The sequence below is a fragment of the Nissabacter archeti genome, from assembly GCF_018257325.1.
In the GTDB taxonomy this organism is placed as follows: domain Bacteria; phylum Pseudomonadota; class Gammaproteobacteria; order Enterobacterales; family Enterobacteriaceae; genus Chimaeribacter; species Chimaeribacter arupi.
The window spans coordinates 56,637-114,307 of record NZ_JAERKB010000001.1; the positions used below are offsets into that span (position 1 = coordinate 56,637).

At 57.4% G+C, this 57,671-nt stretch carries 30 protein-coding genes and 2 tRNA genes (2 of these 32 cut by a window edge); 13 read left to right on the top strand and 19 right to left on the bottom strand.

The annotated features are described in order from the left end of the window. A protein-coding gene (locus tag JK232_RS00270; RefSeq protein WP_072931113.1) for a peptide MFS transporter crosses the window boundary here: on the bottom strand, positions 1–917 show its 5' portion. The gene continues 553 nt to the left of window position 1, outside the view; only the first 917 of its 1,470 coding nucleotides appear in the window; it begins with the start codon at positions 915–917; its stop codon lies off the left edge, out of view. 422 nt (positions 918–1,339) lie between these two features. Here JK232_RS00270 and JK232_RS00275 point away from each other — a divergent pair. Then, positions 1,340–1,429: transfer RNA gene (locus tag JK232_RS00275), tRNA-Ser, on the top strand. Positions 1,430–2,034: 605 nt separating this feature from the next. Next, positions 2,035–2,124: transfer RNA gene (locus tag JK232_RS00280), tRNA-Ser, on the top strand. A gap of 69 nt (positions 2,125–2,193) precedes the next feature. Here the strand turns inward: JK232_RS00280 and JK232_RS00285 are convergent. Beyond that, positions 2,194–3,285 carry a GGDEF domain-containing protein gene (locus JK232_RS00285; RefSeq protein WP_072931115.1) on the bottom strand — a complete coding sequence of 364 codons (1,092 nt, stop codon included), beginning with the start codon at positions 3,283–3,285 and terminating at the stop codon, positions 2,194–2,196. 315 nt (positions 3,286–3,600) lie between these two features. Here JK232_RS00285 and dauA point away from each other — a divergent pair, with 315 nt between their 5' ends. After that, positions 3,601–5,292 carry a C4-dicarboxylic acid transporter DauA gene (gene dauA, locus JK232_RS00290; RefSeq protein ID WP_072931117.1) on the top strand — a complete coding sequence of 564 codons (1,692 nt, stop codon included), beginning with the start codon at positions 3,601–3,603 and terminating at the stop codon, positions 5,290–5,292. A 75-nt stretch (positions 5,293–5,367) separates the two neighbouring features. Here the strand turns inward: dauA and kdsA are convergent, their stop codons facing one another. From kdsA to hemA, 6 genes are read right to left on the bottom strand one after another with little or no spacing between them, the layout of a single operon-like run. Beyond that, a complete protein-coding gene (kdsA, locus tag JK232_RS00295; RefSeq protein ID WP_101829255.1) occupies positions 5,368–6,222 on the bottom strand; it encodes a 3-deoxy-8-phosphooctulonate synthase in 855 nt (284 codons plus the stop codon). A 49-nt stretch (positions 6,223–6,271) separates the two neighbouring features. Next, the gene (gene sirB1 / locus JK232_RS00300) at positions 6,272–7,081 is read right to left on the bottom strand and encodes an invasion regulator SirB1 (protein WP_072931122.1); all 810 of its coding nucleotides are present in this window, start codon (positions 7,079–7,081) and stop codon (positions 6,272–6,274) included. Positions 7,082–7,084: 3 nt separating this feature from the next. Then, positions 7,085–7,477 (bottom strand): SirB2 family protein, encoded by a 393-nt coding sequence (locus tag JK232_RS00305; RefSeq protein ID WP_072931124.1) that lies wholly within the window; start codon positions 7,475–7,477, stop codon positions 7,085–7,087. 52 nt (positions 7,478–7,529) lie between these two features. Next, positions 7,530–8,363, bottom strand: coding sequence for a peptide chain release factor N(5)-glutamine methyltransferase (prmC, locus tag JK232_RS00310; protein WP_101829254.1), 834 nt, complete (start codon positions 8,361–8,363; stop codon positions 7,530–7,532). Continuing rightward, positions 8,363–9,445, bottom strand: coding sequence for a peptide chain release factor 1 (prfA, locus tag JK232_RS00315; protein WP_212588632.1), 1,083 nt, complete (start codon positions 9,443–9,445; stop codon positions 8,363–8,365). Before prfA ends, prmC begins: the two co-directional genes overlap by 1 nt. A gap of 55 nt (positions 9,446–9,500) precedes the next feature. Continuing rightward, complete coding sequence (hemA, locus tag JK232_RS00320; protein ID WP_072931131.1) at positions 9,501–10,763, bottom strand: glutamyl-tRNA reductase; 1,263 nt, start codon at positions 10,761–10,763, stop codon at positions 9,501–9,503. 229 nt (positions 10,764–10,992) lie between these two features. Here hemA and lolB point away from each other — a divergent pair, with 229 nt between their 5' ends. The 3 genes from lolB (at position 10,993) to prs (ending at position 13,583) form a co-directional block, all read left to right on the top strand. Then, on the top strand, positions 10,993–11,631 hold the full coding sequence (gene lolB, locus JK232_RS00325; protein WP_072931133.1) for a lipoprotein insertase outer membrane protein LolB: 639 nt from the start codon (positions 10,993–10,995) through the stop codon (positions 11,629–11,631). Between the two features lies 1 nt (position 11,632). Further along, on the top strand, positions 11,633–12,502 hold the full coding sequence (ispE, locus tag JK232_RS00330) for a 4-(cytidine 5'-diphospho)-2-C-methyl-D-erythritol kinase (protein WP_072931135.1): 870 nt from the start codon (positions 11,633–11,635) through the stop codon (positions 12,500–12,502). Between the two features lie 133 nt (positions 12,503–12,635). Then, the gene (prs, locus tag JK232_RS00335; protein ID WP_101816112.1) at positions 12,636–13,583 is read left to right on the top strand and encodes a ribose-phosphate diphosphokinase; all 948 of its coding nucleotides are present in this window, start codon (positions 12,636–12,638) and stop codon (positions 13,581–13,583) included. A gap of 123 nt (positions 13,584–13,706) precedes the next feature. Here the strand turns inward: prs and ychH are convergent, their stop codons facing one another. Further along, a complete protein-coding gene (gene ychH / locus JK232_RS00340) occupies positions 13,707–13,979 on the bottom strand; it encodes a stress-induced protein YchH (protein ID WP_072931136.1) in 273 nt (90 codons plus the stop codon). A 274-nt stretch (positions 13,980–14,253) separates the two neighbouring features. Here ychH and pth point away from each other — a divergent pair, with 274 nt between their 5' ends. Continuing rightward, positions 14,254–14,838 (top strand): aminoacyl-tRNA hydrolase, encoded by a 585-nt coding sequence (pth, locus tag JK232_RS00345; RefSeq protein ID WP_175558173.1) that lies wholly within the window; start codon positions 14,254–14,256, stop codon positions 14,836–14,838. A gap of 31 nt (positions 14,839–14,869) precedes the next feature. Here the strand turns inward: pth and JK232_RS00350 are convergent, their stop codons facing one another. Further along, a complete protein-coding gene (locus JK232_RS00350) occupies positions 14,870–16,396 on the bottom strand; it encodes a SulP family inorganic anion transporter (RefSeq protein ID WP_101829252.1) in 1,527 nt (508 codons plus the stop codon). 332 nt (positions 16,397–16,728) lie between these two features. On the opposite strand from JK232_RS00350, the gene ychF reads away from it, so the two are divergent. The 4 genes from ychF (at position 16,729) to JK232_RS00370 (ending at position 21,489) form a co-directional block, all read left to right on the top strand. Continuing rightward, positions 16,729–17,820, top strand: coding sequence for a redox-regulated ATPase YchF (gene ychF / locus JK232_RS00355; RefSeq protein ID WP_072931143.1), 1,092 nt, complete (start codon positions 16,729–16,731; stop codon positions 17,818–17,820). 378 nt (positions 17,821–18,198) lie between these two features. After that, complete coding sequence (locus JK232_RS00360) at positions 18,199–19,398, top strand: MFS transporter (protein ID WP_246538156.1); 1,200 nt, start codon at positions 18,199–18,201, stop codon at positions 19,396–19,398. A gap of 180 nt (positions 19,399–19,578) precedes the next feature. Further along, complete coding sequence (locus JK232_RS00365) at positions 19,579–20,358, top strand: MBL fold metallo-hydrolase (RefSeq protein WP_072931147.1); 780 nt, start codon at positions 19,579–19,581, stop codon at positions 20,356–20,358. A 120-nt stretch (positions 20,359–20,478) separates the two neighbouring features. Further along, positions 20,479–21,489, top strand: coding sequence for a GlxA family transcriptional regulator (locus JK232_RS00370; protein WP_072931215.1), 1,011 nt, complete (start codon positions 20,479–20,481; stop codon positions 21,487–21,489). A gap of 64 nt (positions 21,490–21,553) precedes the next feature. Here the strand turns inward: JK232_RS00370 and JK232_RS00375 are convergent, their stop codons facing one another. Both JK232_RS00375 and JK232_RS00380 read right to left on the bottom strand, forming a co-directional pair. After that, positions 21,554–22,585 carry a methionine synthase gene (locus JK232_RS00375; RefSeq protein WP_072931149.1) on the bottom strand — a complete coding sequence of 344 codons (1,032 nt, stop codon included), beginning with the start codon at positions 22,583–22,585 and terminating at the stop codon, positions 21,554–21,556. A 27-nt stretch (positions 22,586–22,612) separates the two neighbouring features. Then, positions 22,613–23,596, bottom strand: coding sequence for a DUF1852 domain-containing protein (locus tag JK232_RS00380; RefSeq protein WP_101829250.1), 984 nt, complete (start codon positions 23,594–23,596; stop codon positions 22,613–22,615). Between the two features lie 316 nt (positions 23,597–23,912). Between JK232_RS00380 and JK232_RS00385 the strand changes: the two genes are divergently transcribed. After that, positions 23,913–24,452, top strand: coding sequence for a DUF2058 domain-containing protein (locus JK232_RS00385; protein WP_072931155.1), 540 nt, complete (start codon positions 23,913–23,915; stop codon positions 24,450–24,452). Between the two features lie 26 nt (positions 24,453–24,478). Here the strand turns inward: JK232_RS00385 and JK232_RS00390 are convergent, their stop codons facing one another. Further along, positions 24,479–25,177, bottom strand: coding sequence for an RluA family pseudouridine synthase (locus JK232_RS00390; protein WP_212588633.1), 699 nt, complete (start codon positions 25,175–25,177; stop codon positions 24,479–24,481). A gap of 440 nt (positions 25,178–25,617) precedes the next feature. Between JK232_RS00390 and JK232_RS00395 the strand changes: the two genes are divergently transcribed. Continuing rightward, on the top strand, positions 25,618–26,526 hold the full coding sequence (locus JK232_RS00395; protein ID WP_101829248.1) for a dihydrodipicolinate synthase family protein: 909 nt from the start codon (positions 25,618–25,620) through the stop codon (positions 26,524–26,526). A gap of 49 nt (positions 26,527–26,575) precedes the next feature. Here the strand turns inward: JK232_RS00395 and JK232_RS00400 are convergent, their stop codons facing one another. The 6 genes in view from JK232_RS00400 to JK232_RS22895 are tightly spaced (at most 54 nt apart) and all read right to left on the bottom strand, a layout consistent with a single transcriptional unit that may run on beyond the window. Further along, complete coding sequence (locus JK232_RS00400; protein ID WP_101829247.1) at positions 26,576–28,726, bottom strand: ATP-binding cassette domain-containing protein; 2,151 nt, start codon at positions 28,724–28,726, stop codon at positions 26,576–26,578. Between the two features lie 54 nt (positions 28,727–28,780). Continuing rightward, positions 28,781–52,894 (bottom strand): Ig-like domain-containing protein, encoded by a 24,114-nt coding sequence (locus tag JK232_RS00405; protein WP_212588634.1) that lies wholly within the window; start codon positions 52,892–52,894, stop codon positions 28,781–28,783. Between the two features lie 18 nt (positions 52,895–52,912). Further along, positions 52,913–54,184: an HlyD family type I secretion periplasmic adaptor subunit gene (locus tag JK232_RS00410; protein ID WP_072931188.1), complete on the bottom strand. Its 1,272-nt coding sequence runs from the start codon at positions 54,182–54,184 to the stop codon at positions 52,913–52,915. After that, positions 54,181–55,524 (bottom strand): TolC family protein, encoded by a 1,344-nt coding sequence (locus JK232_RS00415; protein ID WP_212588635.1) that lies wholly within the window; start codon positions 55,522–55,524, stop codon positions 54,181–54,183. The genes JK232_RS00410 and JK232_RS00415 overlap by 4 nt, the downstream gene beginning before the upstream one ends. Beyond that, complete coding sequence (locus tag JK232_RS00420; protein WP_101835194.1) at positions 55,521–56,939, bottom strand: MotA/TolQ/ExbB proton channel family protein; 1,419 nt, start codon at positions 56,937–56,939, stop codon at positions 55,521–55,523. Before JK232_RS00420 ends, JK232_RS00415 begins: the two co-directional genes overlap by 4 nt. Positions 56,940–56,943: 4 nt before the next feature. Then, positions 56,944–57,671 carry the 3' portion of a hypothetical protein gene (locus JK232_RS22895; RefSeq protein WP_212588802.1) on the bottom strand. It continues 76 nt past the right edge of the window, so the window shows 728 of its 804 coding nt (coding positions 77–804); the start codon falls outside the window, past its right edge — the gene reads right to left on this strand; the stop codon is at positions 56,944–56,946.

Here is a 57,671-nt window from a genome sequence, read left to right on the forward strand (position 1 = left end):
TTCAGGTCAATATTGTGTTCGGTAAACAGCATCAGGCCCATCGGTGCCAACTGGTAGAGCATCCAGAACACCAGCGACCCCAGCGCCAGCAGCAAATAGGCCATCATGCGGCGGCGTTCATCCCGTTGCGGATGACGCAGCGTGACCACGCCCAGTGCCAGGAAGATCAGCACGCCCAGCGTCACCACGAAATAACCGCTGAAACCGGCGTGGGTCAGCAAGACCCGGATCAGCGGCACCAGCAGCAGCAGGATCACCACCCCGATCAGCATGTTCAGGCGAAAACGCCCATGGGAAGCCTCGTTCAGCGGGGTGTTAACATCCTTCAGGATGCGCCAGCGCAACAGGGTGATCACAATCGCCAGTAGGTTGCCAAAGGTGGCAAACAGGAACAGCGCGCGGTAGTTTTCACTCAGCTGGAAATAGCCGGCCACGGCAAAGCCGATAAAGAAGCCGAGGTTCATCCCGGCGTAGTTCCAGAGGAACGCCGACTCACGCCGCTCATCCTCCGGGCGGAAGCGCTGCGTCAGCATCATGTTCAGGCAGGTGACGTTCAGGCCGCTGCCGGTGAGGAACATCGCCAGCCCCCAATAGAGTCCGCTGACCCCGGCCGTGGCAATCAGCCAGCAGCCGATCACCTGTAACACCATGCCCAGCACAAACAGGTTGCGGTTGCTGAGGTAACGCCCGCCGAGGTAACCGCCGAACAGATGCAGGCCATAGTTGAACGCGCCGAAAACGCCCATCATGGCGTTGGCGTTGCCCTCACTGAAGCCGAGTTTTTTGGTGGCATAGAGCACCAGTGTGGAGTAGAGCACGGCGAAGCCGAGCGTGGAGAAGATCTGGATGAAGAAAAGTGTCCCGGCACCGGCAGGAATGTGATGCCCGCCCTGCGGTGTGGTGGATGTGTGATGCATAAACCCTCTGTATTTCCTTAGCCTGTTTCAGTCCGGCATCTGGCGGCGCGCTGCCCTGCCCGCTGTGCGCGGTTATTTTATTCCCGGCTTGTGGCCGGGCATTTTTTCTATTTAGCGCCACGAACTGCCGGATTGCCAGCTTTATTAGCAGGCTATTGATTGTTTAGTCATTATTTACCCCATTTATTGCCTATTTATGCACATTGAAGCGGTAACCGGGTAGGCGCGCACTTAAAACACGGGGCCGGCACGGCGAACCGGGGCGAACTGTGCAGAGTTACGTCATAAATTGTTTTTTAAAACAACAGATTGCTGAAAGTTTAACTAAACGATAAAAACCTGAAAAAAGGGGCTTGACCCATTGCGCTGACCTCCCTATAGTAGCGCCCCGTTGAGACGCGATAGCGGCGAGACGAAAATATGGTGAGGTGTCCGAGTGGCTGAAGGAGCACGCCTGGAAAGTGTGTATACGTGAAAACGTATCGAGGGTTCGAATCCCTCCCTCACCGCCATATTCAAAAGCAGAAGGCCCCGATGAAAATCGGGGCCTTCTGCTTTTGCATCCGGGGATGGGCGGCTGATGAGAACCCTGTGTTCGCCAAAACGGCAGGAAGCCGTTTTGCATGGCGCAGCCACCCGCAGGGCGAGCGCCAGGGAGGGCGCGAGTGCATCCCGACCGCACCGCCCTGATAAAAAGAAGGCCCCGATGAAAATCGGGGCCTTCTGCTTTTGCATCCGGGGATGGGCGGCTGATGAGAACCCTGTATTCGCCAAAATGGCAGGAAGCCGTTTTGCATGGCGCAGCCACCCGCAGGGCGAGCGCCAGGGAGGGCGCGAGTGCATCCCGACCGCACCGCCCTGATAAAAAGCAGGCCCCGATGAAAATCGGGGCCTTCTGCTTTTGTGGCGCGGGAACATGCTTTTTGCTGCCCTGATCAGAAAATTTTCTTTTTTTCGGCCGTTGCCGGGTGCTTAAACCCGGCAAAACGGCGACATTCGCGGCAAAGCGCACAGAGCTTAACCATTTGCCAACAAACAGAGAAAATCTTCTTGACCCTTTGCACCGACCTCCCTATAGTAGCGCCCCGTTGAGACGCGATAGCGACGAGACGAAAACGGTGAGGTGTCTGAGTGGCTGAAGGAGCACGCCTGGAAAGTGTGTATACGTGAAAGCGTATCGAGGGTTCGAACCCCTCTCTCACCGCCATATTCAAAAGCAGAAGGCCCTGATGAAAATCAGGGCCTTCTGCTTTTGTATCCTTTTCCTCCCTGTCCGCTAACCCGGCCCGTCCCCAAGCTGGTCCAGTTGCATAATCCGGCTGCACATCACCTGGTTTTTACCGTTGCGCTTGGCCTGGTAGAGGGCGTCATCCGCCATTTCCACCGCTTTGCTCATCACCATCCCCGGCAGATAAATCGCGGCCCCGATAGACACCGTGACGGACAAGGTTGCGCCCTCCGCCAGCCGCAGGGTACTGGACGACATCGCCTGCCGGATCCGCTCGGCGGTCTCCACGATGGGTTCGGTATTGTGGCGTTCCATAATCACCAGAAACTCCTCTCCCCCGTAGCGCCCGGCAAAATCGGCGCTGTCGATGGTCTGCATCAGCACCTCGCTCAGTTGCACCAGCAGCTGATCCCCCACCAGATGCCCGTGGGTGTCATTCACCTGTTTGAAATTATCGATGTCAATCAGCAGCAGGCCGCCCGGTTTCTGGTGGGCCTGCAGTGACATCAGTTTGAAATCGATGCTGGTGCGGTTATTGAGCCGTGTCAGGCTGTCGAGCGTGGCGCGGTCGCGCAGCGAAAAATAGGCGTGAATATGCCGCTCGGCAAAATTGAGCGCATGGTAGCAAACCGCAAGGCAGCCGGTGACCGCACACTGGTAAAACAGCACCTCATACCAGGGCACCTGCAGCGGCTGGCTATAGGCCAGCGCTATCCGGTAAAACGCGATCAGGATAATGACGCGGTAAAACAGCCGGTGGGTTTTATGCCGCCAGACGCGCAACAGCAGCAACGGCAGCAGGATGGAGGCGATCAGCAGGTTATCCAGCGAGAGCGGCTGCGTCAGCGCCACATTGACCAGAAAACTGGTGACCCCACTCAGCCAGCCACCAAAAAACGTCACCAGGATAATCGGGATCATCGCGAAGCTGAAAAAGAGATGGGTGGAAAGCGCAAGCCGGTCCGGGATCAGGTAGTACAGCGCCAGCCCGGAGAGCAGGCCGAACGCGACCCGTTTCCAGGCTTCGCTCTGCCAGGAGAACGCCGATTGGCTGCTCAGCAAAAAATAACTCAGGGAAAGCGTCGCATAGGTAACACAGATGTCCGCATAAAGTGCCGGATAGGATAAAAACAGGTGCATGATTGTTGCCTCTCCCTCTGCTGCCGCCCGGTACGCTTGCGATTTCAAGCCATTACCTCACTATAGATGAATCACACCCGCCGGGTGCCCGCGCCGCTGAGGGTGTGAGGGCGCCGACATTTTCTGCTGATAATGATAACCCCTGCTTATCAGCGCCATACAAACCCTTCTTTGCATGTGCTTTATTGCACACCCTCCCCGCCAGAGTTTGACTTACATCTATAACCCCCGTTGCTGACGGGCGTATGGTATGCGCGCTTATCCCGGCGGGCTGGTCAGGCTCCGCTTTTATTCTCTCTTTTGGGTTGTTCTGTAATGAAAATGCATGGATTCCGCGCCCTCCTCCGGGGCAATGCGCTGGCAGAGGCCTGCCGGCATGAACCGTATTCGCTTCAGCGCCTGATGAAAGATGCCGTGGCAGGCATCACCGTGGGGATTATTGCGATTCCGCTGGCCATGGCACTGGCGATTGCCAGCGGGGTGCCGCCCCAGTATGGCCTCTATACCTCGGCGATTGCCGGGCTGGTGATTGCGCTGTGCGGCGGCTCGCGTTTCAGCGTCTCCGGCCCGACGGCGGCTTTTGTGGTGATCCTGTTCCCGGTGTCCCAACAGTTTGGCCTGGCCGGGCTGCTGGTGGCGACCCTGCTCTCCGGCGTGATGCTGGTGCTGATGGGCATCGCCCGTATCGGCAGGCTGATTGAATATATCCCGCTGCCGGTCACGCTGGGCTTTACCTCCGGCATCGGCATTACCATCGCCACCATGCAAATCAAAGATCTGTTCGGGCTGGAGATGGCAACCGTGCCGGAACATTTCACCGACAAAGTAGTGGCGCTGGCGCAGGCCCTCCCCAGTTTCAGCGCGGCAGATGCGGTGATTGGCATCACGACGCTGGCGGTGCTGGTTCTCTGGCCGCGGCTGGGTGTGCGGCTGCCGGGGCACCTGCCGGCACTGCTGCTCGGCACCGGCGTGATGGCGCTGCTGGCCACCCTGGGGCACCCGGTCGCCACCATCGGCTCACGCTTTAGTTACCTGCTGGCGGACGGCACCCAGGGCATCGGCATCCCACCGATCCTGCCGCAACTGGCGCTGCCGTGGAACGTCACCGCCGGGAATGAGCCGGCAGTGACGCTGAACTGGGCGCTGGTGTCCGCGCTGCTGCCGGCGGCGTTTACCATGGCGATGCTGGGGGCGATTGAGTCTTTGCTCTGCGCGGTGGTGCTGGACGGCATGACCGGCAGTAAACACCACGCCAACAATGAGCTGATTGGCCAGGGGATCGGGAATATTGTGGCGCCGTTTTTCGGCGGCATCACTGCCACTGCCGCCATTGCGCGCTCGGCGGCCAATGTGCGTGCCGGTGCCACCTCGCCGGTGGCGGCCGTTATCCACGCCCTGCTGGTGCTGCTGGCGCTGCTGAGCCTCGCCCCGCTGCTGGCCTATTTGCCGATGGCGGCGATGGCGGCGTTACTGCTGATGGTGGCCTGGAACATGAGCGAGGCGCACAAAGTGGTGGGCCTGCTGCGCCGTGCGCCGAAGGATGACATCATCGTGATGCTGCTCTGCATGAGCCTGACGGTGCTGTTTGATATGGTGCTGGCGATAAGCGTCGGTATCGTGCTGGCTTCGCTGCTGTTTATGCGCCGGGTGGCGCGCATGACCCGCCTGACGGAAATCCCCGGCCAGCCCGCCGGGACGCAACTTTTCCGCGTCAGCGGCCCGCTGTTTTTCGCCGCGGCCGAGCGGATCTTTGAGGAGCTGGCGGCGCGCACCCAACAGGCCGAACGCATTATCCTGCAATGGGATGCGGTGGTGGTGCTGGATGCCGGGGGCCTGAACGCCCTTCAGCGCTTTATTGACACCCTGCCCGCCGGGAAGCAGCTCTGCATCTGTGAGGTGCCTTACCAGCCGCTGAAAACGCTGGCACGCGGCCGGGTGCAGCCGGTGCCGGGGCGGCTGATGTTTTGTGCCACCTTGCCGGACGCGCTCCACGCCACGGCGGCCTGATCGGCAGGCGTAAAAAAGGCGATACGCTTATCGCCTTTTTATGCCTGCTTTCACCCCGCCCAGGCGGTGTGTGCATTACTTGCTGGTGTCGAGTTCCGGGAAGTTTTTCACCAGGTCGTCGATGGCTTTCATCTGCATCAGGAACGGTTCCAGCTTGTCCAGCGGCAGCGCGGACGGGCCGTCACACTTGGCGTTGGCCGGGTCCGGGTGCGCTTCGATGAACAGACCGGCCAGGCCGACTGCCATACCGGCACGCGCCAGCTCAGCAACCTGACCGCGGCGGCCGCTGGAGGCCGCGCCAAACGGGTCACGGCATTGCAGCGCGTGGGTCACGTCGAAGATCACCGGGTGGCCGTTGGTGGCCTGGACCATGACGTTGATGCCCAGCATGTCAACCACCAGGTTGTCATAGCCGAAGTTGCTGCCGCGGTCACACAGGATAACCTGATCGTTCCCGCCCTCTTTAAACTTCTCAACGATGTTGCCCATCTGGCCAGGGCTGACGAATTGCGGTTTCTTCACGTTGATGACGGCACCGGTTTTCGCCATGGCTTCAACCAGGTCAGTCTGGCGTGCCAGGAAGGCCGGCAGCTGGATCACATCCACCACGTCCGCCACCGGCTGCGCCTGCCAGCTCTCGTGCACGTCAGTGATGATTTTTACGCCGAACGCCTGCTTCAGTTCCTGGAAGATTTTCATGCCCTCATCCAGGCCCGGCCCACGGTAAGAGTGGATAGAGGAGCGGTTGGCTTTATCAAAAGAGGCTTTGAACACGTACGGAATACCGAGCTTCTGCGTCACGGTGACGTAGTGCTCACACACGCGCATGGCCATGTCACGTGATTCCAGGACGTTCATGCCGCCAAACAACACAAACGGCAAATCGTTCGCGACGTTGATATCGCCAATGCTGACCACTTTTTGTTTCATGCTTTCGCCTTTATTCAGGGAGATAAATTGACTATGTCACAGCGCACGCTTAATGCAGCACAATCCGTTTCTCCTCAAGCGCATCGATTTGCGACTTGAGTACCTGCGACACCGGATCATCCGGACACTGTTCAACAAAATAGCGCAGATCGGCGTGGGCAATATGCTCACAGTCGAGGTGGGCATAGATAAGCCCCCGATCGCGCCGTTCGTACGGGTCATCCGGGTCAAACGCCAGAATGGCCTGGCTGGCGGCCAGCGCCAGCTCCATCTGCCGCTCTTCCATCAATGACGCCTTGAGCGTGTCCAGCATTCTGCGTACTACCAGGGAATTATCGCACTCATCAATGTCCTCATCCTCCAGTTGTGCGCCGAAACCCAGGTTGCCCTTGATCCACGCCTCCAGGGTATGTTCGTTGAGGGTCTCCCCGTTCAGGGGATTGATGAGCCACATTTCATTGTCGAGCCAGTCCGCCCGCAGGATGAGCTGGGTCGGGAAAATCACCGGCGAGAGCGGAAGATCAATCGCACCGGCGATGTGTAAAAACAGGGTGCCGAGGGAGACCGGCGTTCCTTCGCGCGACGCCAGCACCTTATCCAGCCAGATGGCATCCGAGAGGCGGTAAACGCCCCCTGCGCCGCCGAAGCCCCAGGTCTGGTAGAACAGCGCGATCAACGCCTCGAGCCGCTGCTCCTGACTTCCGCCCGGCGGCACCGCCTGCCGGGCCTCGGCCACCAGCGCACGCAACTGCCGCGCTACGTCGCTGCCCGGAAAATCAGCGCGTATCGCCTCGGAAATGCGGATGATCCCGGCACTCAGCGGGACATCATCAAAAGCAAACTCAGCCACACTACTCATTTATTATCCTAACAACAGCGGCACTTTCGTGACCGCCAGTTTCACAATCAGGGCCAGGCAGATCAGCGCCAGAATGAAGGCGGCCCAGCGGGCAGACTGACTGCGTGGCTTTTTGCTCAGGGCAACGAAGCCCAGCGCAATATAGATAATAACGCCGAATAACTTCTCCGTCAGCCATGCACCTTGCGGGCTGAAGGGATAAAAATGGGTGATAATGACCAGCGAGACGCCGCTGAGCAACAATACCGTGTCATTAATATGGGGGACAATCCGTACCCAGCGTTGCTGCAGGCGCGGTGAGCGGCGGCAGAGCCAGTAAAAGCGCACCACCAGTAGCGTCACGCTGAGCAGTACCGTGAGAATATGCAGATCTTTTACCCATACATAAGCAGCCATGCCATTGTCCTTAATCAGAAGTTATGCGGTGAATATCACGTCACAGAAACGGTCAGCCGGCCCAGCGGCCGAGGGTAATACGGTCATTGCCGCCATAATCCTGCCGGGTGGTGACCTCACTGAATCCCCTGTCAGTCAGGCAGGCGCGCACCGCAGCCGCCTGTTGCCAGCCATGTTCCAGCAGCAGCCAGCCGCCGGGCTGCAAAAAGCCCGGCGCAGCCGTAATGATGTGCCGCAGGTCTGCCATCCCCTGTTCGTCGGCCACCAGCGCCGACGCCGGTTCAAAGCGCACATCGCCTTCGGCCAGGTGCGGGTCAGCGGCATCGATATAGGGCGGGTTGCTGGCGATGAGCTCAAAACGTGCGCCCGCGACCGGCGTGAACCAGCTGCCCGCGAGGAACTGCACATTGCGGATGCCGAGCGTCGCGGCGTTCTGTTGCGCCAGCGCCACGGCCTCCGGCTGACGGTCCACGCCGGTGACCTGATCCTGCGGGCGCTCACTGGCCAGCGCCAGCGCAATCGCCCCGGTGCCGGTGCCGAGATCCAGCACCCGGCAGGCGCTGCCCGGCAGGCGTGCCAGCGCCTCTTCCACCAGGCATTCGGTATCGGGACGGGGGATAAGCGTCGCAGGGGACACCGCCAGCGGCAGTGACCAGAATTCACGCACGCCGACCAGATAAGCGACCGGTTCACCCTGCGCCCGGCGCGCCAGCAACGCCTCAAGCCGGGCAAGCTGCTCATCACTCAGCAGGGTTTCACCAAAGGCGAGAATAAAGGTGCGCGCCCGGCCGGTGACATGGCCGAGCAGGATTTCTGCATCGCGGCGCGCGCTGTCACTGTGGGTGAGGCGCGCCGCGGCATCCGCCAGCCAGCTGCGGAAATCCATTACTCTTGCTCAGACAGGGCAGCCAGCTGATCGGCCTGATACTCCTGCACAATCGGCTGGATTAACGCGTCGAGTTTGCCTTCCATCACCTCATCCAGACGGTAAATGGTCAGGTTGATACGGTGATCGGTCACGCGCCCCTGCGGGAAGTTATAGGTGCGGTTACGGTCAGAACGGTCGCCGCTGCCGAGCAGGTTACGGCGGGTTGAGGCTTCCGCCTGCTGGCGTTTGGCCATTTCCGCGGCATGGATGCGCGCACCCAGCACCGAGAGCGCCTTGGCTTTGTTTTTGTGCTGTGAACGCTCGTCCTGGCACTCCACCACGATGCCGGTCGGCAAGTGGGTGATACGGATGGCGGAGTCGGTGGTGTTAACGTGCTGGCCGCCCGCGCCGGAGGAGCGGAAAGTATCAATTTTCAGATCGCCGGCGTTGATCTCCGGCAGCTCCGCTTCCGGCACTTCCGGCATCACCGCCACGGTGCAGGCGGAGGTGTGGATGCGCCCCTGGGATTCGGTTTCCGGCACGCGCTGCACGCGGTGGCCGCCCGACTCAAACTTAAGCTGGCCATACACGCCCTCGCCGGAAATTTTGGCAATCACCTCTTTGAAGCCACCATGTTCGCCTTCGTTGGCGCTCATGATCTCTACCCGCCAGCGGCGGCTTTCAGCATAGCGGCTGTACATGCGGAACAGGTCACCGGCAAAAATCGCCGCCTCATCACCGCCGGTGCCGGCGCGCACTTCCAGGAAGCAACTGCGCTCATCGTCAGGGTCTTTCGGCAACAGCAACAGCTGCAACTGCTGCTCCAGTGTCTCTAGGGTCGCCTTGCTCTCTTTAATCTCTTCCTGCGCCATGTCGCGCATTTCCGGATCGTCGAGCATCAGTTCGGCGGTGTGCAGGTCGGCCTGCACCTGGCGCCACTGCTGGAAGCAGCGGGTGACATCCGACAGCTGGGCATACTCACGCGACAGGGCGCGGAAACGATCCTGGTCGGCGATAACGCTGGCATCGCCAAGCATCGCCTGGACTTCTTCATGGCGCTCTTGCAACGCGTCCAGTTTGGCAACAATAGAGGGCTTCATGCGTGGTAGTTAACCTTGTTTCTCATAGCGGATGTCAGATGTTTTTCGTTGAAAATTATGGCTTTTCCAGCCCAAGGCTGTCACGCAGAATTTGCAGCCGCTCCACATCACCGGATTGCGCCGCCTGCTGCAACGATTTGGTCGGCGCGTGGATCAGGCGGTTGGTGAGCTTATGCGCCAGTTCATGGATCACCGCCTGCACGTCCGCGCCCTGCGCGATGGCGGCCAGCGCCCGCGCTTCCATCTCATTGCGCACGCTGTCTGCATGGGCGCGGTAATCCCGGATCATCTCCACCGCGCCCTGTGAGCGCAGCCAGGCCATGAAGTTGGTGCTCTCCTGCGCCACGATGGTTTCCGCCTGAATCGCGGCGGCCTTACGCTGGGCCAGGTTGTTCTGGATGATGGAGTGCAGGTCATCCACGCTGTAGAGGTAGGCGTTGGAGAGCTTGCCGACTTCCGGCTCAATGTCACGCGGCACTGCGATGTCCACCAGCAGCATCGGCTGGTTGCGGCGCGCCTTGAGCGCCCGTTCCACCATGCCTTTGCCGATGATCGGCAGCGGGCTGGCGGTGGAACTGATAATAATGTCGGCATCCGCCAGGCGGGCGTCGATCTCCGGCAGGGTGATCACTTCCGCCCCGACTTCGTCAGCCAGCGCCTGCGCGCGTTCCCGCGTGCGGTTGGCGATCATCATATGTTTGACGCGGTGCTCGCGCAGGTGGCGCGCCACCAGCTCGATAGTCTCGCCCGCACCGACCAGCAGCACGTTGAGGTCAGCCAGCGATTCAAAGATCTGCCGTGCCAGGGTACAGGCCGCAAACGCCACGGAGACCGCACTGGCGCCAATGTCGGTTTCAGTACGCACTCGCTTGGCGACAGAGAAGGATTTCTGGAACAGGCGCTCAAGCTCGCCCGACACGGAGTGCCCGCGTTGTGATTCCGCAAAGGCTTTTTTCACCTGCCCCAGGATCTGCGGCTCGCCCAGCACCAGCGAGTCCAGCCCGCTGGCCACGCGCATCAGGTGGCTGACCGCCTCATTATCATGGTGCCAGTAGAGGCTCTGGCGCACCTCGTCTTCGCTGAGCTGGTGGTAATCACACAGCCAGGCGACCAGTTGCTCCTTGAGGTTCTCCTGCTCTTCCACACTGAGATAAAGTTCCGTGCGGTTACAGGTAGACAGCACAACGCCCCCCTGCACCAGCGGTTGCCGGAGCAGGCTGTTCAACGCCTCATCGAGGGTATCCGGGGAGAAGGTCACCCGTTCACGCAACGACACCGGCGCGGTTTTATGATTGATACCTAATGCAAGCAGGGTCATGGGAATGGTTTTGAATAATACTTATCTTGATATGGGATTGGTCTGAACGGCATTCTACTTGATGCGCGGGATCAATAAAAGCAACACCGCATTATCAGTGCAATTGATGAAAAGCCCGTTCCCGGTCATTTTCAGCCACATAAGAAGATTGACGCTTACCGGCAAGCCCGTTAGCGTGGAAAGCTGTGTTAGCATTAACGTATCACTTTAAAGGATATGATGGATTATTATGCCAAAGCCACCGCGTAACGCCGCACGCCTGAGCCTGCTGCGCCTGCTCCCGCTGGCCAGCGTCCTGCTGGCTGCCTGTACCCTCACTGCCCCGCGCGGCCCGGCCACCAGCCCGGACTCCCCGCAGTGGAAACAGCACCAGCAGCAGGTGCAGCAACTCACCACCTACCAGACCCGCGGCGCCTTCGCCTACCTTTCTGACCGGCAGAAAGTGTACGCCAACTTCTTCTGGCAGCAGTCCAGCCCGACCCACTACCGCCTGTTGCTGACCAACCCGCTCGGCAGCACCGAAATGGAGCTGCGGGTGCAGAACAGCGTGGCGCAGCTCATCACCAAAGACGGCAAAAAGTACGTCAGCGACAACCCGGAAGAGATGCTGCAGAAACTCACCGGCATGGCGATCCCGCTCAACAGCCTGCGCCAGTGGATGCTGGGCCTGCCGGGTGACGCCACAGACTTCACGCTGGATGACCGCTACCGCCTGAACACCCTGACCTACAGCCAGAACGGCACGGCGTGGAACGTCGAATATGCCGGGTATGATGATGAGGTCACCCCTGCGCTGCCGAGCAACCTGACGCTGACCCAGGGCGAACAACGCATCAAACTGAAAATGAACCGCTGGACCCTGAAATAACATGACGCACTTCTGGCCCTCCCCGGCAAAACTCAATCTGTTCCTTTATATCACCGGCCGGCGGCCGGATGGCTACCATCTGTTGCAGACGCTGTTCCAGTTCCTCGACTATGGCGACACCGTGGGCGTGGCCCCGCGTGATGACGGCAACATCGTGCTGGCGACACCCGTGGCGGGTGTGCCGGAGGCGCAGAACCTGATGGTGCGCGCGGCCCGGCTGCTGCAACAGCATTGTGACCAGGCGCAGATTGACAGCCTGCCGCGCGGTGCCACACTGAGTATTGAGAAAGTCTTGCCGATGGGCGGCGGGCTGGGCGGCGGCTCCTCCAATGCGGCCACGGTGCTGGTGGCGCTGAACCAGCTCTGGCAGTGCGGCCTGAGTGACGACACCCTGGCCGGCCTGGGCCTGCAACTGGGGGCCGATGTACCGGTGTTTGTGCGCGGCCATGCGGCGTTTGCCGAAGGCATCGGCGAGCAGTTGCAGCCGGCAGCGCCGGAAGAGAAGTGGTATCTGGTGGCGCACCCCGGCGTCAGCATCCCGACGCCGGTGATTTTTGCCGATCCGGCACTGACGCGTGACACCCCGGTGCGGTCGCTGGAGACACTGTTACGCAGCCCCTACGCAAATGATTGCGAAGCGATTGCAAGAAAACGTTTTTACGAGGTTGAACAGCTTCTTTCATGGCTGTTAGAATACGCGCCGTCACGCCTGACTGGCACCGGAGCCTGTGTTTTTGCTGAATTCGACACAGAATCCGCTGCCCGGCAGGTGTTAAATCAAGCTCCTGAATGGGTAAACGGTTTTGTTGCGCGAGGTGTGAATATTTCGCCGCTGCACCGTGCCCGCCGGGAGTGTGGAAACGTGAATTAATGCCGGTGCGCCCGCTGCGCCTGTGTTAACCGCCCTCCACTGATATACCGTATGTATATTGCGGCCATGCCACACTTCGCCCGGTGATGTGGCCGACGATATCTTCTCTGGACGCAAGCCTGAGGTTCTTCTCGTGCCTGATATGAAGCTTTTTGCTGGTAACGCCACCCCGGAACTAGCACAACGTATTGCCAACCGTTTGTACACCAGTCTTGGTGACGCCGCTGTAAGTCGCTTCAGCGACGGCGAAGTCAGCGTGCAAATCAACGAAAATGTACGCGGTGGTGATATTTTCATCATCCAGTCCACCTGTGCACCCACCAATGACAACCTGATGGAACTGGTTGTGATGGTTGATGCGCTGCGCCGCGCTTCCGCAGGCCGCATCACTGCTGTTATCCCCTACTTTGGTTATGCCCGTCAGGATCGCCGCGTGCGCTCTGCCCGTGTGCCGATCACCGCGAAAGTGGTGGCGGACTTCCTCTCCAGTGTTGGGGTTGACCGTGTGTTGACGGTGGATCTGCATGCTGAACAGATTCAAGGCTTCTTCGATGTGCCGGTAGACAACGTCTTTGGCAGCCCGATCCTGCTGGAAGATATGTTGCAGCAGAACCTGGAGAACCCGATTGTGGTTTCCCCGGACATCGGTGGTGTGGTGCGCGCCCGCGCGATTGCCAAACTGCTGAACGACACGGACATGGCCATCATCGATAAACGCCGTCCGCGTGCCAACGTTTCCCAGGTGATGCATATCATCGGTGACGTTGCCGGCCGTGACTGTGTGCTGGTTGATGACATGATCGACACCGGCGGCACCTTGTGCAAAGCAGCGGAAGCGCTGAAAGAGCGCGGTGCCAAACGTGTGTTCGCCTATGCGACCCACCCGATCTTCTCCGGTAATGCGGTTGAGAACATCAAAAACTCGGTGATTGACGAAGTGATCATCTGCGACACCATTCCGTTGTCGCCGGAGATCCGCGCGCTGAGCAAAGTGCGTACGCTGACGCTGTCCGGTATGCTGGCTGAAGCCATCCGCCGTATCAGCAATGAAGAGTCCATCTCGGCAATGTTCGAGCATTAATCGGCGTGGCCGCCTGCGGCCGCCGGGTAGTGTTCGTTGCCATAAAAAACCGCCGGTTATGCCGGCGGTTTTTTTATGTGCGGAAGCTATTGCCCGCCAGGCTCCCCGCCTGGCGCGAAAAGATTAGCGCGGGTGATGTGACCGGCTGCAGCGTTTATCAAAATGCTTCACCCACCAGTAGCGGTCGCACACCTGTTCACGCCCGCCCAGCCTGGCCCCGGCCAGCCACAGCAGCGCACCGACAAAGATGCTCATGATGGCGCCATGGGCAAAATATTGCGGCAGGTTAAGCTGCGGCAACTGGTTGAGGATGGAGTAGCCGACGCCGACTATCATGGTCAGCAGGCCCAGCCCCATTAAAAGGTTACCCGCCAGCGTTGCATGTTTACGTCTCATTTCACACCTCCCTGAAGTCACCCGATCGGTTACCGGGGCTAATTGATGAAAGTATAGGCAGAGCTTATGGCGGGAGTTGCGGAGAGGATCACAGAAGGCAAAGAACTTTTGACAATTCTTTACTAAAACGCCGGTTTTTAATTAACATTAACAATAATATACAAAGTTCATTATTCAACTTTTAAGGTTTTTCCCCCTGCCGCGCCCCGGCTTTTGTCATCATGCCTTTCCACAGGTAAACTAGCCGGCTCTATTTCTTATGAAGCGAAATCCCGTGAGCAGCATAAAACTCATTGTTGGCCTGGCAAACCCAGGCGCTGAATATGCCCAGACCCGCCATAACGCCGGGGCCTGGTATGTCGATCTGCTGGCGCGTCAGCACAATGTCTCCCTGAAAGAAGAGAGCAAATTCTTCGGCTACACCGGCCGCCTGACGCTGGCCGGGCAGGATGTGCGCCTGCTGGTGCCCACCACCTTTATGAACCTGAGCGGCAAAGCCGTGGCGGCGATGGCAACGTTCTACCGGCTTAACCCGGATGAGATCCTGGTGGCCCATGATGAGCTGGACATCCCGCCGGGTGTGGCAAAAGTGAAACTGGGCGGCGGCAACGGCGGCCATAACGGCCTGAAAGATATCCAGAGCAAACTGGGCAATAACCCGAACTTTTACCGCCTGCGCATCGGCATCGGCCATCCGGGTGATAAGAATAAAGTGGTGGGGTTTGTGCTCGGCAAGCCGCCGGCCAGCGAACAGCAGCTGATTGACAGTGCGATTGATGAATCCCTGCGCTGCACCGAGATCCTGATGAAAGAGGGTCTGGAAAAAGCCGTACAGCGGCTGCACGGCTTCAAAGCGTAATCACAGCGGGCCTTGCGCCCGCTGCCTGTCATCAGGTGCGGCGCACGTCGCCCTCCCCGGCCTCACCGGGTTCCGGCTGGTAATCCTCTTCCGCCACAAAATAGTGCGGGTCATCCAGCTCATGGCTGCAGAACGGCCCGGCCTTCGCCAGCAACCGCACACAATCCGGGCTGAGGTGGCGCAGGCGGATGCGTTTGCCCGCCTCCAGGTAACGGGTGGTGAGCTTGTCGATCGCTTCCACGCCGCTGGCGTCCATCACGCGGGTGGCGGCGAAATCAATCACCACCTGATCCGGGTCGTTTGCCGGGTCGAACAGCTCGGCAAACGAGGCGGCCGAGCCAAAGAACAGCGGCCCTTCCAGCTGATACACGGCCAGTTCCCCTTGCTGCTGACGGTGACGCACGCTGATGCGCGCATGTTGCCAGGCAAACACCAGCGCAGAGATAATCACGCCGCTGATGACCGCGACCGCCAGATCGGTAAAGATGGTGATCAGCGTCACCGCCAGCATCACCAGCACGTCCGCTTTCGGCATCCGGCGCAGGCGGCGCAGTGAGCTCCACTCAAAGGTGTTGTAGCAGACCACCAGCATGATACCGGCCAGCGCCGCCACCGGCAGCAGACCGATATATGTCGACAAACTGACCACAAACAGGATCAGCAGCAGCGCGCCGACCACGCCGGAGAGCCGCCCGCGGCCGCCGGAGGTGAAGTTAATGATCGACTGCCCGATCATGGCGCACCCGGCGAAGCAGCCGAACACGCCGCAAAGCGCGTTGCCCGCCCCTTGCGCGATGCTTTCACGGTTGCCGTTGCCCTTCTTGTTGCCCATCTCGTCCAATACCGTCATGGTCAGCAGCGATTCAATCAGGCCCACCAGTGCAATCACCACCGCATAAGGCAGCACGATGCGCAGCGTCTCGAGGGTCAGCGGCGCGGCCGGCAGGTGGAAGCTCGGCAGCGTCCCGGAGATGTCCGCCATGTCGCCTACCCGCAGGGTGTGCAGGTTAAAGCCGATCGCCACCGCCGACACCACAATCAGCGCCGCCAGGGAAGACGGGATAACCTTAGTGAGTTTCGGGAACAGGCAGACCACCAGGATCGCCAGCAGCACCAGCGCATACATCATCGGCCCCTGCCCGGCGATCATATGCAGCTGCGCCAGCATAATCACAATCGCCAGCCCGTTAACAAAGCCGTGCACGGCCGGCAGCGGCACCAGCCGGATAAATTTCCCCAGGCGCAGCACACCGATGGCGATCTGGATAATCCCGGCGAAAATTGTCGCCCACAGGACGTAGTCCATGCCGTGTTCACTGGCGAGGCTCATCAGCACCACCACAATCGACCCGGCCGCGCCGGAGACCATGCCCGGTTTGCCGCCGAACAGGGCGGTCACCAGCCCGATGATAAAGGCGGTATGCAGCCCGACAATCGGTGACAACCCGGCCACCAGTGAAAATCCGACCGCTTCCGGCACCATAGAGACCGCCACAACACAACCGGCCAGCACGTCATTTTTGACGCCGGCCAGTCTGGCGTTCGTTATTCCAGACATAAGGAATCCATATTTTATTTGGGTAGCACAACCGCTTCCCCCTAAGGGGACAATGAGATCACCGCAGGCGCAGTGGAGTGCAGCGCATCAGGCTGCCGGGAGGGGAAAGGCTCAGGGTGGACCAGGCAGAAAATACATCCGGCGCGTTTCCTGTCAGTTAAAAAGTGGTAGCAGTATCGGCAAAGCGTGCGCCAAAGGCAAGCCCGGCAGGCGGTGCCGAGATGCGGATCGAGATAAATATGCTTTCCGTGTATAATAAAGGATAAGTGTGCAATTCATTCATGCGGCCTTTGTTAACCGCATGATATTTAAGCGATTAAGGTGAGATAAACATGGGATTCAAATGCGGTATCGTCGGCCTGCCGAACGTGGGTAAATCTACGCTGTTCAACGCCCTGACCAAAGCGGGTATTGAGGCGGCGAACTTTCCGTTCTGCACCATAGAACCCAACACCGGTGTGGTGCCGATGCCGGATCCGCGTCTGGACCAGCTGTGCGAGATCGTCAAACCTCAGCGCGTGGTGCCGACCACCATGGAATTCGTTGACATCGCCGGTCTGGTGAAAGGCGCGTCCAAAGGTGAAGGCCTGGGCAACCAGTTCCTGACCAACATCCGCGAGACCGAAGCCATCGGCCACGTGGTGCGCTGCTTTGAGAACGACAACATCATCCACGTGAACAACAAAGTTGACCCGGCGGATGATATTGACGTGATCAACACCGAGCTGGCGCTCTCTGACCTCGACACCTGCGAACGCGCCATCCAGCGTGTGCAGAAGAAAGCCAAAGGCGGCGACAAAGACGCCAAAGCCGAGCTGGCTGCGCTGGAAAAATGTTTGCCGCAACTGGAAAACGCCGGGATGCTGCGCGCGCTGGACTTGAGCGCGGAAGATAAAGCGGCCATCCGCTACCTGAGCTTCCTGACGCTGAAGCCGACCATGTACATCGCCAACGTCAACGAAGACGGGTTCGAGAACAACCCGTACCTGGACAAAGTGCGTGAAATCGCGGCAGCCGAAGGCTCCGTAGTGGTGGCCGTGTGTGCGGCCGTCGAGTCTGACATCGCCGAGCTGGAAGATGAAGACCGCGCCGAGTTTATGGCTGAACTGGGTCTGGAAGAGCCGGGCCTGAACCGCGTGATCCGCGCCGGTTACCAGCTGCTGAACCTGCAGACCTACTTCACCGCCGGGGTTAAAGAAGTCCGCGCCTGGACCATCCCGGTAGGTGCCACTGCCCCGCAGGCGGCCGGTAAAATCCACACCGACTTTGAAAAAGGCTTTATCCGCGCCCAGACCATCTCCTTTGATGACTTCATCACCTACAAAGGTGAGCAAGGTGCCAAAGAGGCCGGTAAAATGCGTTCTGAAGGCAAAGAGTACATCGTCAAAGATGGCGATGTGATGAACTTCCTGTTCAACGTCTGATGTGATGCCGGGCTGACCGCCCTGCCACACGCCCCTGATAAAATCCACGCCACGGCGTGGATTTTTTTATCCCCTCTTCATGTGATCCCCACCGCCCCCCTGAAGCGCGCCAGACGCGGCAGCCCACCTGATGCGCCCGGCCAACGCGCCGCCCGGCATATTGGCCTGTTTCCATCGTTCATTGGCCGGCGGCCTGCTCACGGCCCCCGGTGCAAGCGCCCTATACTCGCCGCTCACAGGCATCCTGGCGGGTTACCGCTCGCTGCCCTATCCGCCTGATGGGCTGTCCTGCTTTTCCGTCAGGCGTTCAGGGCACCGCACTGACCCTGCCCGGATGCCGCATTTCTTCTTTTCTGGAGCGTCACCACCATGAGAAATATGCATCGACAGGTGCTGATCCTTGCCGGTTCACAGGCCATCTTCCAGTCAATTTCGGTGTTGATCATGACTATCGGCGGGCTGGCCGGTGCCCTTTTGACGAGCAGCCCGGCGCTGATGACCGTGCCGCTTTCCATGGCGAGCCTGGGCACGGTAGTGGTCATGTTCCCTGCCTCGTTATGGATGAGCCGGACAGGCAGAAAACCCGGCTTCCTGACCGGCGCGTTAAGCGGCATGGTGTCGGCGGCCATTGCCATGATGGCGATGATCCACCATTCCTTCCTGCTGCTCTGCCTCAGCATGTTCTTTCTGGGGGTTTATCAGGCATTTGCCCAGTTTTACCGGTTTGCCGCGGGTGAAGTCTCCCTGCCCGCCTGCCGTACCCACGCGATCTCCCTGGTGCTGGCCGGCGGCGTCGTGGCCGCCCTGCTGGGGCCGTTTCTGGCCAGCCGCGGAAGTACCCTGTTCAGTGTGCCCTATGTGGGTTCCTTCCTGTTTATGGGCATCATGGCGTCGGTGGGCCTGTTGCTGTTATCACGCTTGCAGATGCCGGTGCAAGCTGCTGAATTTTCGGCAGAAGAGGCAGCGCGCCCCTGGAAAAAGGTGGTGTCCCAGCCCGCGTATCTGGTGGCGCTTTTTTCCGGCGCATCGGGGTTCGGGATAATGGTGCTGGGCCTGACGGCGACGCCGATTGCCATGAAACATGAGGGTTTTACGCTGGCCTCCATCGCTGCGGTGGTCCAGCTTCATATCCTGGGGCGCTTCATCCCCTCCTTTTTCACCGGGAAGCTTATTGACCGGTTTGGCGTCATTAACCTGATGCTGGCGGGCATTCTGCTGATGCTGGCTTATATGGGGCTGGCGTTTTCAGGGGCCACATGGGGAAGGTTTGCCGTGGCCTTAATCCTGATGGGTATAGGCTGGAATTTCCTCTACATCGGCGGCACCAGCCTGCTTGCCACTACCTACACCTCAGCAGAAAAGGGGGTTGCCCAGGCGGCCAATGATATGAGCGTGTTTATTTTCAGCCTGCTTTGCTCGCTGGGGGCCGGCCCGCTCCTGAATACGTTTGGCTGGAAGCTCATGCATCTGCTGTTAGTGCCCTGGGCGCTGTTGCTTGCCGTGCCGCTGTTATGGCTTGCCCGGCAGAAAAAGCGTTACCCACCGGCGGCGGATGAGGCCGGTCTGCCTTTGCCCTAAACGGCATCGCGGCCGGAATGCGCCGGGAAACAGGGTTGACCCGATTTCATCGATGAATGGCCCACGCGCCTGTCACGGCTGCCCCGCCCCGCCTTTATAGTAAGCCAACTCGCCGCCGCCCCGCCTGAGTGCCGGGCAGGGGCGCGGCGGCCTGAACCTGATTAATCACTGGAGCTATCAATGAAATTAACGCAAATCCGTAATGCCACGCTGGTGCTGGACTATGCCGGTAAAAAATTCCTTATCGACCCGATGCTGGCAGAGAAAGAAGCCTGGGATGGCTTTGCCGGGAATGCGCGCCCCCATCTTCGTAACCCGATGGTGGCCCTGCCGGTGACGGTGGAATCGTTACTGTCAGCAGACGCGGTGATCCTGACGCATACGCATACCGACCACTGGGACGAGGCCGCGCAGCAGGCCATCCCTAAAGAGAAGGTGATCTATACGCAAAATGAGCATGACGCCGCGCTGGTACGTAGCCAGGGCTTTCTGAATGTGCGCGTCCTGAAAGAAGAGAATGCGTTTGTCGATGGGCTGACGATCTATAAAACTGACGGCCAGCACGGCAGTAACGACTTGTATGCCGATCCGCTGTGGGGCGATTTACTGGGCGATGCCTGTGGGCTGGTCTTTACCCACCCTGATGAAAAAACGCTCTACATTGCCGGCGATACCGTCTGGGTCAAGCCTTATGTCAGAAGCCTTCAGCGTTTCCAGCCGGACGTGGTGGTGCTGAATACCGGCTATGCGGTCAACGACCTTTACGGGCCTATCATCATGGGTAAAGAGGATACGCTGCGCACGCATAAGATGCTGCCTGAAGCGACCATCGTTGCCTCGCACATGGAGTCAATCAACCATTGTCTGCTGACCCGCGCTGAGCTGCGTGAGTTTTCGCTTGAACACGGCATTCAGGATAAGGTGCTTATTCCGGCAGACGGTGAAACAATGGCCTTCTGACCGGTTTCCATCTGACGGGGAAATGCCCTGGCCCACGCCGGCGGTGGCTTTCCCCCTTCCACACGTTGTGGTGTCGCCACCGCTCAGCCGGTGGCGATGCCCTGCCAGAGGGTGATGTTTATGTCTGCACTGACGGTTGCCGTCATCGCTACGGCGGGCTTCAGCCCGTTTCACTTTTCCGTGCCCTGTATTCTTTTCGGGCAGTCCATGCCGCAGCCGGACTTATTCCGGGTGGAGATCTGTGCTGAGCAGCCCGGCGTGGTGCTCTCTGATATTGGGTTGTCAATCAATGTCGGGCATGGGCTGGAGCAGCTTGACGTGGCAGACATTGTGATTGTGCCGTACTGGAATAACCCGGACGAAAAACCCTCCCAGGCACTGCTGGACAAGCTGATAAGCGCATGGCAACGCGGCGCTGAGGTGGTGGGCCTCTGTTTGGGGACGTACGTGCTCGCCTATTCTGGCTTACTTAACCAGCGCCGGGCGGCCACCCACTGGGAGTATGAAAAGGATTTCACTGAGCGGTTCCCGGCCGTGCATCTGGACAGGAACTCGCTCTATACCTGCGATGAGCGCCTTATTACCTCTGCGGGCACGGCAGCCGGGATTGATTGTTGCCTGAATATCATCCGTGACCATTACGGCTCGGCGATTGCCAACCGGGTGGCACGGCGAATGGTGGTGCCCCCGTACCGTGAGGGCGGGCAGGCCCAGTTTATTGAACGCCCGGTGCCGGTCTCCACGCGGGACAGCAAAATGAACGCGCTGATTGACTACCTGCGCCGCCATCTGGATAAACCCCACGACATCGACTCACTGGCCGGGTTGGTCAACATGAGCCGGCGGACGCTGACGCGGCATTTTTTCAAGGCGACCGGCACCACGCTGGGTGAATGGCTGAACGCAGAGCGCCTGCAAAGGAGCCAGGAGTTGCTGGAAACCACAGACAGCAGCATTGAACGCGTGGCTGAGATGGTGGGGTTTCAGTCGCCCGTCTCATTCCGGCAGAGTTTTAAAGCGCGGTTCAGCGTCAGCCCAAGTGAATGGCGCCGGGCCTTTCGCGGCCCGGCCCACCGGCACCCTGACGGGGAGTCAGGCCGCGTTTCAACTACGCGGCCCGGTGTGGTTTGAAGGGGGAATGAGTGATGCGCCGGCGGGCTGCGCGGTTTTTCAGCAGCCCGTTTTCCGGCCGGGGTTATTTCGCCAGCAGTTCTCTGCGGACAATCTCTGCGCCTGCGCTTAACGCACTCAGTTTGCCCCGTGCCACGTGGCGGGATAACGGGGCCATGCCGCAGTTGGTGCACGGGTAGAGCTTGTCAGCGTCAACGAATTGCAGGGCCTTGCGCAACGTTTCGGCCACCTGCTCAGGGGTTTCAATGGTATTGGTGGCCACGTCAATGGCACCTACCATCACTTTTTTACCCCGGATCAGTTCAATCAGCTCCATCGGCACATGGGAGTTCTGGCACTCCAGGGAGACGATGTCGATACTGGATTTTTGCAGCTTAGGGAAAATTTCCTCATATTGACGCCACTCGGTGCCCAGCGTCTTTTTCCAGTCGGTATTGGCTTTGATGCCGTAACCGTAACAAATATGCACCGCCGTTTCACACTTCAGCCCTTCAATGGCTTTTTCTAACGCAGCAATCCCCCAGTCATTCACCTCATCAAAGAACACGTTAAAGGCCGGCTCATCAAACTGGATAATATCAACGCCCGCCGCTTCTAACTCTTTGGCTTCCTGATTAAGAATTTTGGCAAATTCCCAGGCGAGTTTTTCGCGGCTTTTATAGTGGCCGTCATACAGCGTGTCGATCATTGTCATCGGGCCGGGCAAGGCCCATTTGATCGGCTGGTCGGTGTGCCGGCGTAAAAATTTGGCATCGTCCACAAACACCGGTTTTTGGCGGCTCACCTCACCCACCACGCTCGGCACGCTCGCCTCATAGCGGTTGCGGATTTTCATTACCTGACGATTCTCAAAATCCACGCCGTCCAGGTGCTCAATAAAGGTCGTGACAAAATGTTGGCGTGTCTGCTCACCATCACTGACAATATCAATCCCGGCCTGTTGTTGTTCTGCCAGGCTTACTTTCAGTGCATCCTGTTTGCCCTCAATCAGCTCTTCATCCTGCAATTTCCAGGGTGACCAGAGTTTCTCAGGCTGCGCGAGCCAGGAGGGTTTAGGTAAGCTGCCGGCAGTCGACGTAGGTAATAACTTTTTCATAATAGATGACCTTGTATTTTTAGTTGATCAAAGAACAGCATCAGCAAGCCATTGTTCAAGTGCAGGCTGGTAGGGTTTAATAAAGTGCGTTTCCGTAAACTTACCCTGCTCAACCGCCAGCTGGCTGCGCTCTTCCCGATCATAAACAATCCGGGTTAATGAATAATCCTGGTGCGTCAGGCTCGGTTGATATATTTCCCCTGCCGCTGAATTCGCATTGTAAATTTCAGGCCGGTAGATTTTCTGGAACGTCTCCATCGTGCTGATGGTGCTGATAAGCTCAAGGTTGGTGTAATCATGGAGCAAATCACCGTGGAAATAAAACGCCAGGGGCGCAACGCTATTGGCCGGCATAAAATAGCGCACCTGCAACCCCATTTTCCCGAAATAGTAATCGGTCAGGGAAGGTTCATCCTGCTGATATTCGACGCCCAACACCGGGTGCCGGTTATTGGTGCGCTGATAGACGTTCTTACTGGAGACACTCAGGCAGATAACCGGTGACTTTTTAAAAGCCTCATGATAAGCGGCTGAGCCAACGAAACGTTTAAAGATATTCCCATGCAAATCACCGAAGTTCGCCGGGATGCGGAACACGGGCTGGTCTTTATTATGCTCCGGCAGCACGACGCTGAAATCATAATCGCGTACGTAAGAGGAGAAGTTATTGCCGACAATCCCTTCGGTGCGCTCACCGGTTTTCTTATCCACAATGTTCGTCTTCAGGATTTCAATCACCGGGAAGGCGCTGCTTTTGCCTTCCCCCTGAATAGTCAGGTCAACGGACATGATCTCAAGCTCAACGGCATAGCGATCGGCTTTAGGGTTATCCCAATGCGCCAGGGAATTAAAGCGGTTATTAATCATCACCAACGCGTTATGCAAATTCTCGCGGCGTTTTTCACCCCTGGCCAAATTAGCGAAGTTGGTGGTGATACGTGTATTTTCAGAGGGATTATAATTTTCGTCGAAACGAAGGCTTTTAAGCGTAAAGGCGAAATTTTTAGTCATGGTAATCTGGATTCCTAATGGCTGATATAAACCTGGTTTGCATTTTACTTTTCAGGATGTCCCGATTTTCATTGCTTGCTTTCTCATTCCGGCGTCTTCATATTATCTTTCGTTACTAACAATGCCTCTTTTATGCCTGAGCCACTGGGTGAAGAAAAGTGATTTAATTTCACTGAACATGAACCCTTTTCATGATCGGGCGGCGCTGCCCTGCGGCATGGCACCTGCCCCCCGGCACCCCGGCCCGGCAACCTGGTACAGCCCCGGAAATTACAGGTATACTTACCGGCATTATTCAACAGATTCAGAAACCAACATGACAAAACTCACCTTACAAGAGCAGATGCTGAAAGCAGGCTTAGTCACCAGCAAAAAGATGGCCAAAGTCCAGAGAACGGCCAAGAAATCACGGGTTCAGGCGCGTGAGGCCAGAGAGGCGGTGGAGGAAAATAAAAAAGCCCAGCTTGAGCGTGATAAGCAGCTCAGCGAGCAACAGAAACAGGCGGCGTTATCCAAAGAGTATAAAGCGCAGGTAAAGCAGCTGATTGAGATGAACAGAATCACCCCGCCGAAAGGGGATATCCGGTTTAACTTCACTGATAATAACCTGATTAAACAGGTGGTTGTGGATAAGGTCACGCAGGATCAGCTGATCAGCGGCCGTCTTGCCATTGCCCGCCTGGTGGTGGATAACAAGCCTGAGGGTGAATACGCCATTATCCCGGCCAGCGTCGCCGAAAAAATTGCGCAGCGTGATGCCAACAGCATTGTGTTACAGAGTGCGCTGAGCCAGGCAGAGCAGGACGAAGACGACCCGTACGCCGATTTCAAAGTGCCTGATGATTTAATGTGGTAACACCCGCGCCCGGCCAGGGCCGCCGTTCAGAACGGGCAGGCATAGCGGGCGTTGATCTGTTCCCCGCTGATGGGATGAATAAAATTCAACTCACTGGCATGCAACATCAGCCGCGGCGTCAGTTCGGTGCCCGGCAGCAGGCGGCCGCCATACAGGTCGCAACCTAAAATCGGGTGGCCCAGCTCCCGGCTGTGAATACGGAGCTGATGGGTACGCCCGGTTTCCGGGGTCAGCGCCACCCGCGTCACCGGCAGTGACTTCCCCTTCTCCAGCTCATGATAAACGCGCTCTATCACCCGGTAGCGCGAACGCGCGGGCTTGCCGTGAAGCGGGCAAACCGACATCAGCGGGAACAGCGCCGGGTCTTTGGCAATCGCCGCCTCTATCACCCCTTCGTCCTCCTCCAGATGCCCGCAAAGCAGTGCGCTGTACACTTTGGTTACCGTGCGCTCACTGAACTGCCGGCAGAGCGCGGCATTGATCGCCTTATTGCGGGCAACCACCATCAGCCCGGACGTCCCGAAATCAAGGCGGTGAACCAGCGTGCAGCCGGGGAAAAGCCGGACCAGCCGGTGATGCACCGAATCGAGGTTTTGCGGGTTTTTCCCCGAGAGGCTGAGCAGCCCGGTGGGTTTATTGATCAGCACCAGGTGTTCGTCCTGATAGAGCGTCACAATCGGCTCATGGCACGGCGGGGCAATAAAGGTATCGGAAATCACAGACATCGGGTGGCCGGCTAAAGAGGGGGGAGCGGATGATAACGAATTTCCGGCCCCCTGGCGAATCGGGCGGTTTCCCTGAAGACGTGGCCTGGGTATTCCCTGTGCCTGAGCATGGGTGTCTTTATGTTATCGCCCCGCCTTTTGCCCTTCCCCTAAAACTGCCCCCTTCCCTGACGCTTTCTGCGCGTGCCTTCCCCCGCTTTACGCTCCCCTGCCCGACAGACGCCTTTTCTGTTGCTGCGGTTCCCGTTGAAAGTATGTTGTAACGAATTAGTCGGAAAGTCGTTGTCCGCTTCAGGCGGTGTGACCCGGCCGCCACTTTTTAGCGTAAGTTGCTGCAATGTTAATAAGCACACAGGTTTTCGCCGCAACTTCGCTTATAACTAAAACGCTGTTCCGAATTCCTGCCGCCTGCGGCCCGCCCTTTGTCATGGAGATCCCTTATGGCTACCCCGATCTTTTCCGGTGTGATTCCCCCGGTGCCCACGATTTTAACCGCCGATGAACAACTCGACCGCCCCGGCATGGCGCGGTTGATTGACCATGTGATTGAAGGCGGCGTAAACGGCGTGTTTTTCCTCGGCAGCGCCGGGGAGTTTGCGCATATGGGCAGCGCCTTACGGCATGAAGTGGCGGAGTTTTGTACCGCGCACGTGAATGGCCGGGTGCCGGTGCTGATTGGCGCGGCGCACCCCGGCACGCGTGAAACCCAGGCGCTGATCGCCCATGCCGGCAGCTGCGGCGCTGACGGCGTGGTGGTGGTGAACCCCTATTACAACCCGCTCTCTGAAGAGAACCTCGGCCGCTATTACCAGACGCTGGCTGACGATTCGCCGCTGCCGATCCTGCTCTACAATTTCCCGGCGCTGACCGGCCAGAACATCCCGGTTTCCCTGATCAAAACCCTGGCCGAGCGCTGCCCGAATATTGTCGGGCTGAAAGACACCGTCGATACCCTCAGCCACCTGCGCGAAACCATCCAGGCGGTGAAACCGGTGCGGCCGGACTTTGCGGTGTTCGCCGGTTATGACGAATACCTGTTCGGCACCCTGATCCTCGGGGGCGATGGCTGCATCCCGGCCAGTGCCAACTTTGCACCGGAACTGACCTGCGGCATTTACCGGGCCTGGCAGGCCCAGGAGTTTGCGACCATTATCGCGCTGCAGCAGCGGTTGTCGCACATCCCGCAGCTCTACAGCCTGGATCTGCCTTTCTATAACGTGGTGAAAGAGGCGATCCGCCAGGTCGGGGTGGATATTCCGGTGCATTCCCTGCAACCGGCGCAACCGCTGAGTGAAGAGAAGCGTGAGGTGGTGCGCAACGTCCTGCGCCTGAGCGGGATGCTGGCGTAACCCGCCTGAACCGCTGCGCCCTGCTCCCGCTGAGCAGGGCGCGTCGGCGTTACTGGCCGGGTTCCGGTTTGCTCACCCTGGCCGGCACGCTTATCCGCACCGGCTGGGCTTTTTGGGTGTCTGCCGGTGTGGCCTGCACCAGCAGTTTATCAGGGGTACAATCCCGGATGATTTTCCCGTTTTTCATCACCAGCACCCGATCAAAATATTTCAGCAGATAACGCCGGTGCGTCACCATCAACAGGGTTTTCCCTGTGACGAAGTGATCCAGGTTGTCAAAAATACGCTGCTCGGTCTGCTCATCCAGACACGATGTCGGTTCATCCCATAAAAACACGCTGGCATCGCTGCTCAGGCTGCGCGCCAGCAGCAGTTGCTGGTTTTGCCCTGACGAGAGGTTCCTGGCCATAAAACTGACGGGATAGCGTAACCCCATCGGGTGTTGCAGCACGAAGCCACAGTTGGTGACATTCAGCGCCTGCACGGTTTTCTTGCGATCTTCGCCGCTTTTTAAGGCGAAGTTGCTTTCAATGGTGCCGGTAAACAATGCGTCCTGGGTGGTGATGACGCTGATAAAACGTGAGAAAAAGTGTTGGGCCAGCTGTTGGGTGTTATAGCCGTCATACATGATGCTGCCCTGTAACGGCGCGCTGAACCCGGAAAGCAATGACATCAGCGAGCTTTTCCCCGAGCCGCACTCACCAATTATCGCGACCCGTTGCCCGGCAGGAATATCCAGCGACAGGTTTTCGATAACCACCGGCAATTGCGGATCGTACTGATAACTCACCCCTTTCAGGGAAAGGTGCCCTTCACACTGGGAAAGTGATTGCAGCACCTGGCGGGAGGCAGGCTCCGCCGCGACAAACATTTTCAGCAGATCATTGATGGTTTTATTGGTGGTAAACACCGAGAGCAAGGTGGAAGAGAAACCCGAAATAATGCCTGACATCCGCCCGGAGACAATCACTGACGAGACAATCGCCCCGGTGGTGATGTCGCCTTTGGTGACCAGGAAGAACGCAAACAGCATCAGTAAAATCTGGTTAAGGTTCGACAACGTGGAGAGGGCCGATTGATAATAGACGTTCACCTTACGGATTTGTAAACTTAACCAGGATTGCTGGTCCGCATTATTCACCCAATCCTGCATCAGGTTACGGTTATTCAGCGTATGGATCATTTTTAAGGCGTACAGGGTTTCCGTGATGAACATATTCCGGTTACTTTGCCCCTCTTTCACCCGCTCCATCAGGATATTGGTATACCGGTAATTGGCATAGGCCAACAGCAGCGAAATAATCATGATGATAATGGGGATCACCACCAGGGCGCCCAGGTTAATGTAGATAACCACGATAAAAATAATAAATAACGGGATATCCGCCACCCGCTGGAACAGCGAATTTAATAAGACCGGCTTTATTTTCTGGAACTCCGTCCATAAGATAAAGGCCGATGACAGCGACGTATGTTTTTTATCCCCGTATAACAGTGCCTCAAAAAACGAGACATCAATATCGATATCCTCCCGGCGGGAGACGATTGACTGGTAGATGTCCCGCGACGATCTCAACAAAAACTCAAAGATAAGGAAGGTCACAACCACCCCTGCCACGCCGAACAGCGAGGCGTTAGAGGCGCTGGGCACCAGCTTATCGTAGTACAGGTTGCTGAACACCGGGATGGTCAGGGCGAAGATGGCCATAAACAGCGAGGAGATAAAATACTTTGAGTAAAAAAGCTTATTGTTCTTCAGCCCATTCTTTAAAATTTGCCCGATACGGATCGATTCTGCCACATCGCTGGTGGGTTGAAGGGTAAAGGCAGACATTTTTTTCAGCGCGTCCGGGTCGGCCTCTACCTGGCAAATATCATTCGTGTTATTTACCAGTTTTAATTTATTATCAACACAACCAACACAAATTAACCACTGCATATCAGCCGTTAACAATAACAGCGGCATACTTTCATTCAGCAAATCATCTGGCCGGCTAAACTGTACCGTGGACACCAACATGCCCAATGATAAAAAATAGTTCTTTATCTGCGCATCATGTTCCACATCATGTTTATTATATTCGGCAAGCTTTATTTCACTGTCGCCCTCCCTTATTTCAATTTTGGCACTGTGGTTTCGCGCGATATAGGCTAACGCGCCGGATAGACGTAAATTATAGGGTTCGAATTCAGAACTCATGAGGGTATCACTCAAAAAGCCCCTGCTGTAAATACAGCAGGGGCATATCAGTTATTAATAATCAGCGTGCTGATCATCCTGGTGGGACATCTCCATTGAACCGGCCATCATGTCTGCGCCCGCTACGGCAGCAGCATGGGGGTGGCCGCCGGACGCGGGACCGCTCTCTTCCGGCGCTTCCTGCATCGATGCCATTAATTTGGGTGAGGAGGTATCTACCGTCACACTGTGTTCAATGCGCTGGCTGTTGCCTGCTGTATCCACAATGTTCAGCACCAGGGCGTGCGTGCCGTCGGCCACCTCATTCAGTTCTACCGACCACTGGCCATTTTCATCCACCAGGCGCGTTACCGCTTCACCGCCATCGAGACTGACAGAGACTGTTGCCCCGGCCTCGCCGTGGCCGCGCAGGCCCAGGGTGCTGCTTTCACAGCGCCACTCATCCGGCTGATCGGCCCGGTTGGCCACTAACTGCGCATCAAACGCCTCAATCCGGGTATCCACCCTAAAGTCATAAGGCTCACTGGTGGCCTGATTACCGGCCTTGTCGGTCGCGGTGATCACCAAATGATAGTCGCCGTCTGCCAGCGGCTCAAGCGGGCTGAACGTCCACTCGCCAAGCTCATTTTTCACGGCATCGTACGCATTGCCGTTGAGGCTGACTGTCACGCTGTCGGCATCCGCGTCGACATCGGTAAACACAAAGCCCGGCGTGGTGTCGTTGATGATGTGGTTACCGTCCGGATCCGCGCCGGCGCTCACGCCCGGCTGTGACAGGGTCTGGTCAATCACCAGCGCGGTGTCGGTGGAGGCGGTGTTGCCCGCCGCATCCGTCACCGTCACGGTTATCGGCCAGGTGCCTTCGGCCAGCGCGTCCGGCAGCGTCAGGCGCCACCCCCCATCAGCCTGGGTGGCGAAACAGGTCGCCCCATTCACCGTGACCGCTACCTGCGTCACATCCGCGTCAATGTTGTCAAACAGCAGCGTCGGCGTCGCGGTGTTGATAAGCATGTCACCCCCGTCATCCCCTTCAACCGCCACCCGCGGCGCAGTGACGGACTGGTCAATCACCAGCGCGGTGGTGGTGGAGGCGGTGTTGCCCGCCGCATCCGTCACCGTCACGGTCACCGGCCAGGTGCCTTCGGCCAGCGGCTCCGGCAGCGTCAGGCGCCACACCCCGTCGGTCTGGGTGGCGAAACAGGTCGCCCCATTCACCGTGACGGCCACCTGCGTGGCATCCGCATCAATGTTGCTGAGCAGCAGCGTCGGCGTCGCCTTGTTGGTAATGAAATCCCCTTCGGCATCCCCTTCAAGGGCCACCTCCGGCGCGCTGACGGACAGGTCAACCACCAGCGCGGTGTCGGTGGAGGCAGTATTGCCCGCCGCATCGGTCACCGTCACCGTCACCGGCCAGGTGCCCTCGCCCAGCGGCTCCGGCAGCGTCAGGCGCCACACCCCGTCGGTCTGGGTGGCGAAACAGGTTGCCCCATTCACCGTAACCGCTACCTGCGTCACGTCCGCATCGATGTTGCTGAACAGCAACGTCGGGGTTGCTGTATTGATAAGCATGTCACCCCCGGCATCCCCTTCAATCGCCACGCCCGGCGCGGAGGTGGACTGGTCAATCACCAGCGAGGTGGTGGTGGTCGCGGTGTTGCCCGCCGCATCGGTCACCGTCACCGTCACCGGCCAACTGCCTTCGGCCAGCGGTTCCGTCAACGCCAGTCGCCATACGCCGTCCGCCTGGACGACCTCATAGTCGACCTCATTCACGGTCACCACCACCCTGGTCACATCCGCGTCAATGTTGCTCAGCAACAGCACCGGGGCCGCCTTGCTGGTGATGAAATCCCCCTCTGCATCGCCCTCAAGCGTCACCACCGGTGCGGCGAGCGTCTGGTCGATGACCAGCGACACCGTGGCGGACTGGGTATTGCCTGCGCCATCGGTCACGGTGACGGTGACCGGCCAGGTGCCGTCAGGCAGCGCCTCGCCCAGGGTCAGCGTCCAGGTGCCGGCCTCATTTTTCGCGGCGTGGTAACTCTGGCCGTTCACCGTCACCACCACCTGGGTGACATCGCTTTCGATATTCCCCAGGATCAGGGTCGGTGTCGCATCGTTGGTGAGTTTATCCCCCACCCGCCCGCCGTCAGAGGCGGTATCCAGCGCCAGGCCCGGCACTGAGCGCATAATATCGAACTGCACCGCCGGGCTGAGGTTGCCCGCCGCATCTTCCGCCTGCACGCTGGCTTTACCGGTCTCCGGGTAGGTGAAGACCGCGTTCCAGTTGCCGTACTTGTCCACTGCCGCGCTGGCGATAACCTCCCCGTCCTGATTTTTGATCAGGATCCTGCTGCCCGCTTCCCCTTTGCCGGACATCACCCACAGGCCATTGGCATCGAGGTAGAGCGAGTTATCCACCACCGGCGCCGCCGGGCCCTGGGTATCAATGACGGCGTTATGCACGATCGTCTGGGTGTTGCCTGCCGGGTCTGCAATGGTAAAGCTCAGCGCATAGGTGCCGTCGGCCAGCTCAGGCACGGTCATTGTCCAGAGCCCATCCTGCCCCACGACTGCCGAGGCCATCGCCATACCGGCAACAAACAGCGTCACCGTGGCCCCCGCCTCACCGCGCCCGAAGAAGGTCGGCGTCGTGGTGCTCAGCGCCCATTTATCCGCGGCCAACGATTTATTATCCTGAACATCCACGCTGAACGTGGTGATCCGGGTATCCACCACAATGGTCATTGTGGCCTCATTCACATTCCCGCCCCGGTCCCTGGAGATGAATTTGAAATGCATCTCGCCGTCACGCAGCACCATCTGGGGAATATCCGCACTCCAGACGCCGTCAGCATTTGCCCAGGCTTCGGTGACGGTCAGCCCGTTGACCAGAATCGTCATCTTGCTGCCGGCTTCCGCCTGCCCGGTCAATGTGGCGTTGCGGCTCAGGTCTGAAAGATAAATCACGCCGTTGTGGGTGATACTCTCAACAGACTCGCCGTTGATGCCCGTCAGCTCAATCGGCGTGGTATTGACGGTATCAATCACGAAGTTTTTGATATTCGAAGCCGCCGTGTTCCCGGCCGCATCGGTTATCTCAAAGCGCAGGGAGTGTGAACCGTCAGGCAGCACGTCCGGCACGGTATATTTCGCATCGGCAGTGGCCAGCGTAAAGGTTTCAACATACTTACCGTCAATGTAAACCGTCACCGACTGCCCTTTCTCGCCGGTGATATCAAATCTCGGCCGGGCGCTGGATGTCACGCTGTCGTTACTGAACAGGCCGTTGTCGCTGTCCATGCCGTTAATCTGGATAGCGGTGGCGGTATCGATGGTCACCAGAATGCGGGCGGAATCCGCCGTGTTTCCGGCCTGGTCTTCCGCCGTCACGCGCAGGGAGTACTCCCCATCCTTCATCGGCTCGGCCGGTTCCCAGGCCCAGAGGCCGTTCGCATCGGCGGTGACTGTCGCGACCACCACTTCATCCACCAGGATGCTGACCGTCGCCCCGGCTTCCGCCGTGCCGTGGAAGCGCGGCGTGTTGTCCCGGGTAATGTTGTCACTTTTCGAGGCGGAGTTGCTCTCCTCATCGAGTTTCAGCGTCGGGTAGTTGGTCACCGTGTCCAGCGTGAGGTGGTAATCCTGCGTGGAGGCCTGATTGCCTGCGATGTCGGTCATGGTGGCGGAAATGACGTACTCCCCGTCTTTGCCCAGCCCGACCGGCATACTCCAGTTGCCGTCCGCATCGACCGTGGCCGACCCGATGATCTCGCCGTTGACTTTCACCGTCACCGTCGCGTTGGCCTCGCCGGTCCCGGTGAGTTTAATCGACTGCTTATTGCTCAGCTCAGGCGGTGCCGCCATATCAAAGCCCACCACCGCACTGTCAATCACCACCACTGACGTGGCGCTGGTGGCGGTGTTCCCCGCCATGTCCGTGGACTCGAACCGCACCGCGTAACTGCCGTCAACGCTTTCCGGCAGGGTATAGCTGACCGCGCCGGAGGCATCCGCCATCACGGTCGCCACTTTCACGTCGTCGATATAGATATCCACTGACGCGCCCGGATCGGTCATGGCCGACAGGGTCGGGCTGGTATCGTTCGTCACCAGGTCGTAGGCATCGCCGCTGTTACTGCTGCGGGCCAGCGCCACGTCCGAGAGGCTGTTTTGCGTATCGCACTGGATAACCAGGTCTTTTTGGGTTTTGTTACCGGCTTTATCCTCCGCCAGGGCAATAAACCCATTAGCCCCCTCTTTCAGATCAACGGTGTAATGCCAGGTGCCGTCTTCCGCGACCATAACGTCTGCCACGAACGTCCCGTCAGCACGCGAGAGGGTCAGGGTCGACCCGGCCTCGGCTATCCCTTCCAACTGCACCTGGGTTTTATTGGTGATCAGGTCAGTGGTGCTGCGCCCGGTATCATCCGCATCATCCAGGTTTATCGTCAGCGTGGAGATATAGGTATCCAGGATGAAGGTTTCCGCCGGCGTCGTGACCGTATTCCCGGCGAGATCCGTGATCTCGAAGTGGATCCGGTGTTCGCCTTCGCCGGTGATCGCCGGTAAGGTGACCGTCCAGCTCCCCTCGCTGGAGGTATGGGTTTCAATCACATACTGGCCATCCACGAAGATTTTTATCTGCGCGCCCGGCTCCGTCGAGCCGGTCAGGGTGGGCGTACTGTCATTGACATAACCCTCTTTCGCCCCTGACATCGCCCAGTCCAGCGCTGCAACGTGTGTATCCACCACCAGTTGGCTGCCGTCTGAACGCAGCTCCTGTAACGTGTTCGGGTCAATGATCGCCGCCTGGACGTTGTAGGTGCCCTCCTCCAGCACCGGCAGCGCAAAGGTGTAACGGCCGGTGGAGTCACTCTGCACCTGGCCTGCCGCCACGTTATTCACATAAATGGTGACGGTGACACCCGGCAGGGTGATCCCGGTGAGGGTCGGTTTCACACTGTTGGTGATAAAGTCACCCAGCGCGCCGCTGTCGGTATCGCTGGTCAGCGTGATGGTCGGCGGATCCAGGTCAATCACCGGGATAATGAAGCCGAACGAGGTCTCCGGTGAGGTATTCCCCGCCCGGTCGGTGGCCGTGACCGCAATCACATGGTCACCGGAAAGCAGCGAACCCGGCGGCGTCCAGGCCCAGGCACCACTTGAGGAGGCCGTGATACTGGCCACCACATTGCCGTCAATTCTGATCGTCAGCGTCGCACCCGGTTCCGCCGTCCCTTTGAATTCCGGTGCCAGGTTCAGCGCCTCATGGGAGTTATCCGGCTCTGACTGTGCCAGCCCCACCGTCGGTGCCTCGGTTTTGGTGTCGATGGTAAAGCGGACATTTTGCTCAATGCTGTTGCCCGCGACATCTGTGGCCATCACGTTGAGGGTGTAAGGGCCGTCAACCAGTCCGGCCGCCGTAAAGACCCAGTTCCCCTCCCCATCGGCATCCTGTTCTACCGTCTGCACGACCAGGCCGTTCACATCTTTTATGGTCATGACCAGATGCGCATTGCTGTCGGTTTTCCCGTGGAAACCTGGGGTGGTGTCGTTGGTCAGCTGGTCGGTTTGCGATACGCCGCTGTCTGAGGCTGTTTCCATCTCCACCGAGAGGAGAATTTGGGTATCGACCACTAACGAGACGCTGCTTTCTGCCTGGTTGCCCGCCTTGTCCCTTACCGTGACGGTGGCGGTGTGTTCACCGTCCGGCAGGCTGTTTGGCTGGACTGTCCATTGCACGCCGTCAAAGGTTGCCTGGTAGCTGGTGCCGTTAATCTCAACCCTGACCGAATCCACATCCTCCGGGACGTTACTGATAACGAAGAGGGGTTGCGGCTGATTGGTGATGTTATCTGTGGCTGACATGCCGCTGTCACTCGCGTCCTGCATGTCGATAACCGGCACCGGGATCTGCGTATCCACTGTGAACGTCAGCACCTCAACCGACCGGTTACCCGCGATGTCGATCAGCTCAACCTGAAGGGTATAGCTGCCGTCGGCCAGGGTTTCCGCCGTAAAGATCCAGCGCCCGTCTTCGGGTGTTACCGCCGTAGTGACGCCATTCAGCGTCGCGTTCACCGCCACCAGCGTCTCCGCGGCGGTTATCTCAAACCTCGGTGCCGTGACGCAGGTCAGGTTATCGGTCACATTGCTGCCGGTATCGTCCAGCAGCGCCAGGCCCGGTGAAAGCACCTGGGTGTCCACCACAAAACTGTAGGTGGTGCTGCTGCTGTTCCCGGCTTTATCGGTATAGGACACCACGATTGCGTGGGTGCCGTCCTCCAGCGCATCGGGAATATCCCAGTAACCGGCCTGCGGGTCTGCCTGCCAGGTTTTGCCGCCCAATGACACGCTGACCTGGTAAATATCGTCCGGCACGTTGTTGATGATGATGCGCGGCTGCGTCACATTCGTGACGTTGTCACCGGCATCCCCGCTGTTGTCCATCTCCCGCAGGCTGACCTCCGGTGGCGGGCACTGGGTATCGACAATGAAATCAAGGGTATTGAACCGGGTATTGCCGGCCTGATCCTCAATCCTGACGGTGGCGGTATGCTGCCCGTCCTCCAGGGCGTCAGTATCCGGGATTTGGCACGCCCATCCGCCGTTCACTTTCTCTGCCTGGTAGGACTTCCCGTTCAGCAGCACCGTCACTGACCATACGTCGCTCTCCACATTGCTGATGGTGAATTTGGGGGTGGCGTCGTTGATCAGGTTGTCGTTGTTCAGGTAACCGGTATCGTCCGCCAGCGCAATCTGCGGAATGTTCAGGGTGGTATCCACCGTGAAGTCCAGCGAGGTCTGGGCGGTATTCCCGGCTTTGTCGGTAACGGACACCACCAGAGTATGGTGGCCATCCGCGAGCGCCGGCGCGGTAAATTGCCACTTGCCGGTCGCGTCCTTCACTACCGGCGTTTGTGCGCCGTTGTCGAGCACCAGCATCACGGTGACCACATCCTCCGGCACGGTAATGTTGAAGGTCGGCATATTTTGGGTGGTGCAGTTATCACTGTCTGAGCGCCCGGTATCATCCCCGACGGCAAAATCGACACTGACGGCGGTTTGCGTATCAATGGTGAACGCGATGGCCGAGTCTTTGACATTGCCCGCTTTGTCCGTGACTTGCACTTCCAGCGTATAGGCACCGTCCTGCAACGCCGCCGGCGGCGTAAAGCTCACCGGCGTTGACGAGAGGTTCACCGTATAGGTCTGGCCGCCCAGGCGCACGGTCAGGCTGTGTGCATCCGCAGGAATGCCGGTAAACACAAACATCGGCTGAGTGGTGCGGGTGTAGTTATCCACCTCGCTGATGCCGGAATCATCCGGATCACGCAGATCAACGGTCACCGGTACCAGGGTCGTGTCCACGACAAAATCAAGATGCTGGGTCGCGCTGTTCCCCGCCTTATCGTTGACCTCAATGGCAAGGGAGTGCGCGCCGTCCGGCAGGGCTTCCGGGCAGTTAAAGACCCATTTCCCATTATGTTTAGTCAAGGACACCCGCGCCCCGCCATCCAGCGAGGCATAGACGTGGGAAACGTCGTCCGCCACCCGGACGGTAAACGCCGGGCGGGTATCAGAGGTCAGGTGGTCGCTGCCGGAATAGCCGGTATCCTCAGACATCTCAATACCGTCAATGCGTACAAAGGTATCCACCACAAAACTCAGGGATTGCGTGCTCAGGTTGCCGGCTTTATCGGTGACGATCGCCGTTAACGTATAGCTGCCTGCCGCCAGCTCCGGCGCCGTCCACTGCCATTCACCCTGCGCATTTTTCGCGACGTCATAGGTGATGCCGTTCAGCACCACCTGGAGGGTGTACACATCCGGGTCAATATTGCTGAAGCTGAATTGCGGCTTCGTGTCATTTGTCAGGCGGTCGGTCTGGCTGTCACCGGTGTCAGACTGCGCCACCAGGGTGATAACCGGCTTCGACACGGTGGTATCGACCACAAAGGTGAAATCCTGGCTGTGGGTATTGCCGGCCCGGTCGGTGACATTCACCACCATCGTGTAGCTGCCGTCACTCAATGGCTGATCAGGGGTGAACACCCAGTTGCCTGTGCCATCCTGTTTGACCTGCACGGTTTTGCCGTCCAGCATAATCGTCATATTGACGACGTCATCATCAATATTACTGATAACAAACCCAGGGCGGTTCTTGCCGGTAAGGTGGTCGGCGGCGTCGGCCCCGGTGTCATCCCCCGGTGCGAAGGCGACCACCGGTTGGGACAACTGGTTGTCGAACGTGATCACTGTCGAGGCGGTTGAGGCGTTGCCTGCGACATCCGTCACCTGCACCACCAGCGTATAGTCGCCAGAGGTGCTCAATACCGGCGAGGTCACAGACCATTCGCCGTCTGCCGTTTTCGTGACGCTGCACGCCATACCGTTAAGGGTGGCCGTCATCGACACCACATCGTCTGACGTGGTCACCCTGAATTTCGGCTGCTCCGCATGGGTAATGTTGTCCACCGCGGAAATGCCCGTATCGTTCTGCAACGTGATGAGGTCCACAGACACCGAGGTGTCAATCACGAAGTCAAAGGCGGTGGTGCGCTGATTGCCGGCCTGGTCATTCACCACGGCCAGCAATTGGTAATTGCCGTCCGCCAGGCCCGCCGGCGGGGTAAAGATCCAACTGCCGTCAGACTGTGCCGTCACCGGGTAGCTGACGCCGTTCAGGGTGACAAACACGCTCAGCACATCCTCCGGCACGCCGGTCAGGGCGAAGCGCGGCATCGTCTCGTTGGTGATATTGTCGTCTGCGACGCCGGAATCATCCTGGCTCAGCATATCGACCACCAGCGGTGCCAGCGTGGTATCCACCGTAAAGGCCTGATCCTGGGTGGCGGTGTTCCCGGCATTATCCGTGACGGTTACCGTCAGGGTGTGTTCCCCCTCCGCCAGCCCCTGCGGCAGATCAATCACCCAGCCCTGCTCACCATAGACAGCCTGAATCGCCTCGCCGCCATCCACGGATACCATGACAGCCTGTGCATCGTCCGGGGCGGTAATGGTGAACTGCGGCCCGGTGGTGTTGGTCATCCAGTCGTTAAGGGTGCCGGTGTCATCATTGAGCACGATGCCGTCAACGCGGGTCTGGGTGTCAATCTCCAGCGGCAGGGTCACGATGCGCACGTTGCCCGCATCGTCCGTCACCGTGACCTGTACGGTATAGGTGCCGTCAGCCAGGCTTTCCGGCAGGGTGAAGGTTGCCGTGCCCTGGGAGACCGGCACCGGCCAGGTTTTGCCGTCCACCGTCAGGGTGATCGCTGCCACATCCGCATCCAGGTTGCCGATGCGGAAGGCAGGCTGGGTGTTATTGGTCAGGCTGTCGCTGTTGCTGATCCCGGTGTCATCCTGGCTGTTCAGGGCCAGGGTCGGCAGTGACAGGGTGCTGTCCACCGTGAAGTCCAGCGACTGATGGTGGGTATTGCCCGCCAGATCGGTGACGGTGGCCGTCACCTTATGCTGGCCATCCGCCAGTTCAGCAGGCACGGTGAAGTGCCACTGGCCCGCCGCATCACGCACGGCCGCCTGCGGCACACCGCCGTCTACGCTGACCATCACCGTCACCACGTCGGCATCAGTGGCAATCGCGAAACCCGGGGTTTTGTCGTTGGTCTGGTTGTCACCGGCGACACCGGAGTCATCACTCAGCGTGATCACCGGTTCATGGGTGACCGTATCGATGGTCACACTCAGCGGCGCAGAATCGGCGGTATTGCCCGCCACATCGCTGACCCGGACCTGGACGGTGTAGTCGCCGTCCACCAGCGCCGGCGCGGTAAAGTGCCAGCTGTCACCGGCCTTCGTGGCCGGGTACGCGATGCCGTTGATCAGCACCTCGGCCTTGACCACGTCCGCATCGAGGTTGCTCAGGACAAACGCCGGGGTAGTGTCACGGGTGACATTATCGTGCGCGCTCATCCCACTGTCTGAACTCTGCGCCAGCTCAATCACCGGCACGGTCAGCTGGGTATCGACCGTAAAACCAAGGGTGCTGGTGGCGGTGTTGCCCGCGATGTCAGTGATGATCGCGGTCGCCGTATAGGTGCCGTCCTCAAGGGCGGCCGGCAGCGTGAAGGCGCGCCCCGCACTCAGGTCGATCTCATACTCGGCGCCATTGCTCAGCACCAGTGTCAGGCCGGCCGCATCCTCCGGCAACTGGCCAAAGGTGAAGGCCGGTGTGGTATCACGGGTAACGCCGTCAGTGACGCTGCTGCCGGTGTCTGATTCGGCCACCAGCGCCAGCGTGACCGGGGCAACCTCCGTATCCACCGTAAAGGTCAGTTCGCCCGACGTCGCGGTGTTGCCCGCGTCATCCGTCACGCTTACCTGCACGGCATAATCGCCATCGGTGAGTTCCGGTGCGGTAAAGCGCCAGACGCCGCCCTCGCGCGTCGCCGGGTAGGCGGTGCCGTTAATCAGCACCTCGACCGTGACCGCATCGGCGTCAATATTGCTCAGGGTAAACGACGGCGTTTTCACATTGGTGATGTTATCGCTGTTCGCCGCGCCGCTGTCTGACGCCTCGTTCAGGTCAATGGCCGGCACGCTGACCAAGGTATCGAGGGTAAAGGTATAAGCCGCGCCCTGGGTGCTGTTGCCCGCCTTGTCCGTGACGGTCACGTCCAGGGTGTGCTCCCCGTCAGTGAGCGCCGACGGCACGGCAAACGTCCACCGGCCCGCCGCATCCTGCACCGCGGCCTGCGCCGCGCCGCCGTCCACACTCACCATCACCGTCACCACATCGGTATCGGTGATGATGGCGAAGCCCGGTGTGGTATCGCTGGTCTGGTTATCGCCCACTACGCCGGAGTCATCCATCAGCGTGATGACCGGCGCGTTCGTCACCGTATCGACAGTCACGTTCAGCGCCGCCGAGGTCGCGACGTTGCCCGCGTCGTCGGTTACGCGCACCTGCACGGCGTAGTCACCATCGGCGAGTTCCGGCGCGGTAAAGTGCCAGGTGTCACCCGTCTTCATCACCGGGTACGCCGTGCCGTTGATCAGCACCTCGACCTTCACGGCATCCGCGTCGATATTGCCCAGGGTAAACGCCGGATTGTTGACGTTGGTGATGTTGTCGGCCGACGCGGCGCCGCTGTCTGACGCCTCATCAAGATCGAGCGTCGGTATGCTCAGCGTGGTATCCACGGTAAAGGCGAACGCGTCACCGCGGGTGCTGTTACCGGCGTTGTCGGTCACGGTCACCACCAGGCTGTGTTCGCCGTCATTGAGGGCGGAAGGCACGGCAAAGTGCCACTGGCCCGCCGCATCCTTCACCGCGGCCTGTGCGGCGGTGCCGTCCACGCTCACCATCACCACATCGGTGTCAGTGACGATGGCGAAGCCCGGCATCGCATCGTTGGTCTGGTTATCACCGGCGACACCGGTGTCATCACTTAACGTCACCACCGGCGCGTTGACGGTGGTATCGATCGTCACATTCAGCGCCGATGAGGTCGCGGTATTCCCTGCGTCATCGGTGACGCGTACCTGCACGGCATACTCGCCATCCGCCAGCTCCGGCGCGGTGAAACTCCAGTTTTCCCCGGTCTTGGTGGCGGGATAAACCGTGCCGTTGATCAGCACTTCCACTGTTACCGCATCGGCGTCGATATTGCCCAGGGTAAACGACGGCGTTTTCACATTGGTGATGTTATCGCTGTTCTCTGCGCCGCTGTCGGACGCCTCCACCAGGTCAATCACCGGAAGCGTGACGGTGGTATCCACGGTAAAGGCGAATGCCTCAGCGCTGATGCTGTTACCGGCCACATCCGTGACCGTCACGATCAGGGAATGCTCGCCGTCACTGAGTGCCGAAGGCGTGACAAAGTGCCACTGCCCTGCCGCATCCTGTACCGCCGCCTGCGGTGCGCCGCCGTCGATGCTGACCATTACGGTCACCACGTCGCTGTCGGTGGCAATCGCAAAGCCTGGCGTGGTGTCGTTGGTCTGGTTGTCACCGGCGACACCGGTGTCATCACTTAACGTCACTACCGGCGCAGTAATCGCCGTATCGACTGTGATATTCAACGCCGTTGACGTTGCGGTGTTACCCGCATCGTCGGTGACAATGACCTGCACCGCGTGCTCGCCGTCTGTGAGTTCCGGCGCGGTAAAGCGCCAGACGCCGCCCTCAAGGGTTGCCGGGTAAAGGGTGCCGTTGATCAGCACTTCCACCGTCACCGCATCGGCGTCGATATTGCTCAGGGTAAACGACGGGGTCTTCACATTGGTGATGTTATCAGCCGAATCTGCCCCGCTGTCTGACACATCATTCAGGTCAATCACCGGAAGCGTGACGGTGGTATCGATGGTGAAGGCGAATGCCTCACCGCTGAGGCTGTTACCGGCGTTGTCAGTAACGGTGACCACCAGATTATGCTCGCCATCTGAGAGCGCCGAAGGCACGGCAAAGTGCCACTGCCCCGCCGCATCCTGCACTGCCGCCTGTGGTGCGCCGCCGTCGATGCTGACCATCACGGTCACCACATCGCTGTCAGTGGCGATGGCGAAGCCCGGCGTGGTGTCATTGGTCTGGTTGTCGCCCGGCACGCCGCTGTCATCGAGCAGCGTGATGACCGGCGCGTTGATGGCGGTATCGATCAGCACCGCCGTCGAGGTGGAGATCGCGCTGTTACCGGCATCATCCGTGACGCTCACTTGCACAGTGTACTCGCCGTCTGTGAGTTCCGGCGCGGTAAAGCGCCAGACGCCGCCCTCCTGCGTCGCTGCGTAGGTGATGCCGTTGATCAGCACCCCGACCGTCACCGCATCGGCATCAACGTTGTTGAGCGTGAAGGTCGGCGTGGTGTCATGGGTAATATTATCCGCCGCGTTCGCGCCGGTGTCTGAGGCGTCATCCAGATCGATCGCCGGGGTAGTGACGGTGGTATCCACGGTAAAGGCGAACGCCTCACCGCTGAGGCTGTTACCGGCGTTGTCGGTCACGGTCACGACGAGATTATGCTCGCCGTCAGCGAGGGTGGAAGGCGTGACAAAGTGCCACTGCCCCGCCGCATCCTGGGTCGCGGCCTGCGGTGCGCCGCCGTCGATGCTGACCATCACGGTCACGACGTCGCTGTCGGTGGTAATTGCAAAGCCCGGCGTGGTGTCGTTGGTCTGATTGTCACCCTGTACGCCGCTGTCATCACTTAATGTGACGACTGGGGCATTAATGGTGGTATCGACGGTGACATTCAGCGCCGCTGAGGTTGCGGTATTACCGGCATCATCGGTGACATTTACTTGCACGGCATACTCGCCGTCCGCCAGCTCCGGTGCGGTAAAGCGCCAGACGCCGCCCTCCAGCGTGGCCGGGTACGCGGTGCCGTTGATCAGCACTTCAACCGTCATCGCGTCCGCGTCAATATTGCTCAGGGTGAAGGTTGGCGTCTTCACATTGGTGATGTTGTCGACCGAGTCTGCGCCGCTGTCTGAGGCGTCATTCAAATCGATCGTTGGGATATTGACGGTAGTATCCACGGTAAAGGCGAACGCCTCGCCGCTGAGGCTGTTGCCCGCCACATCGGTGACCATCACCACCAAATTATGCTCGCCGTCAGTGAGTGCCGAAGGCGTGACAAAGTGCCATTGGCCTGCCGCATCCTGCACTGCCACCTGCGGCGCACCGCCGTCGATGCTGACCATCACGGTGACCACGTCGCTGTCGGTGGTAATCGAGAAGCCCGGCGTGGTGTCGTTGGTCTGGTTGTCACCGGCGACACCGGTGTCATCACTTAATGTGACGACTGGGGCATTAATGGTGGTATCGACGGTGACATTCAGCGCCGCTGAGGTCGCCGTATTGCCCGCATCATCGGTGACGCTTACCTGCACGGCATACTCGCCGTCTGCCAGCTCCGGTGCGGTAAAGCTCCAGACGCCGCCCTCAAGGGTTGCCGGGTAAAGGGTGCCGTTGATCAGCACCCCGACCGTCACCGCATCGGCGTCGATATTGCTCAGGGTGAAGGTTGGCGTCTTCACATTGGTGATGTTGTCGGCCGAGTCTGCGCCGCTGTCTGAGGCGTCATTCAAATCGATGGTTGGGATATTGACGGTAGTATCCACGGTAAAGGCGAACGCCTCGCCGCGGGTGCTGTTACCGGCCACATCGGTAACGGTCACGACGAGATTATGCTCGCCGTCAGCGAGTGCCGAAGGCGTGACAAAGTGCCATTGCCCCGCCGCATCCTGTACCGCCGCCTGCGGTGCGCCGCCGTCGATGCTCACCATCACGGTCACGACGTCGCTGTCGGTGGTAATCGCAAAGCCCGGCGTGGTGTCGTTGGTCTGGTTGTCACCGGCGACACCGGTGTCATCACTCAGGGTAATTACTGGCGCGCTGATGGCGGTATCAATCAGCACCGCCGTCGCGGTGGAGATTGCGGTATTGCCCGCGTCGTCAGTGACGCTCACCTGCACCGCATATTCGCCATCCGCCAGTTCCGGTGCGGTAAAGCTCCAGGTTTCCCCGGTTTTGGTGGCAGGATAAACCGTGCCGTTGATCAGCACTTCCACCGTCACTGCGTCGGCGTCAACGTTGTTGAGCGTGAAGGTCGGCGTGATGTCATGGGTAATATTATCCGCCGCGTTCGCGCCGGTGTCTGAGGCGTCATCCAGGTCAATCACCGGAATATTGACGGTAGTATCGACGGTAAAAGCAAACGCCTCGCCGCTGAGGCTGTTACCCGCCACATCGGTAACGGTCACCACCAGATTGTGCTCACCGTCAGTGAGTGCCGAAGGCGTGACAAAGTGCCATTGCCCCGCCGCATCTTGTACCGCCGCCTGCGGCGCGCCGCCGTCAATGCTCACCATCACGGTGACCACATCGCTGTCAGTGGCAATCGCAAAGCCCGGCGTGGTGTCGTTAGTCTGGTTGTCACCGGCGATACCGGTGTCATCACTTAACGTCACTACCGGCGCAGTAATCGCCGTATCCACGGTGATCGTCAGCGCGGCTGAGGTCGCCGTATTGCCCGCGTCATCCGTCACGCTCACCTGCACGGCATACTCGCCGTCTGCCAGTTCCGGTGCGGTAAAGCTCCAGGTTTCCCCGGTTTTGGTGGCGAGATAAACCGTGCCGTTGATCAGCACTTCCACCGTCACCGCGTCCGCGTCAATATTGCTCAGGGTGAAGGTCGGCGTCTTCACATTGGTGATGTTGTCGGCTGAATCGGCACCGCTGTCTGACGCATCATTCAAATCGATGGTTGGGATATTCACCGTGGTATCGACGGTAAAGGCAAACGCCTCGCCGCTGAGGCTGTTACCGGCGTTGTCGGTCACGGTCACGACGAGATTATGCTCGCCGTCAGCGAGGGTGGAAGGCGTGACAAAGTGCCATTGCCCCGCGGCGTCTTGTACCGCCGCCTGCGGTGCACCGCCGTCGATGCTGACCATCACGGTCACTACATCGCTGTCGGTGGTAATCGCAAAGCCCGGCGTGGTGTCGTTGGTCTGGTTGTCACCGACTACGCCGCTGTCATCACTTAATGTGACGACTGGGGCATTAATGGTGGTATCGACGGTGACATTCAGCGCCGCTGAGGTTGCGGTATTACCGGCATCATCGGTGACATTTACTTGCACCGCATACTCGCCGTCTGCCAGCTCCGGCGCAGTGAAACTCCAGGTCTCCCCGGTTTTTATAGCGGGATAAACCGTGCCGTTGATCAGTACTTCCACCGTCACCGCATCGGCGTCGATATTGCTCAGGGTAAACGCCGGATTGTTGACGTTGGTGATGTTGTCGGCCGAGTCTGCGCCGCTGTCTGACGCGTCATTCAGATCGATGGTTGGGATATTGACGGTAGTATCGACGGTAAAAGCAAACGCCTCACCGCTGGTGCTGTTACCCACCATATCGGTAACGGTCACCACCAGATTGTGCTCACCGTCAGCGAGGGTGGAAGGCGTGACAAAGTGCCACTGCCCTGCTGCATCCTGGGTCGCGGCCTGCGGTGCGCCGCCGTCGATGCTCACCATCACGGTCACGACGTCGCTGTCGGTGGTAATCGCAAAGCCCGGCGTGGTGTCATTAGTCTGGTTGTCACCCTGTACGCCGCTGTCATCGAGCAGCGTGATGACCGGCGCGCTGATGGCGGTATCAATCAGCACCGCCGTCGAGGTAGAGATTGCGGTATTGCCCGCGTCGTCAGTGACGCTCACCTGCACCGCATATTCGCCATCCGCCAGTTCCGGTGCTGTGAAACTCCAAGTCTCCCCGGTTTTGATGGCGGGATAGATCGTACCGTTGATCAGCACCTCGACCGTTACCGCGTCCGCGTCGATATTGCTCAGGGTGAAGGTTGGCGTCTTCACATTGGTGATGTTATCAACCGAGTCTGCGCCGCTGTCTGAGGCGTCATCCAGATCGATGGTTGGGATATTCACCGTGGTATCCACGATAAAAGCAAATGCCTCGCCGCTGAGGCTGTTACCGGCGTTGTCGGTCACAGTCACGACGAGATTATGCTCGCCATCACTGAGGGTGGAAGGCGTGACAAAGTGCCACTGCCCTGCTGCATCCTGGGTCGCGGCCTGCGGCGCAGCGCCGTCGATGCTGACCATCACCGTCACAACGTCGCTGTCGGTGGTAATCGCAAAGCCCGGCGTGGTGTCGTTGGTCTGGGTGTCACCGGCGACACCGGTGTCATCGCTTAACGTCACCACCGGTGCGTTGATGACTGTATCGATCAGCACCGCTGTCGAGGTTGAAATCGCCGTGTTGCCCGCATCATCGGTAACGCTTACCTGCACGGTATACTCGCCGTCTGTGAGTTCCGGTGCGGTAAAGCGCCAGACTCCGCCCTCCAGCGTGGCTGGGTACGCGGTGCCGTTGATCAACACCTCCACCGTTACCGCATCAGCATCAACGTTGTTGAGCGTGAAGGTCGGCGTGATGTCATGGGTAATATTATCCGCCGCGTTCGCGCCGGTGTCTGACGCGTCATTCAGATCAATCACCGGGATATTGACGGTAGTATCGACGGTAAAAGCAAACGCCTCGCCGCTGATGCTATTGCCCGCCACATCCGTAACAGTGACGCTCAAAGAGTGTTCGCCGTCAGTGAGTGCCGAAGGCGTCACAAAGTGCCATTGCCCCGCGGCGTCTTGTACCGCCGCCTGCGGCGCACCGCCGTCAATGCTCACCATCACGGTCACGACGTCGCTGTCGGTGGCAATCGCAAAGCCGGGCGTGGTGTCGTTGGTCTGGTTATCACCGGCGACACCGGTGTCATCACTTAACGTCACTACCGGCGCAGTAATCGCCGTATCCACGGTGACCGTCAGCGCGGCTGAGGTCGCGGTGTTACCCGCATCATCAGTAACATTCACTTGTAACGTGTAGTCACCGTCTGCCAGCTCCGGCGCGGTGAAGCTCCAGGTTTCCCCGGTTTTGGTGGCGGGATAAACCGTGCCGTTGATCAGTACTTCCACCGTTACCGCGTCGGCGTCAATATTGCTCAGGGTGAAGGTTGGCGTCTTCACATTGGTGATGTTGTCCGCAACATCGGCACCGCTGTCTGACGCGTCATTCAGATCGATGGTGGGGATATTCACCGAGGTATCGACGGTAAAGGCAAACGCCTCACCGCTGGTGCTGTTACCCGCCACATCGGTAACGGTAACGGTAACGATCAGAGAATGGTCACCATCTGCCAATACTGAAGGCGCGACGAAATGCCACTGGCCTGCCGCATCTTGTACCGCCGCCTGCGGCGCACCGCCGTCAATGCTCACCATCACGGTGACGACGTCGCTATCGGTGGTAATCGCAAAGCCCGGCGTGGTGTCGTTGGTCTGGTTGTCACCGGCGACACCGGTGTCATCGCTCAGGGTAATTACTGGCGCAGTAATCGCCGTATCGACGGTGACATTCAGCGCGGCTGACGTCGCGGTATTACCTGCGTCATCAGTAACATTCACTTGTAACGTGTAGTCACCGTCTGCCAGCTCCGGCGCGGTGAAACTCCAGGTCTCCCCGGTTTTGGTGGCGGGATAAGTGGTGCCGTTGATCAGCACTTCCACCGTTACCGCGTCGGCATCGATATTGCTCAGGGTAAACGACGGGGTCTTCACATTGGTGATGTTGTCGGCCGAGTCTGCGCCGCTGTCTGAGGCGTCATTCAGATCGATGGTTGGGATATTCACCGAGGTATCGACAGTAAAGGCGAACGCCTCGCCGCTGGTGCTGTTACCGGCCACATCGGTAACGGTCACCACTAGATTGTGCTCACCGTCAGCCAATGCGGAAGGCGTGACAAAGTGCCACTGGCCTGCGGTGTCCTGCACTGCCGCCTGCGGCACACCGCCGTCAATGCTCACCATCACGGTCACGACGTCGCTGTCAGTCGCAATCGCAAAGCCCGGCGTGGTGTCGTTGGTCTGGTTGTCACCAGCTACGCCGGTGTCATCGCTCAGGGTAATTACTGGCGCGTTGATGGCTGTGTCGATCAGTACCGCTGTGGATGTTGAAATCGCGGTGTTGCCCGCATCATCGGTGACGCTCACCTGCACGGTATACTCGCCATCCGCCAGCTCCGGCGCGGTAAAGCTCCAGGTCTCCCCGGTTTTAGTGGCCGGATAAACCGTGCCGTTGATCAGCACTTCCACCGTTACCGCGTCGGCGTCAACGTTGTTGAGCGTGAAGGTCGGCGTGATGTTATGGGTAATATTATCCGCCGCGTTCGCGCCGGTGTCTGACGCGTCATCCAGGTCAATCACCGGAATATTGACGGTAGTATCGACGGTAAAAGCAAACGCCTCACCGCTGGTGCTGTTACCGGCCACATCGGTGGCGGTGACGATCAGGGAGTGTTCGCCGTCACTGAGTGCCGAAGGCGTGACAAAGTGCCACTGGCCCGCCGCATCCTGCACTGCCGCCTGCGGTGCACCACCGTCGATGCTGACCATCACGGTCACCACATCACTATCGGTGGTAATCGCAAAGCCCGGCGTGGTGTCATTGGTCTGGGTGTCGCCTTGAACACCGGTGTCATCACTCAGGGTAATCACCGGCGCAGTAATCGCCGTATCCACAGTGATCGTCAGCGCCGCTGAGGTCGCGGTATTGCCCGCGTCATCGGTGACGCTTACCTGCACCGCATACTCGCCGTCCGCCAGTTCTGGTGCAGTGAAGCTCCAGGTTTCCCCGGTTTTGGTGGCCGGATAAACCGTGCCGTTGATCAGTACTTCCACCGTTACCGCGTCCGCGTCGATATTGCTCAGGGTAAACGTCGGCGTCGTTACATTGGTGATGTTGTCGGCTGAATCGGCACCGCTGTCTGATACATCATTCAGGTCAATCACCGGAAGCGTGACGGTGGTATCGATGGTGAAGGCGAATGCCTCACCGCTGAGGCTGTTACCGGCATTGTCAGTGACGGTGACCACCAGATTATGCTCGCCATCTGAGAGCGCCGAAGGCGTCACAAAGTGCCATTGCCCCGCGGCGTCTTGTACCGCCGCCTGTGGTGCGCCGCCGTCGATGCTGACCATCACCGTCACCACATCGCTGTCAGTCGCAATCGCAAAGCCCGGCGTGGTGTCGTTGGTCTGGTTATCACCGGCGACACCGGTGTCATCACTTAACGTCACTACCGGCGCAGTAATCGCCGTATCCACAGTGATCGTCAGCGCCGCTGAGGTCGCGGTATTGCCCGCGTCGTCGGTGACGTTTACCTGCACGGCATACTCGCCGTCTGTGAGTTCCGGTGCGGTGAAGCTCCAGGTCTCCCCGGTTTTTGTAGCGGGATAGATCGTGCCGTTGATCAGCACTTCCACCGTCACCGCATCGGCGTCGATATTGCTTAGGGTAAACGTCGGCGTAGTCACGTTGGTGATGTTGTCCGCAACATTGGCCCCGGTATCGGACGCATCATTCAGATCGATAACCGGGATCGTGACGGTAGTATCGACAGTGAAGCCAAACGCCTCACCGCTGAGGCTGTTACCGGCGTTATCGGTCACGGTCACAATCAGGGCGTGTTCGCCATCTGCCAAAGCGGAACGCGTGACAAAGTGCCATTGCCCCGCCGCATCCTGGGTCGCGGCCTGTGGTGCACTGCCGTCGATGCTCACCATCACGGTGACCACATCCGCATCAGTTGCGATCGCAAAGCCCGGCGTGGTGTCGTTGGTCTGGTTGTCACCGGCGACACCGGTGTCATCGCTCAGGGTAATGACCGGGGCATTCACTGCGGTATCGACGGTGACATTCAGCGCCGCTGAGGTCGCGGTATTACCGGCATCATCGGTGACGCTCACCTGCACGTCATACTCGCCGTCGGCCAGTTCCGGCGCAGTGAAGCTCCAGGTTTCCCCGTTTTTGGTGGCGGGATAAATGGTGCCGTTGATCAGCACTTCCACCGTTACCGCATCGGCATCGATATTGCTCAGGGTGAAGGTTGGCATCTTCACATTGGTGATGTTGTCCGCAACATCGGCACCGCTGTCTGACGCGTCATTCAGATCGATGGTTGGGATATTGACGGTGGTATCGACGGTAAAGGCAAACGCCTCGCCGCTGATGCTGTTGCCCGCCACATCCGTGACCGTCACGATCAGGGAATGCTCGCCATCACTGAGGGTGGAAGGCGTGACAAAGTGCCATTGCCCCGCCGCATCCTGGGTCGCCGCCTGCGGTGCGCCGCCGTCGATGCTGACCATCACGGTGACCACGTCGCTGTCGGTGACGATCGCGAAGCCCGGCGTGGTGTCGTTGGTCTGGTTATCACCGGCGACACCGGTGTCATCACTTAACGTCACTACCGGTGCATTTATCGCGGTATCAATAGTGATTATTAACGCGTCTGACGTTGTACTATTTCCTGCCAAATCGGTAATTGTCGCGGAAATAACATGCTCGCCATCGCTCAGGCCGACTGGTGCAGTAAATGCCCAGCTTCCGTTATTCTGTGTTACCGGATAATCAACACCATCAATAGTTATCGTGACATGTGTAACGTCTTTATCCACGTTATTCAGCACGAACTCCGGGTTTTTACTATTAATGATATTGTCGGTTGGTGATATCCCGGTATCAGCGTGCGCCGCCAAATCAACAGATGGAATATTCAGCGAGGTATCAACCGTGATATTGAGTTTCTCTGACGTCGCGGTGTTCCCCGCTACATCCATTACCGTCACATGGAATGCATAACTTCCCTCAGCGAGAGGGTCTGAATAAGAGTACGTAAATTGCCAATGGCCATTTGCATCCGCGCTGGCCTTGCCGACATTATTGCCGTCACAATAAACCGTGACGCTGGCGAAAGGTTCAGCCGTCCCGCTAAATGACGGTGAGCTGATATTAGTGATGTGGTCTTGCGCACTGTCACCACTGTCACTGTCTAAATTCAGCGTAGGAAGGTCAGTATGCAGGTCGATAATCACAGGGACGGGCACTGAACTTGCGCTATTACCTGCAATATCCGTGGAGACGACCATTACGCTGTATTCGCCCTCCGCTAATTTTTTATCAGCCGGCACCCGGAAACTCCAGTTGCCGTTTTTATCCGCCACCGCGCTGCCGTAATTTATACCGTTAACAAAAAGAGCAACTTCAGCCCCTGCTTCTGCCGTCCCTTTAAAAAGAGGCTGGGGATCTTTGGTGATACTGTCGTTATCATCGACCCCGGTATCTGACGCCGCATCGATCATTAATGTCGGCGTATCGGTAACGGTATCGATCACCAGATCATAGGTTGAATTCGCAACGTTTCCGATTTCATCTTTGGCGATGATGCCGACTTTATAAACATCATCAGCCAGCGCCGGGTTCGGGTTTATTTCACATGCCCAAACCCCGTTTTCATCTGCCAGGGCGGTGCCCAGCAGGCGGCCATCAAGCATAATCGACACGGTGGCATATTTCTCAGCCGTACCATGCAGTTGAAGCATATCGTTATGGTTGGTGATCCAGTCACTGTTGCTGGAACCGGCATCATCTTCGGCATCTAAGGCCGCGACGGGTATTAATGTTTCGGTATCTACCGTAAATGGGTAGACGTCGGAAGGAAGCGAGATATTGCCGGCCAGATCGGTGGCCGTCACCGTCACGTTATATTCACCGTCCTTCAGCGCGGCCGTTATTTCATAGGACCAGGTTCCGTTCTCGTCTGCCTGCACCGTGGCGTATTTTTTGCCCTCGATAAAAATCGTCACCGTGCTGCCGGCTTCCGCGCTGCCGTGTAAATGCGGCGTATTGTCTGATGTCAGCGTGTCACCTGAACGGGAGGTGACAGACTCTTCCAGCATAACGGTTGGGATCTCAGGAGGAACGGTATCCAGGGTATAGCTGAAATCATAATCCTGGGTATTACCGGCCACATCGACAACGGTAATAACCAGCTGGTTTATCCCTTCCGCGGAATCCCCAGGGAATTGGAAAGTAAAACTGCCGTTTTGCGCGGCCTTAATATCAATGCTTTCCCCGGTAGTAATATTTTTTACCGTCAGCTGGCTGAACGCGTCTGTTTTTCCTGAAAACGTCGGGTTAACAACGTTGGTGCAATTATCACCCATAATACCGCTGTCATTGCCTGCCGCTAACTGGAGGGAAAATGCATCGATATTGGTGTCAATTTCAATATCAACCTGATTGGATGACGTATTCCCCGCGCGATCTGAGGCAATCACCTGAACAGTATAATTGCCGTCAGCCAAAATCACGTCGCTGTCGAGGGTATAATGCCAATTCCCTTTATCATCAACCGCTACGTCAGTTATTTTGTAGCCGTTGACATAGAGTTCAAGCACAGAGTCTGGCTCGGCTTTACCGTGGAAGCCGGGGGTTATCTCGTTGGTTAACAGATCGTCAGAATAAATGCCGGTATCACTGCTCTCGTCAAGAAGGATTTCCGGCATTTCAGGCGGGATAGTGTCGAGCGTGATCACGCCGGAAGTACTCGCGCTGTTATCCGCCCGGTCAGTGGCAATAATAACAATGTCATTCGTGCCTTCTTTCAGCTCCCCCTCACTGAATTGATATGACCAGTTCCCGTCAGCATCGGCTTTTACCGTCGCCAATAATGTCTCATTGGCATAAATATCAATACTGGCATTGGCCTCAGCCGTGCCTTCGATTTTCGCCTGGGCAAAACGCGTTAAATTCTCCCCCGGAATCTGGTCTTCCAGTGGAATAGCGTATTGTTGGCTGAGCTCAAACGTTGGCGCGTCCGTCACGGTGTCAATGGTCACCATCACCTGAATACTGCCGCTGCCGCCTTTTCCATCATCCACATCAGCCTGCACCGTGTGCTGGCCATCAGCCAGCGCAGAAGGAACAGGAATAACAAAGTTACCCATGCCGTCTGATGTCGCCAATGCGACAACAATGCCGTCAATTTTTAATGTCACGGTGGCATTAGGCTCAGTAGACCCAATAAATACAGGGTTAACGGCGCTGGTGATATTATCGTTTTTCACGCCGCTGTCACTGCGCTCATCAAGCTTCAACGAAATATCCAACGGCTTGACAATAATATCTTCACCCTCGGCAGTGCTGGCCGACGAAGAGGAAAAAGAGGAGTGGCTGTCTTCCAATTTAAGGCGTTCAGACTCAGCGACCCCTTCTTCCTCCATTTTTTTCTTTTTAGGAAATGCAGGTTGCTGCGCATCGCCCAATTCTGCCGACACGCCGCCGCTGGTCGCTGCCTGTTGCTTTGCTTTATTGTCCAGGAACTCCTGCAGTTGCTGCTCAACGTCTTTTGCCGCTTTCTGCGCCTCTTCCGCCTCCGCCTTTAATGCTTCAGCCTCTTTCTTTATGTTCTCCGCTTCTTTATTGACGTCCGCGAGGCGTTTTTCATACTCTTTTTGTTTGTTATCGGCACGCTCTTGTTGTGTGTTGTTCTGCCGGGCGTCAGATAAGGACGAATCAAGCCGTTCAATTTCCAGGTTGCTCAAATCAATAGATTTAAGCAACTGATTACCGGAAATCTCACCATCTTTAAAAGCAAAAGCCACCTTGCTGTTTTCAAGGCTGGAGTACATCGCGCCATTGACAATATTTACCGTCTGGCCGCCGGCGAAAATAAATTTCAAGTCAGTGCCGCTAATAACGAAACGCGCTTCTTCCTGACTTCCGTACTGGCTGAGGTCAACGATAGAGCTATCATTGATAAAAATTGTTTTATTACTCATTCTGTCTACCTTCAATTTTTATTTGGCCGTTTCGCGCGGCGTAGTGATTAAGGGTTCTGAGAACATTTTATTCATCCCCTTCAGAAGCGGGGACATCAGGTATTCCATAATACTGTGCCGCCCGGTAATCACGTTGGCGTCAACCGTCATGCCGGGCATCACTTTATTTAAATCTTTCCTGGAAATTTCAAACTGCACGATGACTTTGTAATATCTGACCATGGAACCATTCACAGACTCTTCATAGGAGTCCGAGCTGATCTCTTCAATGACACCTTTAGCGGCTTTGGAGCCTGACATCATAAAGGACATGACATTGATGTTGACATTTCCCCCAACGAATACCTGGTCACGATCTTTGGGCATGATTTTTACCTCTGCCTGTACCAGGGTTGAGAAAGGTTTTATTTCAAACAGCGCATCTGCCGCCTGAATAACGCCGCCTTTGGTGTTGGCGCTTTTGTTTACCTGGTGTATGACGCCGTCAATAGGAGACTTAACCAACGTCTCCTGTAACTGGCGTGACAATATGTTTATAGTGGATTCGTTGAGTGCCAGCTCTTTCTGAGACTCAGCCAGATCTTTCGAGAGCGAGTTACGCAGCTCAAACTCGGCATTATTGATTTCACTTTTTGTAATTTCAATTTCATCATTAATTGAAGAGATTTTATTGTCTAAATCAATAATCTCTGAGTTTAAGCGCACGGCAGATTGCTTTTTATTCAGGAGATTGGTGTAGGAGCTTATCCCTTTCTTTACCAGAGGTGAAAGAATATTCACCTCTTCCTGGAGCAGTGCCAGCTCACTCTTTTTACTGATTTTCGCGACATCCAGGCCGTTAATGTCAGAAGTAAGCCCATGGATTTTCACTTCTTTCGATGTTATCTGGCTTTTGACCATCTGCACATTGCTGATAATGTCGCTATTTTCCAGGGTAGACACATCAAATGAGCCGATTCTGTGGGTATCCGATAATACCCGGTTGATCTCATCGATATTTTTTTTAAGGATTTCTGCCTGGGTAAAGTAACGGTCATACTCTTTTTGGACATCGAGGTTAGATATCTTCGCCAGCACCTGGCCCGCCTTGACGATATCGTGTTCGGAAACATAAATTTCCTCAACGGTTCCGCCTTTCGATAGTGAAACAATCTGAGTATTATCTTTTGTTGCAACAATACCCTGGCCGTGGACAACAGAATTGACTTTTACCATGCTGAAAATGATGATAATCAGCAACGTCATACTCATAATGACCATCATAAGATGGTCACTTTGTTTCCTATTCATTTTACCAACGACCTTGAACCCGGTTGTATAACCTCATGCTGCAGTTGCAGATTCTTCAACAAAACAGCGGTTTGAGACATTTGATCGAGCTTACTTTGGTAAATACCGTAAGTAGATTCAATCATGGTGATGTTTGCCTGGAAAAGTTCATTACGGCTGGAGATCAGATCCAGCAGTGATTTCTGCCCTAATGTAAACTCTTCTTTATAAAGCTCAGTCAGCTTGCGGGCGTTTTCATAGGAACGCTTTGCAATATCCAACGCTTCTTTATTGGAACGGTATTTTGAAAGAGAGACGTCAATATTGTTACGGCTTTGAATAATGAAATCATCCGCTTCCAGTTTGGTCTGACCATAACGCGCTGCGAACTTTCTTTCTTCTGCCTGATTTTTAAAGCCGTTAAAGATATTAAGCCCGACTTTAACCCCTACCCTGAATTCATCAGGATAATCATCCCGGTTTGCATCACTGGAAGGGGAATTATCACTGTAACTCACATTGGCATCAATTGTCGGATAATTGGCCGATTTCGCGGCATTGATATCAGAATACGCGGCCTCGGTACTTTTTTGCAGTGATTTCCAGGTGGGGTTCTCACTCATGACCTTTTTCATCACGCTCTCTTTTTCCGTGATAAAATGATAGTGATCAAATACATCAGGCAAGCGTGAGATGTTTTCCAGCGTAACCGCATCCCCGGTCATATTACGGATCCTGGCCAATTCAGCATCTGCCTGATCCCGGTAAGCGAGTTCCTGGGTACTTAATGCATCAATCGATGCCTGCACTTTACGCAAATCAGACTGCATCGCTACACCGGAATTAATCAATTCAGAAAAATCACTTAACATCTTTTTATAGAACAGTTTCTCCTCATCGATGCTTGCCATGATTTTTTTTAACTTTTCTATTTTTAAAAAGGCATCGGTGGTGCTCTTGGCGGTGTCATTCATGCTCTGCAGGAAATCACTGGCGCTGCTTTCTTCAATGCTTTGCGCTTTGTGGATGTTATTGCTTCTGACCCCAAAGTCCGCAATGCGGTAAGCCAGAGTGATTTTATTTTCAATGTTCCGCTCTTCACTCTCCTCTTTATTTTTTTGCGATGCCTCAGAGGTCGCATCTAATGTAGGGTAAAGGGAGGCTTTGCTCATTGCGGTTTCCTGATGGCGGCGCTCAATTTCCATCGATGCAATAGCCACAGAAGGTTGAGCTTCAAGCGCATGTTTTACCAACACCGTCAGGGGATAGGCCCCTACGCTATTTCCTGCCGGCATGGCAGAGAACGCAGGGACAGAAAGCAGGGAAATACCCGTCAATAATGCCGCCATAGACATTTTCATTGGTCATTCTTCTCTTTCAGGATTAAGACATCTTTTTGCAGGCTGTGGTGCATATCCGCGATCTGCCCAAATAACGGGGTAAACGTTTTTAAATGGCTTTCAATATGGCTCTGCGTGGTGCTGTGGCGCACAAGGTTTTGCTGCTCATGTAAAATAATATGGGCATCCATCGCATTCAGTTGCTGGTGATTCTTTTCAAATTCCCCGACGGTGTTGTCATGCAACTCTTTCATGGCATTCTGCAACTGTTGTGAATTATGCAGAACCACCGCCTGGCTTTGTTCAATGGCTTGCTGGGAGTCAGTCACATACGCTATTTTCGCTTCCTGCTCCGTCATTTGCTCGCTGGTTTTCATCAGCAACGCGGTATGTTCAGCGATCTGTTGGTGCGTATCGTTAATGACATTTTGCTGTTCTGACAGCCCCTCTTTTACCTTTTCTACGCCGTTATTAATGTCACGCAACCGGCCGCTGCCTGTTTCGCAGAATGACAGCAATGAGGCTTCAAAGGCGGCGCGTTGCGCACTATTGACCGTGGCTTGTTCAAGCAACTGGCGCACAGTGCCGTTTGATTCCGTGCAGAGGGTAATCAGACGTTCCTGGAAGGTGGCCAGAGACGTTTTAATATCACTGACAATCTCATCCACCGGCGAAACAATACGCAATGTCCGGGTTTTTCCTGCCACCTGTTTGCGTTTCATTTCACGGATAAAACTTAATTTGGTATCCCGCAGCGTGACGTTCAGGCGCACAAAGGCATTACGCACCAGTGAACTCATCACGTTCAGAAGAATGGCGCTCACCACTCCATAAATAGAGGAAACGAAGGCGGTATTCATGCCGCGCAGCGGCTCAGAGAGTGAGGAGACCACGTTCACAATGATTTTCAGCGTATCTGCATCTGTGCCGCCGCCAATCTGTGATTTATCAAGCAGCGTTATCACTGAGGCAATGGTCAATGAAAGGCCCGCAAATGTCCCTAACAAACCAATCATGGTGGAGATATTGGCGCAGCTTAAAATGGCTGACATACGTTGATTATGTTTACGGTTGACACTTTCATCGATGTTTTCATAAAGCGACATCAGCGTGTCATCATCCAGCCCGTGATCGGGTTTGAAGACAATTTTATTGGCATCACCGAGCAGGTGGGCGGTTTTTACGTAATCTTTAGTTTTCAGAACACCATTACAGATCCTGATTTCGAAAAAAGAGGCGATGACAATGGCGCAGCCTACCGTATACACCAGGATCACCACCGTATTATAAAATGCGGCGACGTTATAAGTATCGATAACATAATGCCGGATACCCGGCACGAGCATCATGAATAACGGGGCGGCGGCGACCAGCAGCACCATAAAAAGGCTGAGGTTATTATTAATAACCCTGGAAGATGTTTTGTTGCGGTTCATTTATTTACTCGACTTTTGTAATGACAGCGCTGTTACTCATAACACCGGCATCGTTGATGACTGAAATAGCGACATCCTGGTTCACTTCATTTTCCTTAACCACTTTCAACAGCATAATTCCCCGCTGATAGGCCAGGCGCATGGCATCAGAAACGGCAATGGCTTTATTGCTGTTGGTATACACATTCACTGACGTGGATGTATGCTCCGCCTTTAACCATTCCTTGAGTTTGCCGATAATTTCAGACGGGAAACTTTGCTCATTTTTTTGGAAATGGATAACAAACTGATTGCCTTTAATTTCAAAGGCCGGCGTTTTCTCATGGACATCGTACCGCCCGGCCGGCATCGGCGACGCGTTCCCACGCTTATCAACCGGGGTGGCGGCTGGAGGGGCGTTGTTCACCTCTGCCTGAGCAACAGCGCGGCGCTCATTTTTACCTGTGCTGTCAGCCGTTTCAGCGGCCTGTGCAGCCTCCGCATTACCGGCTGCCTGGGAAGCGTTGGCCGCCGTTACTGCTTCGGTCACTTCAGTGCTATCGGTACGGTCCGCTTCTGAGGTTTGGCTCGCAGGTTCTGTATGGTTATTTTTTTGTTTCGCTTCGGTTTCTGTCGGTAACGAGGTCATGTCCGGCATTTTTTTATCGGAATAGACCGGTGCCGTTACCAGGGGAACATAATGTTTTTTTGCGCTTTCATACATAATTAACATGCTGTTAAGGACAAAAACCA

Coding starts and splice junctions, on each gene's coding strand:
- JK232_RS00285 (WP_072931115.1), bottom strand. CDS start 3,285: ATGCACCTGTTTTTATCCTATCCGGCACTTTATGCGGACATCTGTGTT.
- dauA (WP_072931117.1), top strand. CDS start 3,601: ATGAAAATGCATGGATTCCGCGCCCTCCTCCGGGGCAATGCGCTGGCA.
- kdsA (WP_101829255.1), bottom strand. CDS start 6,222: ATGAAACAAAAAGTGGTCAGCATTGGCGATATCAACGTCGCGAACGAT.
- sirB1 (WP_072931122.1), bottom strand. CDS start 7,081: ATGAGTAGTGTGGCTGAGTTTGCTTTTGATGATGTCCCGCTGAGTGCC.
- JK232_RS00305 (WP_072931124.1), bottom strand. CDS start 7,477: ATGGCTGCTTATGTATGGGTAAAAGATCTGCATATTCTCACGGTACTG.
- prmC (WP_101829254.1), bottom strand. CDS start 8,363: ATGGATTTCCGCAGCTGGCTGGCGGATGCCGCGGCGCGCCTCACCCAC.
- prfA (WP_212588632.1), bottom strand. CDS start 9,445: ATGAAGCCCTCTATTGTTGCCAAACTGGACGCGTTGCAAGAGCGCCAT.
- hemA (WP_072931131.1), bottom strand. CDS start 10,763: ATGACCCTGCTTGCATTAGGTATCAATCATAAAACCGCGCCGGTGTCG.
- lolB (WP_072931133.1), top strand. CDS start 10,993: ATGCCAAAGCCACCGCGTAACGCCGCACGCCTGAGCCTGCTGCGCCTG.
- ispE (WP_072931135.1), top strand. CDS start 11,633: ATGACGCACTTCTGGCCCTCCCCGGCAAAACTCAATCTGTTCCTTTAT.
- ychH (WP_072931136.1), bottom strand. CDS start 13,979: ATGAGACGTAAACATGCAACGCTGGCGGGTAACCTTTTAATGGGGCTG.
- JK232_RS00350 (WP_101829252.1), bottom strand. CDS start 16,396: ATGTCTGGAATAACGAACGCCAGACTGGCCGGCGTCAAAAATGACGTG.
- ychF (WP_072931143.1), top strand. CDS start 16,729: ATGGGATTCAAATGCGGTATCGTCGGCCTGCCGAACGTGGGTAAATCT.
- JK232_RS00360 (WP_246538156.1), top strand. CDS start 18,199: ATGCATCGACAGGTGCTGATCCTTGCCGGTTCACAGGCCATCTTCCAG.
- JK232_RS00365 (WP_072931147.1), top strand. CDS start 19,579: ATGAAATTAACGCAAATCCGTAATGCCACGCTGGTGCTGGACTATGCC.
- JK232_RS00370 (WP_072931215.1), top strand. CDS start 20,479: ATGTCTGCACTGACGGTTGCCGTCATCGCTACGGCGGGCTTCAGCCCG.
- JK232_RS00375 (WP_072931149.1), bottom strand. CDS start 22,585: ATGAAAAAGTTATTACCTACGTCGACTGCCGGCAGCTTACCTAAACCC.
- JK232_RS00380 (WP_101829250.1), bottom strand. CDS start 23,596: ATGACTAAAAATTTCGCCTTTACGCTTAAAAGCCTTCGTTTCGACGAA.
- JK232_RS00385 (WP_072931155.1), top strand. CDS start 23,913: ATGACAAAACTCACCTTACAAGAGCAGATGCTGAAAGCAGGCTTAGTC.
- JK232_RS00390 (WP_212588633.1), bottom strand. CDS start 25,177: ATGTCTGTGATTTCCGATACCTTTATTGCCCCGCCGTGCCATGAGCCG.
- JK232_RS00395 (WP_101829248.1), top strand. CDS start 25,618: ATGGCTACCCCGATCTTTTCCGGTGTGATTCCCCCGGTGCCCACGATT.
- JK232_RS00400 (WP_101829247.1), bottom strand. CDS start 28,726: ATGAGTTCTGAATTCGAACCCTATAATTTACGTCTATCCGGCGCGTTA.
- JK232_RS00405 (WP_212588634.1), bottom strand. CDS start 52,894: ATGAGTAATAAAACAATTTTTATCAATGATAGCTCTATCGTTGACCTC.
- JK232_RS00410 (WP_072931188.1), bottom strand. CDS start 54,184: ATGAATAGGAAACAAAGTGACCATCTTATGATGGTCATTATGAGTATG.
- JK232_RS00415 (WP_212588635.1), bottom strand. CDS start 55,524: ATGAAAATGTCTATGGCGGCATTATTGACGGGTATTTCCCTGCTTTCT.
- JK232_RS00420 (WP_101835194.1), bottom strand. CDS start 56,939: ATGAACCGCAACAAAACATCTTCCAGGGTTATTAATAATAACCTCAGC.